At 59.9% G+C, this 57,399-nt stretch carries 54 protein-coding genes and 1 riboswitch (2 of these 55 only partly in view); of the genes, 27 read left to right on the top strand and 27 right to left on the bottom strand.

Annotation, left to right across the window (positions count from 1 at the left end):
- From tssK to tssA, 10 genes are all read right to left on the bottom strand, one after another.
- Window positions 1-944 carry the 5' portion of a type VI secretion system baseplate subunit TssK gene (tssK, locus tag GAO09_RS21395; protein WP_153357261.1) on the bottom strand. It extends 397 nt beyond the left edge of the window, so 944 of the gene's 1,341 nt are visible here — the first part of the coding sequence; its start codon is at window positions 942-944; its stop codon lies off the left edge, out of view.
- The gene (locus GAO09_RS21390) at window positions 934-2,151 is read right to left on the bottom strand and encodes an FHA domain-containing protein (RefSeq protein WP_153357259.1); all 1,218 of its coding nucleotides are present in this window, start codon (window positions 2,149-2,151) and stop codon (window positions 934-936) included. Before GAO09_RS21390 ends, tssK begins: the two co-directional genes overlap by 11 nt.
- Window positions 2,141-3,199 carry a type VI secretion system baseplate subunit TssG gene (gene tssG, locus GAO09_RS21385; protein WP_153357256.1) on the bottom strand — a complete coding sequence of 353 codons (1,059 nt, stop codon included), beginning with the start codon at window positions 3,197-3,199 and terminating at the stop codon, window positions 2,141-2,143. The genes GAO09_RS21390 and tssG overlap by 11 nt, the downstream gene beginning before the upstream one ends.
- A gap of 23 nt (window positions 3,200-3,222) precedes the next feature.
- The gene (gene tssF / locus GAO09_RS21380; RefSeq protein ID WP_153357255.1) at window positions 3,223-5,004 is read right to left on the bottom strand and encodes a type VI secretion system baseplate subunit TssF; all 1,782 of its coding nucleotides are present in this window, start codon (window positions 5,002-5,004) and stop codon (window positions 3,223-3,225) included.
- Window positions 4,997-5,506, bottom strand: a complete 510-nt coding sequence (gene tssE, locus GAO09_RS21375; RefSeq protein ID WP_153357252.1) for a type VI secretion system baseplate subunit TssE — start codon at window positions 5,504-5,506, stop codon at window positions 4,997-4,999. The genes tssF and tssE overlap by 8 nt, the downstream gene beginning before the upstream one ends.
- Complete coding sequence (locus tag GAO09_RS21370; protein ID WP_153357250.1) at window positions 5,499-6,326, bottom strand: type VI secretion system accessory protein TagJ; 828 nt, start codon at window positions 6,324-6,326, stop codon at window positions 5,499-5,501. Before GAO09_RS21370 ends, tssE begins: the two co-directional genes overlap by 8 nt.
- Complete coding sequence (gene tssC, locus GAO09_RS21365) at window positions 6,323-7,714, bottom strand: type VI secretion system contractile sheath large subunit (RefSeq protein ID WP_153357579.1); 1,392 nt, start codon at window positions 7,712-7,714, stop codon at window positions 6,323-6,325. Before tssC (GAO09_RS21365) ends, GAO09_RS21370 begins: the two co-directional genes overlap by 4 nt.
- A gap of 78 nt (window positions 7,715-7,792) precedes the next feature.
- Entirely contained in the window at window positions 7,793-9,274 is a 1,482-nt protein-coding gene (gene tssC / locus GAO09_RS21360; protein ID WP_153357247.1) for a type VI secretion system contractile sheath large subunit, read from the bottom strand.
- 128 nt (window positions 9,275-9,402) lie between these two features.
- The gene (tssB, locus tag GAO09_RS21355) at window positions 9,403-9,915 is read right to left on the bottom strand and encodes a type VI secretion system contractile sheath small subunit (protein ID WP_112727615.1); all 513 of its coding nucleotides are present in this window, start codon (window positions 9,913-9,915) and stop codon (window positions 9,403-9,405) included.
- Window positions 9,916-10,003: 88 nt separating this feature from the next.
- A complete protein-coding gene (gene tssA, locus GAO09_RS21350; protein ID WP_324184860.1) occupies window positions 10,004-11,074 on the bottom strand; it encodes a type VI secretion system protein TssA in 1,071 nt (356 codons plus the stop codon).
- 233 nt (window positions 11,075-11,307) lie between these two features.
- Here tssA and tssH point away from each other — a divergent pair, with 233 nt between their 5' ends.
- The 4 genes from tssH (at window position 11,308) to GAO09_RS21330 (ending at window position 16,161) form a co-directional block, all read left to right on the top strand.
- On the top strand, window positions 11,308-14,091 hold the full coding sequence (gene tssH, locus GAO09_RS21345; protein ID WP_153357241.1) for a type VI secretion system ATPase TssH: 2,784 nt from the start codon (window positions 11,308-11,310) through the stop codon (window positions 14,089-14,091).
- Window positions 14,092-14,130: 39 nt separating this feature from the next.
- On the top strand, window positions 14,131-14,607 hold the full coding sequence (locus GAO09_RS21340) for an Hcp family type VI secretion system effector (RefSeq protein WP_112727612.1): 477 nt from the start codon (window positions 14,131-14,133) through the stop codon (window positions 14,605-14,607).
- 88 nt (window positions 14,608-14,695) lie between these two features.
- Window positions 14,696-15,289, top strand: coding sequence for a hypothetical protein (locus GAO09_RS21335; RefSeq protein WP_153357226.1), 594 nt, complete (start codon window positions 14,696-14,698; stop codon window positions 15,287-15,289).
- A 215-nt stretch (window positions 15,290-15,504) separates the two neighbouring features.
- Window positions 15,505-16,161: a peroxiredoxin gene (locus tag GAO09_RS21330; protein WP_153357223.1), complete on the top strand. Its 657-nt coding sequence runs from the start codon at window positions 15,505-15,507 to the stop codon at window positions 16,159-16,161.
- A gap of 182 nt (window positions 16,162-16,343) precedes the next feature.
- On the opposite strand, the gene GAO09_RS21325 is transcribed toward GAO09_RS21330, so the two are convergent.
- The 12 genes from GAO09_RS21325 to GAO09_RS21270 all read right to left on the bottom strand — a co-directional run bounded on the left by GAO09_RS21325 (window position 16,344) and on the right by GAO09_RS21270 (window position 28,309).
- On the bottom strand, window positions 16,344-17,393 hold the full coding sequence (locus GAO09_RS21325) for a lipoate-protein ligase LplAB (RefSeq protein WP_153357219.1): 1,050 nt from the start codon (window positions 17,391-17,393) through the stop codon (window positions 16,344-16,346).
- Window positions 17,394-17,419: 26 nt separating this feature from the next.
- Entirely contained in the window at window positions 17,420-18,250 is an 831-nt protein-coding gene (locus GAO09_RS21320; RefSeq protein WP_153357216.1) for a MetQ/NlpA family ABC transporter substrate-binding protein, read from the bottom strand.
- 134 nt (window positions 18,251-18,384) lie between these two features.
- Window positions 18,385-19,293: an ABC transporter ATP-binding protein gene (locus GAO09_RS21315; protein ID WP_153357214.1), complete on the bottom strand. Its 909-nt coding sequence runs from the start codon at window positions 19,291-19,293 to the stop codon at window positions 18,385-18,387.
- Entirely contained in the window at window positions 19,290-20,093 is an 804-nt protein-coding gene (locus GAO09_RS21310) for an ABC transporter ATP-binding protein (RefSeq protein WP_324184859.1), read from the bottom strand. Before GAO09_RS21310 ends, GAO09_RS21315 begins: the two co-directional genes overlap by 4 nt.
- Window positions 20,090-20,968 carry an ABC transporter permease gene (locus GAO09_RS21305; RefSeq protein WP_153357210.1) on the bottom strand — a complete coding sequence of 293 codons (879 nt, stop codon included), beginning with the start codon at window positions 20,966-20,968 and terminating at the stop codon, window positions 20,090-20,092. Before GAO09_RS21305 ends, GAO09_RS21310 begins: the two co-directional genes overlap by 4 nt.
- Before the next feature lies 1 nt (window position 20,969).
- On the bottom strand, window positions 20,970-21,947 hold the full coding sequence (locus GAO09_RS21300; protein ID WP_153357207.1) for an ABC transporter permease: 978 nt from the start codon (window positions 21,945-21,947) through the stop codon (window positions 20,970-20,972).
- A 64-nt stretch (window positions 21,948-22,011) separates the two neighbouring features.
- Entirely contained in the window at window positions 22,012-23,658 is a 1,647-nt protein-coding gene (locus tag GAO09_RS21295) for an ABC transporter substrate-binding protein (RefSeq protein WP_153357204.1), read from the bottom strand.
- Between the two features lie 38 nt (window positions 23,659-23,696).
- A complete protein-coding gene (locus GAO09_RS21290) occupies window positions 23,697-24,719 on the bottom strand; it encodes a glycoside hydrolase family 3 N-terminal domain-containing protein (RefSeq protein ID WP_153357201.1) in 1,023 nt (340 codons plus the stop codon).
- Between the two features lie 15 nt (window positions 24,720-24,734).
- The gene (locus tag GAO09_RS21285; protein WP_153357198.1) at window positions 24,735-25,220 is read right to left on the bottom strand and encodes a GNAT family N-acetyltransferase; all 486 of its coding nucleotides are present in this window, start codon (window positions 25,218-25,220) and stop codon (window positions 24,735-24,737) included.
- A gap of 326 nt (window positions 25,221-25,546) precedes the next feature.
- Window positions 25,547-26,176 (bottom strand): 3,4-dihydroxy-2-butanone-4-phosphate synthase, encoded by a 630-nt coding sequence (gene ribB / locus GAO09_RS21280; protein WP_153357195.1) that lies wholly within the window; start codon window positions 26,174-26,176, stop codon window positions 25,547-25,549.
- A 124-nt stretch (window positions 26,177-26,300) separates the two neighbouring features.
- Window positions 26,301-26,446, bottom strand: a riboswitch (FMN riboswitch).
- A gap of 98 nt (window positions 26,447-26,544) precedes the next feature.
- Entirely contained in the window at window positions 26,545-27,327 is a 783-nt protein-coding gene (locus tag GAO09_RS21275; protein ID WP_153357192.1) for a glucose 1-dehydrogenase, read from the bottom strand.
- Window positions 27,328-27,352: 25 nt separating this feature from the next.
- Entirely contained in the window at window positions 27,353-28,309 is a 957-nt protein-coding gene (locus GAO09_RS21270; protein WP_153357189.1) for a sugar-binding transcriptional regulator, read from the bottom strand.
- Between the two features lie 347 nt (window positions 28,310-28,656).
- Between GAO09_RS21270 and GAO09_RS21265 the strand changes: the two genes are divergently transcribed.
- From GAO09_RS21265 to GAO09_RS21215, 11 genes are all read left to right on the top strand, one after another.
- Window positions 28,657-29,472, top strand: coding sequence for a transketolase (locus tag GAO09_RS21265; protein WP_274379776.1), 816 nt, complete (start codon window positions 28,657-28,659; stop codon window positions 29,470-29,472).
- Window positions 29,472-30,428 carry a transketolase family protein gene (locus tag GAO09_RS21260; RefSeq protein ID WP_153357183.1) on the top strand — a complete coding sequence of 319 codons (957 nt, stop codon included), beginning with the start codon at window positions 29,472-29,474 and terminating at the stop codon, window positions 30,426-30,428. Before GAO09_RS21265 ends, GAO09_RS21260 begins: the two co-directional genes overlap by 1 nt.
- Before the next feature lie 3 nt (window positions 30,429-30,431).
- A complete protein-coding gene (locus GAO09_RS21255; RefSeq protein ID WP_153357181.1) occupies window positions 30,432-31,949 on the top strand; it encodes an FGGY family carbohydrate kinase in 1,518 nt (505 codons plus the stop codon).
- Window positions 31,950-31,997: 48 nt separating this feature from the next.
- The gene (locus tag GAO09_RS21250; protein WP_153357178.1) at window positions 31,998-32,978 is read left to right on the top strand and encodes an ABC transporter permease; all 981 of its coding nucleotides are present in this window, start codon (window positions 31,998-32,000) and stop codon (window positions 32,976-32,978) included.
- A 94-nt stretch (window positions 32,979-33,072) separates the two neighbouring features.
- A complete protein-coding gene (locus GAO09_RS21245) occupies window positions 33,073-33,999 on the top strand; it encodes a substrate-binding domain-containing protein (protein WP_153357175.1) in 927 nt (308 codons plus the stop codon).
- Between the two features lie 62 nt (window positions 34,000-34,061).
- Complete coding sequence (locus tag GAO09_RS21240) at window positions 34,062-35,573, top strand: sugar ABC transporter ATP-binding protein (RefSeq protein WP_153357172.1); 1,512 nt, start codon at window positions 34,062-34,064, stop codon at window positions 35,571-35,573.
- Between the two features lie 24 nt (window positions 35,574-35,597).
- Window positions 35,598-36,359 (top strand): SDR family oxidoreductase, encoded by a 762-nt coding sequence (locus GAO09_RS21235; RefSeq protein ID WP_153357169.1) that lies wholly within the window; start codon window positions 35,598-35,600, stop codon window positions 36,357-36,359.
- Between the two features lie 5 nt (window positions 36,360-36,364).
- On the top strand, window positions 36,365-37,117 hold the full coding sequence (tpiA, locus tag GAO09_RS21230) for a triose-phosphate isomerase (protein ID WP_153357166.1): 753 nt from the start codon (window positions 36,365-36,367) through the stop codon (window positions 37,115-37,117).
- A gap of 435 nt (window positions 37,118-37,552) precedes the next feature.
- Window positions 37,553-38,560, top strand: coding sequence for a D-xylose ABC transporter substrate-binding protein (gene xylF, locus GAO09_RS21225; RefSeq protein WP_153357163.1), 1,008 nt, complete (start codon window positions 37,553-37,555; stop codon window positions 38,558-38,560).
- A 61-nt stretch (window positions 38,561-38,621) separates the two neighbouring features.
- Entirely contained in the window at window positions 38,622-40,157 is a 1,536-nt protein-coding gene (locus GAO09_RS21220) for a xylose ABC transporter ATP-binding protein (RefSeq protein WP_153357160.1), read from the top strand.
- A gap of 31 nt (window positions 40,158-40,188) precedes the next feature.
- Window positions 40,189-41,352 (top strand): sugar ABC transporter permease, encoded by a 1,164-nt coding sequence (locus GAO09_RS21215; RefSeq protein WP_153357157.1) that lies wholly within the window; start codon window positions 40,189-40,191, stop codon window positions 41,350-41,352.
- Between the two features lie 24 nt (window positions 41,353-41,376).
- Here the strand turns inward: GAO09_RS21215 and pcaQ are convergent, their stop codons facing one another.
- Window positions 41,377-42,303 (bottom strand): pca operon transcription factor PcaQ, encoded by a 927-nt coding sequence (pcaQ, locus tag GAO09_RS21210; RefSeq protein WP_153357154.1) that lies wholly within the window; start codon window positions 42,301-42,303, stop codon window positions 41,377-41,379.
- A 91-nt stretch (window positions 42,304-42,394) separates the two neighbouring features.
- Between pcaQ and pcaD the strand changes: the two genes are divergently transcribed.
- The 11 genes from pcaD (at window position 42,395) to GAO09_RS21155 (ending at window position 52,041) form a co-directional block, all read left to right on the top strand.
- The gene (pcaD, locus tag GAO09_RS21205; protein WP_153357152.1) at window positions 42,395-43,192 is read left to right on the top strand and encodes a 3-oxoadipate enol-lactonase; all 798 of its coding nucleotides are present in this window, start codon (window positions 42,395-42,397) and stop codon (window positions 43,190-43,192) included.
- Between the two features lie 3 nt (window positions 43,193-43,195).
- Entirely contained in the window at window positions 43,196-43,618 is a 423-nt protein-coding gene (gene pcaC / locus GAO09_RS21200) for a 4-carboxymuconolactone decarboxylase (protein WP_235938364.1), read from the top strand.
- Window positions 43,615-44,355: a protocatechuate 3,4-dioxygenase subunit beta gene (gene pcaH, locus GAO09_RS21195; protein WP_324184858.1), complete on the top strand. Its 741-nt coding sequence runs from the start codon at window positions 43,615-43,617 to the stop codon at window positions 44,353-44,355. Before pcaC ends, pcaH begins: the two co-directional genes overlap by 4 nt.
- A 1-nt stretch (window position 44,356) precedes the next feature.
- Window positions 44,357-44,974, top strand: a complete 618-nt coding sequence (pcaG, locus tag GAO09_RS21190) for a protocatechuate 3,4-dioxygenase subunit alpha (RefSeq protein WP_153357146.1) — start codon at window positions 44,357-44,359, stop codon at window positions 44,972-44,974.
- Between the two features lie 22 nt (window positions 44,975-44,996).
- Window positions 44,997-46,052, top strand: a complete 1,056-nt coding sequence (locus GAO09_RS21185; protein WP_153357143.1) for a 3-carboxy-cis,cis-muconate cycloisomerase — start codon at window positions 44,997-44,999, stop codon at window positions 46,050-46,052.
- Between the two features lie 144 nt (window positions 46,053-46,196).
- Window positions 46,197-47,369 carry an ABC transporter substrate-binding protein gene (locus GAO09_RS21180; protein WP_153357140.1) on the top strand — a complete coding sequence of 391 codons (1,173 nt, stop codon included), beginning with the start codon at window positions 46,197-46,199 and terminating at the stop codon, window positions 47,367-47,369.
- A 363-nt stretch (window positions 47,370-47,732) separates the two neighbouring features.
- Entirely contained in the window at window positions 47,733-48,596 is an 864-nt protein-coding gene (locus GAO09_RS21175) for a branched-chain amino acid ABC transporter permease (protein ID WP_153357137.1), read from the top strand.
- Complete coding sequence (locus tag GAO09_RS21170; protein ID WP_153357134.1) at window positions 48,596-49,588, top strand: branched-chain amino acid ABC transporter permease; 993 nt, start codon at window positions 48,596-48,598, stop codon at window positions 49,586-49,588. Before GAO09_RS21175 ends, GAO09_RS21170 begins: the two co-directional genes overlap by 1 nt.
- Window positions 49,585-50,346, top strand: coding sequence for an ABC transporter ATP-binding protein (locus tag GAO09_RS21165; protein ID WP_153357130.1), 762 nt, complete (start codon window positions 49,585-49,587; stop codon window positions 50,344-50,346). Before GAO09_RS21170 ends, GAO09_RS21165 begins: the two co-directional genes overlap by 4 nt.
- Window positions 50,327-51,043: an ABC transporter ATP-binding protein gene (locus GAO09_RS21160; protein WP_153357128.1), complete on the top strand. Its 717-nt coding sequence runs from the start codon at window positions 50,327-50,329 to the stop codon at window positions 51,041-51,043. Before GAO09_RS21165 ends, GAO09_RS21160 begins: the two co-directional genes overlap by 20 nt.
- Window positions 51,044-51,147: 104 nt before the next feature.
- A complete protein-coding gene (locus GAO09_RS21155) occupies window positions 51,148-52,041 on the top strand; it encodes a helix-turn-helix domain-containing protein (RefSeq protein WP_324184857.1) in 894 nt (297 codons plus the stop codon).
- Window positions 52,042-52,107: 66 nt separating this feature from the next.
- On the opposite strand, the gene GAO09_RS21150 is transcribed toward GAO09_RS21155, so the two are convergent.
- Window positions 52,108-54,210, bottom strand: a complete 2,103-nt coding sequence (locus tag GAO09_RS21150; protein WP_153357125.1) for a TonB-dependent siderophore receptor — start codon at window positions 54,208-54,210, stop codon at window positions 52,108-52,110.
- Between the two features lie 395 nt (window positions 54,211-54,605).
- On the opposite strand from GAO09_RS21150, the gene GAO09_RS21145 reads away from it, so the two are divergent.
- A complete protein-coding gene (locus GAO09_RS21145; RefSeq protein WP_153357122.1) occupies window positions 54,606-55,145 on the top strand; it encodes a DUF2478 domain-containing protein in 540 nt (179 codons plus the stop codon).
- Window positions 55,146-55,151: 6 nt separating this feature from the next.
- Here GAO09_RS21145 and GAO09_RS21140 read toward each other — a convergent pair whose 3' ends face one another.
- The 3 genes in view from GAO09_RS21140 to GAO09_RS21130 are tightly spaced (at most 9 nt apart) and all read right to left on the bottom strand, a layout consistent with a single transcriptional unit that may run on beyond the window.
- Complete coding sequence (locus GAO09_RS21140; protein WP_153357119.1) at window positions 55,152-55,751, bottom strand: histidine phosphatase family protein; 600 nt, start codon at window positions 55,749-55,751, stop codon at window positions 55,152-55,154.
- Window positions 55,748-56,788: an ABC transporter ATP-binding protein gene (locus GAO09_RS21135; RefSeq protein WP_324184856.1), complete on the bottom strand. Its 1,041-nt coding sequence runs from the start codon at window positions 56,786-56,788 to the stop codon at window positions 55,748-55,750. The genes GAO09_RS21140 and GAO09_RS21135 overlap by 4 nt, the downstream gene beginning before the upstream one ends.
- Before the next feature lie 9 nt (window positions 56,789-56,797).
- Window positions 56,798-57,399: the 3' portion of an ABC transporter permease gene (locus GAO09_RS21130; RefSeq protein WP_153357116.1), read on the bottom strand. Its footprint extends 1,126 nt past the window's final position; 602 of the gene's 1,728 nt are visible here — the last part of the coding sequence; the start codon falls outside the window, past its right edge; it ends in the stop codon at window positions 56,798-56,800.

The raw sequence follows: 57,399 nt of genomic DNA, 5'->3' as shown, positions 1-57,399 counted from the left end.
AGAACCGAGGAGAGCGAGGCGCGCAGGTCTTCATAGACCGCCGCAAAGGTCGCCTTCAGGTCGTCGTGGCGATAGGGCGGAAAATCGGTGGCCCGCTTGCGCTCGGTGGTGAAGGTCGCGAGTTCGCCGGCCAGCTGGATGCAGGTCTCGTAGAAATCGATCGGATGAATGCGCGTCGCGTTCGCCGAAATATGCTTCAGCATAGGGTCGGCGCGATTGAGGATCTGCAACAGAAAATAGTCGCCAACCTCGGCCGTACCACGAATAGTCGGGTCGCCGATACGCTCCGCAATCGCCTCGGCGCGGTGGCGCACGATACCGAGCAATTCGGTCATCAGCTCGGAGAGCCTTGGTTCCGCGGCGCAGTTGAGGCTTGGCGCGATAAAATCAGGGTCGAGAATGACGGCGCGGTCGGAGCGCACCTCGATGACGCGAGCCAGGCCGATCAGTTCGTAACCCGCAAGGTCGTCACCGGTCTTCAGGTAACGCAGGCTCAGCCGGCTCACATCGATCGGCGCCATGAAATCGGTTTCGACATTGGCGTCCGGCGCTTCGTAATTGGAAGCCGTCATGCGCACGCTGTTGAAACGTGCGCCACCATTCAGCGCCACATCCGGCTTGCCCGGCTGGCGGGCCGGGAGAGCCAGATAGATGATGGCGTTCTTGACGCTTTCATCGAGATCGACAGCCGGCGGCAGGTCGGTATCAAGCGGCGCTTCGAATGGCGTGCCGTCGGGCAGGATACCGCGCAGGTTGGCGAGCGCGAACTGGCCGATGGCCAGCGCGCTGCGATCGATGCCGATTTCGGCAACGCCCCACGGATAGGCGGAAAGGCCGCGCGTCGTCGTGCGCACCAGCCTTTCCGTCCAGCGGTCCGCCTGCTGGAAATGCTGGACACGAAGGAACATGCCTTCGCTCCAGGCGACCCGGTTCTCATTTCTCATCGTTGAGGTCTTCTCTCTCTGCTCTCGGCAGGCTGGCCATGCGGTTCCCGTGTTCCGTTCGCATCATGGCGTCGCGGAAAACGTCCTGAACCGACAGCGTCCTGCCGTCTTTTTCGAATTGATTTTTGTAGGCCTGCCAGTAGTCGCGGCCGCGCAGAAAGCCGAAGGACGTCATCGATCCTGCCGCATCGATGCGGGATTCGATGATGCGCGGCTCCATTTCCTGGGCGACGTGATGCACGAGATTTTCCAGCGCCGCCTGCAGCCTGGCCTGCCGGTTCGCGAGTTCCTCGATCCGGGTCGCCAGCGTGTCCGAGTTTCCGCTGTTGAAGAAATCCTGTTCGATTTCCGGCGCCGGAAGATCCAGACCGAACGCGGCAAAGCTTGCCTCGAGCGCATCTTCCACCCGTTGCAATAGCGGGTTGAGTTTAGCTTCAATATCGACATTCCGAGCCGGCGCAGCGGGTTGCGGCGGTGCCCTGACGGGTTCGATATCTGCCTGCGGTGCATTGTCGTTGACGGTCTGCAAAGCTTCGACCGGCCGAGCCTTGGCGACCGGAATGGTCACATGCGTTGCCGAATTGTGCTCAAGGTAATTGCCGTAGTCGGAGTGTTCCGACTTGTCTGCCTCGAGGTTCCAGTCGTCCGGCAGGAGATTGCCGGAGGAGCGGATTTCCGGCGGGCCGTTCCAGCCGATATCGACATTGCGCGAAGGCGAGGGGCCTTCCTTTTTGGCAATCGGCTCAAACCAATCCTCGGACATCTTGTTGCCGAGAACTCCGGTCGCCGTGCGGCCGCCCGGGGCGATATCGGCGAGGATTGCGGAAATCGTCAGATGCTCGTCGCTCATTGCGTAATTCGTATCCGGGTCCTCAACATCGCGGTGGACCTCACCGGTGATGACCACGGAAAAGGCTATGGGGCCGACTTCCAGTCGCGACTGGTCGGAAAGCCGCGCCGTCTCGCCCTCATGAACCACCACACCATCGACGCGCGAACCATTGGCGCTCTGGTCACGCAACACAAAACCGCGAGCATCGCGCTCGATCGTGCAATGCAGTTTCGAGATTGATCGCTGGTCCTCCGGCAATTGCCAGTCGCAATCCGGCGAACGGCCCAGCGTGCGCTTGCCCTGCTCAAAAAACCACTTTGTCCGGCTGGCGGGCAGGATGTTGGCACCTGCGATCGCTTTCAGTTCAAGCCGCATGTTCGCCTCCTAAAACCGACGCCGGTCGGGGTTCGACGATCACGGCATCGTCACTGTCCTTGGCGGCCGGTGCGACGCGAGCCCAGCTGTTCCAGCCCAGCCGCGGCTGATCGCCGGAGCCGGCAGCGTCACCTTGTCCAAGCTGACAGAACGGCACGTCTTCTTTCCTCAGGATGACCTGAATATCGAAATCGAGCGCCGAGCCGACATAAAGCCGTGTCAGCGCAAACAATTCGGTGATGTTGCGGCCGCCGGGTGTCAGCGACAGGTAGTCCCGATAGGCCAATGGTCCGACGATGACGCGAAAACCGCCGCTGAAATCGTGAATGGCATTGCCGGCGGATGCATTGACGCCAAGCTGGACGCCCTGCGGTGCGCCCATCTTGCTGCGCTCCTTCATCGGAATGGTCAGCCAGCGCGGACGGAACAGCTCGATTTCCACCGGCAGGCCGCTGAACTCGCCCAGCATGGCACGCAGGCTAGCGGGATTGCGGTTGCGCGATGCGAAAAAACCGGAAAAACGCAGCACGACATCCTCGTCGATGCCGCTGGTTTCCTTCAGCTTGCGGGTGCCGAAGCCGGTCAGCGCAAACAGCGTGGTGATAAAGCCGTTGTCCTCACGGCGCTGGCCCCAGCGCAGGCGTCGCGCGATGCGGTATTTTTCGGAAGCGTCGGCAAAAAGCTCTGCCATGCGTGCGCTGAACAAGTCGAAAAAGGCCGCCAGCCCCTTCGACTTGTTCCGCTCCTCGCGCATGATCAGTTCATTATAGTTGGCCGGCATCGAGCCGAGCGGCCCGGTTAGTCCTGCCAGCGCGCTGCGGATCGAGGCGCGCGCACCCTTCTGGCGAAAACCGCTGACAGCCAGCGGTGCCGGCGAAACACCCATGTGCGAGGCGATCTCCAGCTCTCCGCTCGCCTCACCCGTACCGGCAGCCGTCTGCGCGACGCGGAAAGCCGTCACCGGTTCGAAGCGGCCGGGGTCGCGTTCGAGCAGGTCGACAAGCGTGTCGCGTGGTGCATCGGGTTGACGAAGCGTCGAGAGATCCATGGGGTGAAACGCAATCCTTTCTTTCAGAGCAACGGGCGTTCGGCCGCGCGGGCCGGCCAGTGGGCAATCGGTTTAGACTGACCTTTCATGGAAATGGTCAGTCGTGTGAAACTGTTGACTGATGTGTAGAGGCTGAAGAACCGGTCGAGCACGGCACCGAACAGGTAGGCGGACGGACGGTCGATCGCGGCCGGATCGAATTCCAGCGCAATTTCAGTGCCCGGCACCATGCCGCCGCTTCCGAGACGCGCGGTAGAACTTTCGGCACGAATCTTGATCAGTGCATCGACCAGCTGTTTGGTTTCCGGGCTGTCGCGGAAGGCATAAAGCGAGAGCACATCCTTCAGCGCCGCACCTTCATTGTCGAACAGCGACAGGTGGTTGAGCAGAAGATGCGAGACGAGGCGCCAGTTGCGGCCGTCCTGATCGTTCATGCGTACCGATGGCGTCGGCGGCATCAGCGCTTCCACGCCCGACACCGCTTCATGGCCCGACGCCAGCTGCAGGAATGGATGGCCGCCGCCGAAGGGCAGCTGTTCCGGCAATTCGCGGTTGAGGCACAAGGTATCGACACCGGCAACCGCATCGATCGGCCCGGAGAAACGCCGGTCGCGATCGACAAAGGCAATGTCCATGTCGCTTGTGCCATCTTCCTCATCGAAGCGGCGATAGGCCTGCCAATAGGCCGTGCTGTTGCCGGCGCGCTGGCTGCGGCCGAAAAACGGCTGGCAATGCTCTTCCTGCCCGCGCGAGCCGGTCAGAAGAACCCGTTCGACCGAGTAGATTTCGCGGGTCTTCTGGCGCCGTGCGTCCGGCAGAAGCCGATATTCGGAACGAGTCCCATCGACCGTAATCGGCTCGCAGGTCTGCCGGAACAGGTTGACGACCGGGGTCGCATTCAAGACGAAATCGCGGGCTGAAACCGTGCGCTCCAGCTTGGCGTCGGTTTCCTTGAGATAGATGAAGATCTCCAGCGCCTGATCTTTCCACGCGCTCAGTCCCTCGATATCGAGGAAGAGATATTTCTGCGGCAGGGCAAAAAATTCGGTCAGCAGCCGGTAACCGATGAAGCTCGGCGCCGGGTAGGGAAGCATGGCTTCCTTCTCTTCGAACCCGACGGACTTCAGATTGCGCGCCGGCAGGAATACCGGGTTGCGATCGTCGCCATGACGGGCAAGCGCGATGCCGATCGTGTGGTTGGCCAGCAGTTCGTAGATTGCCACCGCCTGGCCCCAGGCGGACGGGATGTGCAGGCGCAGGCGATCAATGCCCAGTTCGCCGAACGGCTTTCTGGCATCGAGGGTGCGCAGTGACAACCGCAGGCAACCGGCAACACCGTTAAAGGGCGAAAGCGGCGCGTTGATCGGCTGGCCCTGAAGCGTTGCGCCGGTGATCTCTATCGGCGCCATTTCCACGTCCTGCGTGGTGCGAAAACGGCAGGATTCCCCGCCGATCGGCTCGGCCAGAATTTCCGTATGACGCGGTACGGTCTGCACAGAGGCCAGCGTGTCGCTCGGGTTGAAGCGCACGATGCTCATCGATGGCAGCGGTGCGAGATAATGCGGGTAAAGCGTTTCCAGCAGGCCGTCGGTCAGTTCCGGAAACTCGTCATCGAGTTTTTGACGCACGCGGGCGGCGGAGAAGGCAAAGCTCTGTATCAGTCGCTCGACATGCGGATCGTCGGCGACATCGCCGGTCATGCGCAGGCGCCCGGCGATCTTTGGAAAGGCATCGGCAAAACGGGCCGCACGTTTGCGCAGCGCACCGAGTTCCTCGTTGTAACGATGGAGAAAACCGTCAGCCATTCGCCGCCTCCACGAGGAAACGCTGCGTCGACGGATCGATGGTGGATTCAAAACTGATCGGCGGCATGCCTTCATGCAGACGGAAAGACGCCTGGATGCGCATGCGCAACGCCCGCTCGGTCATCGTCCGGCTTTTCAGGATGGTCACCCGCACGTCCGACAGCCGTGTTTCGAACATGGAAATGCGGCGCTCGATCATGCGGGCCAAAGACAGTTTTGCCTCGTCCGTCACCAGATTAGCCGACACCATGCCATCGACACCATAGCTCACCAGCGCATCCTTCAACTCGGAGAGTTCCGAAGGCGGCGCCGATGGACAACGGCGGGTATTGAGGAGCGATTCCAGATCGCGACGGATCGCCTCGCGCATTTCGCGGGTCTGGTCCGTCACGCTTTTTGGCGGATCGAAGTCGCGATCGGGCGCGTCGTCTATCAGCCGGTCCAGAATGGACCGGGACAGAACGCGGTCACGCGGCCGATAGCGCTCCAGCGGGTCAACCATGCGCAACCTCGCGGGCAGCATCAGCCGTCACCGTTTCCAGGCTTTCCGTATCATGGAAGGACGCAAGATCGTCACCGGCGAGGAACGAACGCTGGCCGCGGCCGGTGGTGATGCCGGTCGGCTCTTCCACCCATTCGGTTTCGCGACCAAGCCGCAGGCGGTCATCCGTACCCGTGCTGTGATAGATGGCCGGCAGCAGAACCGGGGCCACCGCGCCGTCGATCAACGACAGTTCGGCGCGGCGGAAGGCGAGATCGCGCGGCCGGGCGATCGGCTCGACGGTCAATTCCGCGATCTTGGCAAAATCGATCCACAGATAGGCGCCGCCAGTCATGATCACTTCCAGCGCATGCGGCGTGCGGTCGTCGAGATCGCGGAAATCGTCAATACGCTTGCCGTTCAGCAGAATGGCACGTTCGCCGCGCAGCTCTTCAAGGCGCTGCAGCTCTTCGACGGCTTCCGCGCCATTGCCTTCACGATGGGCGATGCCGACCTTGACGGCCAGCTTGTCGAGTTCGCTTGGGCCTTGCGGAAATTCTGGCACGGCGCCGTTTTCATACCATGCATTGCGGGCGGCCATACCGCGCAGTTCATTGCGCAGCAGCGCAAAGCCCATTGTCGCATCCGGCGCGAAGGTGACGGCCAGACCGCACTGGTTGTCGGCGCGCTCATAGTCGCCGGCCAGAACCAGCAGGTCGATATAGAGATTGCGGGCCTCCTGATCAGACGGTTTTGCTTTCAGGTGCGCCTTGGCTGCATCGAGTGCCTCATCAAGAGCGTTTTCGCTGAGCAGGCGGGCGATGCTTTCGGACAGCGTCATGCGGACATCCTTTTGGGTAGCGAACCTTCATTCGCGGAAGCGGTACGGCTGCCAGTCATCGTTTCGGCGATGAGGTGGAAGCTGGTGGAAACGTCGTCGAGCTGGAAATGCGGCTGCAGACGAACGGTACAGGAGAAGGTGCCGGGCTTGCCGGGGATCTCGGCAACGGTAATGCCAGCAGAACGCAGCGGAAAACGGGTGCGCAGCGCCAGATCGGCATCATCATTGCCGAGCGTATAGGCGGTCAGCCAGTCTTCCAGTTTGCGCTCGATCGAGCGGGCGTCGGACAGTTGGCCGATTTCGTCGCGCATGATCACCTTGAGATAATGCGAGAAACGCGAGGCGCAGAGCACATATTGCAGCATGGCGGCGATGCGCGCGTTCTGGCGGGCATTTTCGTTGGAATAATGCTGTGGCGCATGCATCGACTGGTTGGAATTGAAGATGGCCGAAGCCGAAAGATAGGTGGTGGCGACCGGCACGATGCCGAGATCGCAGAACTGCTGTTCCTGGCCGGTCGTCAGGCGAATTTCCACGGGTGCCTGAGCGGACAAGCCGTTGCTCTCGGTGCCGAAATCGTAGGGCGCCAGTTCCATCGTGCTCAGCATGCCGCCATCCACGGCATCCTGCGTGACGCCACGGATATCGGCAAACCAGCCTGAATCGATGAAATTGCGGATGACGACAGTCGCGAAGGCAAAGGCCGCATTGCCCCAGAGCAGCGAACTGCCATCCTCGGAGATTTCTTCGCGAAACGGAAAACGGTCATCCCGACGACGGGCAAAGGGTTCGAATGGTGCACGCATCAGGATACGCGGTGCGACGAGTCCGAGGAAACGCGAATCCTCGCGGGCGCGAAGACCGTTCCAGCGAATGCGGGCCGGATCACTTGCCAGCCATGAGAAGTCCTGAACGCGGCCCAGTTCCTGAAAATCCTCAAGCCCCAGCGCACCGGCCGAAGCGCCCGCCACGAACGGGCAGAATGCGGCAGCCGCGACCATGCCCACCTGCGTGAGTGTGCTGACGGCATCGCCGCCCTTCGGATCGTCGGGCGAGATGTGATAATCGCCGACCAGCAGGCCATAAGGCTCGCCGCCGGGCATGCCGAATTCGCGGCTGTAGATCAGTTCGAAAAGGTGGCTCTGGTCGAAATCCGAGGCGCGTTCCATGCTGCGCGCCAGTTCTTTCCAGCTCAGGCTCAGAACCTTGATTTTGACGTCGCCGCCACGTGTGGATTCACGCACGAGCATGGCAATGCCGCGCCATCTTGCTTCCATCGCCTGAAATTCAGGGTGGTGCAGGATAGCGTTGACCTGGCCGTTCAGCGCCTCGTCTATCAACGAGATCAACTGGTCCGCCCGGCGCCGCCATTCTGTGCTGGAACCCATGGTCATAATATTTGCCGAAATATCGAATGAAAAAAGGAAAGGGCGCGCGGCGAAATTCGCCGCGCGTGTGGCCGGGTATTAAGACTTGGAAGGAATGCGGGCGACCATGCGCAGCGAGGTCGTCAATTCTTCCATCTGCAGCCACGGACGCATCCAGGCAACGGCGTTATAGGAACCCGGCTTGCCCGGAATTTCCTGCACGGTCACCTTGGCATCGCGCAGCGGATATTTCGCACGCGACTCTTCGCCGGCATCGTCGTTTGCGTTGACGTAGTTGGAGATCCAGCGGTTCAGCCAGTTTTGGCAATCTTCCGCTTCCATGAAGGAGCCGATCTTGTCGCGACCCATGACCTTCAGGTAGTGGGCGAAACGCGAGGTGGCCATCATGTAGGGCAGACGTGCCGAAACGGCGGCGTTGGCCGTTGCTTCCGGACGGTCGTAAAGTTTTGGCTTGTGCGTGGTCTGCGCACCGAAGAACACGGCATAGTCGGTGTTCTTGTAGTGGCACAGCGGCAGGAAGCCGAGCTTGCCGAGTTCGGCATCGCGACGGTCGGTAATGCCGACTTCGGTCGGGCATTTCAGATCCAGATCGCCGTCATCGCTGGCGAAAACATGCATCGGCAGGTTTTCTACCTTGCCGCCATTCTCCGCGCCACGGATGGCCGTGCACCAGCCGCTCTTGGCAAAAGCGTCGGTCAGGCGCGTGCCCATCACATAGGCCGCGTTCATCCAGCAATAATTTTCGTGCGGCAGTTCGCCGGTCTTCGAGCCACCGGTTTCGTCATAGTTGAACTCGTCGACCGGGTTGGTCGTCGGGCCGTAAGGCATGCGCGACAGAACGCGCGGCATGGCAAGAGTGACAAAGCGGGAATCGTCGCTATCACGGAGGCCACGCCACTTGGCGTATTCGACGGTTTCAAAGATCTTTTCGAGATCGCGCGGCTTGGAAAGCTCGCGGTAATCGTCGAAGCCGAACATGCGCGGGCTGGCGGCCGAGATGAACGGCGCGAAGGCTGCCGCTGCAATCATCGAAACGCCCTGCAGCGTCTGCACGTCGTCGAACGAGTTGTCGAACTCGTAGTCACCAATGATGGCGCCCATCGGTTCGCCGCCTGGCGTGCCGAATTCATCTTCATAGATCGACTTGAACAGGCGCGACTGGTCGAATTCCACCGCCTTGGAAAGGTCACGGCTGATGTCACGCTTGGAAGCGTTCAGCACGCGGATCTTCAGGTTGACGCTGGTTTCGGAATTCTTGACCAGATAGTTCAGCCCGCGCCAGGTGCCCTCGAGCTTGACGAATTCCGGTGCCTGCATGATGGCTGCAAGCTGGGTGGAAATCGTCTTGTCGAGTTCGGCGATCGCGTTGTTGAGCGTGATCGTCAGGTTGCGGTCATAGGTGACCGTGCCCTTGAGGGCTTGGTCGGTCAGCGTGCGAAGCAGATCCTGCGCACGGTTCGGTTCGGTCTGGCGGGTCGCCGCGACGACCTGGGAAAGGAGGTTCTGTTCCTCGGAGAAACCGGCCTCTTCCTTCCTTTGCACTTGCGTGTCAGCGCTCATGTCTCAAATCCTTCTTTATGAGCAGCGCGTCGGAAAAACTGTTCCGGGGCAGGCGATACTCAAAACAAACAGACGGGGCATTCAGGATGCGCGACCGGCGTTCCGCCAGTTGCCGCGCACGCTGGCACTCAGTTGACGGCGTCCTTCTTGTCGCCGCCAAGCTGGGCAACGAGCTGGGATAGGTCAGCCTTGTTCTGCAGAATGTCTTCGAGCAGGCGTTCCAGTTCTTCCGAACGGTCGGCCTTGCTCATCAGGTCGCGTAATTCGTTGCGGGCATCGAGAAGCGCCTTCAGAGCCGGAACCTGATTGACCACCGAGCCCGGCTCGAAATCATCCATGCTTTCGAATTTCAGCGAAACCGGCAGCTGGGTGCCGTCGTTCTGCAGCGTATTATCGACCGAAATCGTCAGGCCCGGCGTCATGCGGCGCATCACGTCATCGAAATTGTCGCGGTCGATCTGCACGAACTTGCGTTCGCCGAACGGTTTCAGAGGCTGGGTCGGGTTGCCGGAAAAATCGCCGAGAACGCCAACGACGAAGGGAAGTTCCTTCACCACCATGGCGCCTTCTGTTTCCACTTCGTACTTGATGTGGACGCGGGGCTTGCGAACCCGTTCCAGCTTTTCATGTACACTTGCCATCAAGAGTCTCCTTCATGCCATCGGCAAATTACGAATTCAGATTGTTGCGGAAGCCAATCGGACAAGGCCCGATTGCAATTAAATCTTGTCAGCCCCCTCTGTTTTCGGTGGAGGGTTGAATGCCGGCGGCCGTCAGCACCGCGTGACGCGCGTGCTGTTCGGGCAAAAGCTCGGCAAGAAGTTCGGAAAAATCCATGCGGCCGCGCCGGACAAGCGTCTCGATCGACATGGAAATCGGAGAATGCGGCTCGGTGCGCCGGAAATAGCGCGACACAGCGATCAGAAGCTCGAAGGCTTCTTCGCGAGAGCGAATGCTGTCAGCGGTCACAGGGCGTGTACGGGCAGGTTCTTCCGCCGTCGCCACGGTGCCGGCATCCGACGATGCAGATTCGGGCGCGATTTCAGCAACTTGCACCGGCTCAGCATCACTTATTCCGGCCAGAACGCGGATGGCGGAGGCAGCTTCTTGCAACACATTGCGTGTATTGGAACTCGGTGGAGCCTGTCTGCCGCAGCGTTCGTCAAGTATTTCTACCATTCGGTCAAAAGCTGAAATGCACTCCATGAGAACGTGCAAATGCGCTGACATATTCGCGACACCGGCTTCCAACGCCGCCTGCTGCAGATCCTCGCGACGATCGTCTTCGCCCGGACGCTGGCCAAGCTGGAAATCCCACAGCGAAAACTGTGCGAATTTTCCCTCCGGTATCAATGAACTCAGGCGAATAGCCTGAATGATCGTGCCTTCCGAACCGACACCGTTCAGTCCTGCAAAAGGGCTGAACCGCTCTTCGAAATCCTCGTCGCCGATGGAATGCAGGTCGTCGAAATGGTTTTCCAAAAGCGACACGATGGACTGGTAGACATCGCGCAGGCCTTCGAAGCCGCGCAGTCGCACCTGGGCTTCTGCAACCCATGCTAATACTTCTACATCCTTACTCTCTGAAGTAAGAATCTGCAATCCAAGGTTGCTTACGTCTTGCCAGATAGGTGACAAGCCAATATTCTCACCCGGCGTTATTCCTCGCTCGGCAGCTCTCGCGGCATTGCGAGCATCTTTAATTCTATAGTATATTGGACGCGCAGAAGTACTTTCCCTGACGTTTTCTCCGCAGGGGCGCGTTTCATCAAGTGGATCTACGATCTGGCGCACATTCACGCGACGATTATCTCCGTTTATATAAGGTATTTCGTAACTAAGGTTATAATGTTGGGCGATATAACGTCTTGTCAACCTCATACAAGAGGTGTCAATTTTATGACGAAGACATGAGATACTTTTTCGAAAAATAGGGGATTTTTACGACTGGACAAGGTGGTTTGATCGCCCTAGTTGTCGCCGGACATCTCGAAAAGAGCACCGTACGGCCAACAGCAAACAGGACTTGCCTGATGTCGCATATCGATCTCAACCGTCTGATCAGAACGCTTGAGCCTAATTTGCGTGTCGGTCTTGAGACAGCGGCATCGCTTGCCGCGCGTCACCAGCATGCTGCCGTCGATATTGCCCATTGGTTGCGTGCGCTGCTCGACCAACCGGCGTTTTCCGCCGTGTTCGAAGAGCTTGACGTGGCATCCGAAGCTTTGCGCACGGAACTCGATGCATCCATCTCCGATATCAGGCGGGAAGACGGCGCTTCACTTGCGCTGTCCCAGAATTTGCTGTCGCTGGCGCGTGAAGCCTGGCTTTCTGCTTCGCTGCAGTCCGGCCGTTCCATCGTTATTCTTGCCGATCTTCTGTCCGCATTGAATGCCGATCAGTCGCTGCGCGTCGCCGCCCGCGGTATCGCGCCGTCGCTGCGTTCGCTGAACCGAGCGAAGCTCGACGGCCTCTTGGAAAAGGCACAGACGGAACCGGGCGGCCAGTCGGAGCCGGCGTTGAATGCGCCGGCTTCTGCGTCCCAGGGCAACGAATTCCTGCGTCTTTATACCCGCGACATGACCGAGGACGCCCGATCTGGCAAGATCGATCCGGTCATCGGCCGTGATGCCGAGTTGCGCCAGGTCGTCGATATCCTGATGCGTCGTCGTCAGAACAATCCGATCCTCGTTGGCGAAGCCGGCGTCGGCAAGACAGCCGTCGCCGAAGCCTTTGCGCTTGAAATCGTTGCCGGAAACGTGCCGGAGCGTCTGAAGGACGTCAAACTTTTGCTGCTCGATCTCAGCCTCTTGCAGGCGGGTGCGGGCGTAAAGGGTGAGTTTGAACGTCGTCTTCATGGTGTCGTTGATGCCGTCAAGGCGTCCGACAAGCCGATCATCCTTTTCATCGACGAGGCGCATGGCCTGATCGGAGCCGGCGGGCAGGCGGGCAATGGTGATGCCGCCAATATTTTGAAGCCGGCGCTGGCGCGTGGCGAGTTGCGCACGATCGCAGCCACCACCTGGAGCGAATACAAGCGTTATATCGAAAAGGACGCGGCGCTCACCCGTCGTTTCCAGACGGTTCTCGTCAACGAGCCGGATGAAAAGACCGCCGTGCGGATGCTGCGTGGCGTGGCCGGAAACCTGAAGCTTCACCACAAGGTCCGCATTCGCGATGAAGCGATCGTCGCCGCAGTGCAGCTTTCGGCCCGCTATCTGCCGGCACGCCAGCTGCCGGACAAGGCGATCAGCATTCTCGATACGGCCGCGGCCGCTGTCGCATTGGCACGCCAGACCGTGCCGGAAGCGCTGAAAAACCTGAAAAGCGAAAGCGAAATGCTGGAGGCGGAAGCCACCTGGCTGGAAGCCGAGCCACAGACGGATGAGACCGCCGCGCGCCTTGTCGAGATCAAGGCCGAGCGCGAGGATATCGCCCGCGAAATCGAGGCGTTGACCGGAAAATACGACAAGGAAATGCAGCTGGCCCGCGAGGCGGACCGCCTGGAAGAAGCGTTTTCCGAAGACAATGCCGTGGCTCCGCTGTTGGCAGATGAGGCTGCGACAGACGGCGCCGCCAATGTCGCGCCGTTCCCGTCGCAGGCGATGACGCCGGAAAGTGCGCGTGCAGCGCTGGTATCTGCCGAGCGCAGCCTTGCTGCCGCTGCCGGCGAAGCGCCGCTCATTCCGCGCGTGGTCGATCGCGATGTGGTCGCCACCATCATTGCCCGCTGGACCGGCATTCCTGTCGGCAAGCTGCTGACCGACCAGGTCGAAACGGTGAAGACACTGGATGCGCGCCTGAAAGAGCGTGTGCTCGGTCAGGACGCCGCAATCGATCGTATCGCCGCCGCCATGCGCGCCGCGCGTGCTGGCTTGAACGATCCGCGTCGCCCACCGGCGGTTTTCCTGCTGGTCGGCATGTCCGGCACCGGCAAGACCGAGACCGCGCTGACGCTGGCCGACATGTTCTATGGCGGCAGCCAGCATCTCACCACGATCAACATGTCGGAGTTCAAGGAGGAGCATAAGATTTCCATGCTTCTCGGTTCACCGGCCGGTTACGTCGGTTATGGCGAAGGCGGGGTGCTGACAGAAGCTGTTCGCCGCCGGCCTTATGGCGTGCTGCTGCTCGACGAGATCGACAAGGCGCATCCGGGCGTTCAGGAAATTTTCTATCAGGTGTTCGACAAGGGAACGCTGCGCGACGGCGAAGGCCGCGACATCGATTTCAAGAACACCACGATTTTCATGACGGCCAATACCGGCTCGGAACTTTTGACATCGCTGGCGGCAGATCCGGACACGATGCCGGAAGGCGAGGCGCTGGAGCAATTGCTGCTGCCGGAATTGCAGAAACATTTCAAACCGGCATTCGTTGGCCGCACCACGGTTCTGCCCTTCATGCCGCTCACCGCGGAAACGCTGTCGGGCATTATCGATATCCAGATCGATCGCATCCGCCAGCGTGTGGCAAGCACTTACGGTTCTGCCGTGACGCTGTCGCCGGAAGCGCGGGACGCATTGGTCTCGCGTGCGAAAAGCAGCGAGATGGGTGCGCGTGCCATCGAGGTAATGATCGCTCGCGATCTTCTGCCGGTGCTGTCGACCTTCTTCCTCGATGTCATCACCGAGGGACGCAAGATCAAGCATATTACAATCAATTTTGACGGCCTGCACTTTGGCATCAATGCCGAAGACGCAAAGCCGCAACAGGAATTCGCTGCGCCGGACGGGGGTCGGGGTCGGCAGGCGGATGAAGAAGCCGGGGGACGCAAGCGCGCCCCAGGACGATCGCGAAAGGCAACGACGCCTTAGACGCAACTAGGCCTTAGACCTTTAAACAGGAGTGATAGCATGCCGATTTATCTCCAGATCGACGGTATCCAGGGTGACGCAACGCACGAGCAGCACCGCAAGTGGATGGACATCGAAGCCATTCACTGGAACGTGTCGCGTAACCTGAACACCGCTGCCGGTTCGGCAGCAAACCGCGAAGCTTCCGAGCCGACCATTTCGGAAGTCATCCTCACCAAGGTCAGCGATTCCTCGTCGACCAAGCTGTTCCAGGAAGCGTGCTCGGGCCGTAACGGCAAGCGCGCCACCATCCACCTGGTCACGACCGGCAACCCGGGCGAAACCTACATCGAATACCTGCTGACCAACACTCTGATCGCCAGCTATTCGATCGACTCGAACGGTGACCGTCCGGTCGAAACCATCAAGCTGAACTTCACCAAGCTTGAAGTGAAGTACACGCCGTTCGACGAACAGCAGAACCCGCAGTCGCCGATGATCGCTTCTTACGATCTCGCGACCACCAAGGCTGCTTAAGCCTTTTCGATACGGCTGGCGTCGGCGGTTTTCCGCCGACGCCTTCCATTTCCCCGATCCGGTCTTCACGCTTTGAAGGAAACTTCCCATGAGCACTTCGGATATCGATAAGGTAGCATTGACGGACTACAATCTGATCATCGAGGAAGTCTCCGACGAGAGCGTTTTCGGGATGATCTCTCCGACCCAGAAGATCAAAGGCATCAAGGTGGTAACTACCAGCCATCTTCAAGTCGTTCGCCGCGTCTATACGCTGACGATCGGCGAAGATGTTTATTTCAAGGGTCAGAAAATTCAGGGCATGCCCGGCGCACGGGAATTGCTTTCGGAATTTCTGGAGCCCGGCAAGCAGATTACAACTCGGCCAAATGGCAAGGTTGGCATTCTCAATCGTTATGTCGGCAAGAAGAATATCTTCAGCGGCAGCGTGGTGCAGAAATATAGCGGATCGGTGACCATACCTTTCCTGCGCCAATATGGCGAAGACCCTGCGCCGACACGTCTGCTGCATGGCAATCCGGCGGTGACCTTCCTGCAGAAGGGTGAGGAAAACCCGATGGCGGCCGCCTATTACAATACGCGCACGCACAAACTCGAGCTGCTGCATTATTTCGAGCGCCACAAGCTGCTCGACAATTTCAAGGCGCATTTCGCCGACGCGACGCTCGCAGCGACAGGCTGATCGCAGTCAGGTTCGGTCTCAGCGATGATAAGAGCGCATTTCAGTTTTGAGATGCGCTTTCGTCGTTTGAAGCATTTGCGGATGATGAGAAATATCTCGCGATTTCAGGGCGGTTGGCGCGCGTTTATTTTCCACCGATCGCGCAATTGAGAACGCCCGAACTCCTTTCCGAACCGGTTTTGCGATCTATTTGTCTGCAAAACAGGAGAGCCGAGATGAGCCTACGTATCAACGATATCGCACCGGATTTTCAGGCCGACACCAGCCAGGGGCCGATCTCTTTTCATGAATGGATCGGCGACAACTGGGCGGTGCTGTTTTCGCACCCGAAAAATTTCACGCCGGTCTGCACGACCGAACTCGGCACGATGGCGGGCCTTGAAGGCGAATTCCAGAAACGCGGCGTCAAGATCATCGGCATTTCCGTTGATCCGGTCGAAAGCCATGCCAAGTGGAAGGGCGATATCCGCACCGCCACCGGTTATGATGTCGAATATCCGCTGATCGGCGACAAGGATCTCAAGGTCGCCAAGCTCTATGACATGCTGCCGGCCAGCGTCGGCGAAAGCTCGGAAGGTCGCACACCGGCGGACAATGCCACGGTGCGTTCGGTCTTCGTCATCGGCCCCGACAAGAAGATCAAGCTGGTCCTCACCTACCCGATGACGACGGGCCGCAATTTCGATGAAATCCTGCGCGCCATCGACAGCATCCAGCTGACCGCAAAACATCAGGTGGCGACGCCCGCCAACTGGAAACAGGGCGATGACGTCATCATCACCGCCGCGGTTTCCAACGAAGACGCTATCCAGCGTTTCGGTTCGTTCGATACGGTTCTGCCGTATCTGCGCAAGACTAAACAGCCGGTTTGATTAGGAACCTTCCATCATACGTTTTCGTCATCCTCGGGCTTGTCCCGAGGATCTAATCACGTCGATGATCAGCCGACAGCAGATCCTCGGCTCAAGGCCGAGGATGACGGAGGAGAGGTTTGCGGCCTTTGTCATCTGTCGGCCTCAGTAGCGTGGAGAGAACTTTTTCTCTTGTTTTACCCTCACGGAACGTGCCGCAGCCATTCCTCGGTCGAAAACTTTTCCGCCGCCAGCTTTTCCGCCGCCGCATATTCTTCCGGCGAGATGCTACCGGCCGTGCCGCCGTTGAGTGACGCGAACGTTTCCTTCATGCGCCGAATGATCTCTTCCCGCGGCAGACCCGTCTGGCTGCGCAGCGGGTCGACGCGCTTGACGGCGCTTGTGGTGCCCTTGTCGGACAGCTTTTCGCGGCCGATGCGCAGCACCTGCACCATCTTCTGGGCATCCATGTCGTAGGACATGGTGACATGATGCAGCACCGCGCCGGACGAGAATCGCTTCTGCGCCGCGCCGCCAATCTTGCCCTTGGAACTCGAAATGTCATTGAGCGGCTTGTAAAAGGCGTCGATGCCGAGTTCGTTCAGCGCCTTCAAAACCCAGTCGTCAAGAAAGGCGTAGGAGTCCGCAAAACTCATGTCGCGCACAAGTTCGGCCGGAGCATAGAGTGAATAGGTGACGGCGCTGCCCGGTTCGACGAACATCGCCCCACCTCCGGTGACGCGCCGCACGGTCTCGACGCCGAACCGGTTTGCCGCTTCCAGATCCACCTCGTTACGCAGCGATTGAAAGCCGCCGATGATGATGGCCGGGCGTTCCCATTCCCAGAAACGCAGGCAGGGGCCGCGCCGGCCGGCCGCCACTTCGCGGGCCAACACTTCGTCCAGTGCCAGATGCATGGCCGGGCGCTGCGGCGGCGCCTCGATGATCTGCCATTCATAATCTCGCCATGTGCCGGTGACGCCCAGCGCACGGCGCACTGCAATCGCCACCGCCTCCGGGCTGAACCCGATCATTTCGGCACCGGGGCGAAGCTTTGAACGGATCGCCAGCGTGATGTCTTCCACCTTGACGGTGATGGGCAGGCCTTCCAGCGCGCCGGAAATATCGGCCAGCGCTTCGGCGGGCTCCAGAAAGAAATCGCCTGAAACCTGCACGTTGGAAAGGCGTTCGTCGCGTGTATCGAAATCGACGACAACGAGCTTGCCGCCCTGGACCTTGTATTCACCATGCATGGCGTTTTTCCTGTTCAAATATCTTCTTACGGGAATGAAACCATCGACCCGTAGAGCGACCGCAGCTTGTCCTTAACCGCCGGCGAGTTGCGATAAATCTCCACAAAACGTCGCAGCCTTTTGTCCTCACGCATATCGGGCCGCGTCACGAACTGGAAGGCGTAGATCGGGTCATTTTCGAAAATCAGCCCGGAAGAGGCATCGAGACCGGCGAGCTTGGCAAAGGTCGGATAGGTCGCTGCCGCATCCACGTCATCCAGCGCACGGGCAATCTGCGGGCCATCGAGCAGCGTGATTTTTAGCGGCTTGATCCATTTCACCACGTCTTCCAGCGTCGCATTGGTGCCGACGCCGGGTTTCAGCTCGATCAGCTTGGCCTGCTGCAGAAGAAGCAGCGAACGGGCCGTGTTTACGGCATCGCCGGAGAAAACGATCTCGGCATTGTCCGGCAGTTCGGGGAGCGTCTTCACCTTCTTGGAATAGAGGCCGAAAGGCGTACTGAAGGCTGGCGCGATGGCAACAAGATCATTGCCGGTATTGGCATTGGTGAATTGCAGATAGGGCACGTGCTGAAACAAGTTGGCATCGACCTCGCGGTCCGCCACGGCGCGGTTCGGCGTGTTCCAGTCGTTGAACTCGATCAGCTCGACCTTCAGCCCCTCGGCCTCTGCCTCCTCGGCCGCGATTTCTGCCGCCTGATTGGAAATGCTGGTGGCAAGCGCGATGCGCAGCGGTTTTGTCTCCTGCGCGGTGACTGCGGGGGCAGTGACGGCTATAGTGAGCGTCGTCAGCAGGCCCGCGAAAAATGCACTGAAACGGCCAGCTTTTGCTGAGTGAAAAGAGATTTTTGATGCCATTGCCATTCTCGCTCCCGTAAAGGCGGGAAACGGGTTTGCCAAGGCCCGTCTCACATTCGCGAGTGGCTTTCTACGAGATAGAACAAAAGTCAACCTGATTTATCAAGTTTGGCTTTTGTCATGTTGGGGTGTGTTCAGGCCTTTGCCGTCAATCTGGCGAAATGTCGGGGCGAGACCTCGATCAGGTCGCCATCCGTTCTGGCTGAAAGGTTGCGCACCGCATCCACATGGTCCGGCTGCATGTCACTGCCACCATCTTCGAAACGCAGGTCCGGGTTCGGCACGGCGGATAGCAACAGCCGCGTATAAGGATGCTGCGGATTATCGATCACCTCCGCCGTCGCGCCCCATTCGACGATCTGCCCGCCATACATGACCGCAATATCCTCGGCCACGAAACGCGCCGTTGCGATATCGTGAGTGATATACAGCATCGCAAGGTTCATCTCGCGCTTCATGTCGTTCAACAGGTTCAGCACACCGAGCCGCACCGAAACGTCGAGCATCGAGGTCGGCTCGTCGGCAACGATCACTTCAGGTTTGACTGCCAGAGCCCGCGCAATATTGACGCGCTGGCGTTGACCACCGGAAAGCTCGTGCGGATATTTTGGAGCCACGAGATCCGGGTCGAGTTTTACCCGTTGCAGCAGTTCGCGAATGGTCGCGTCGATCTCGGCCTTGCCGATTTCGGGCCGGTGCAGCTGCAGCGGCCGTTTCAGGTGATAGGCAATCGTCTGGGCCGGATTTAGCGAGGCGAACGGATCCTGAAAGATCATCTGCACCGAGCGCCGATAGGCGGCAATCTCCTTTGCCGCCGCATCCTGCATCGGCTGGCCCCTGAACAGAACCCTGCCGGCATTGGGCAGATATTCCAGCATCGCCAGGCGCGCGCATGTAGTCTTGCCGCTGCCGGATTCGCCCACCAGAGCCAGCGCCCGGCCGGTTCTCAGTGCGATCGAGATGTTGCGTGCGGCGTAAACGGTGGCTGCACCGTGGCCAAAGGTCTTGGTGGCATCGTCCAGCGCCAGAATGGTCTCGCTCATGCCAAAACACCTCCATGCAGCGACGGGAAGGATGCCCAGAGTTTTTTGGTATAGTCGTGCTGTGGCGTCCGGTAGATCGCCTGCGCCGTGTTCTGTTCGACAAGCTTGCCGCCCAGCATGATGCCGATGCGGTCGCAGAACTGCACCATCAGGCCGAGATCGTGGGTGATGAACAGCACGGAAAAGCCGAGTTTTCGGCGTAGTTCGTTGATGCGCTGCAGGATTTCCCGCTGCACCACGACATCGAGTGCCGTCGTCGGCTCGTCCATCACGACCAGCTTTGGTCCGAGCGCCAAACAGATGGCGATGACGATGCGCTGGCGCATGCCGCCGGAAAACTGGTGCGGATAATCGCGCATGCGGTCGGGATTGATATCGACCAGTCGCAGCATTTCCGCTGTGCGCTCACGGGCCTGAACCTTCGTCATTCCGAGATGGGTTTTCAGCACATCGTAAAACTGTGCTTCGACACGCAGCACCGGATTGAGCGAGTTCATGGCGCTCTGAAACACCATCGCGACCTCGCGCCAGCGAAACGCGGCCAGCTCCTTCTGGTCGAGATCCAGAACATCGCGACCATCGAGCAGTATTTCGCTACCCGTGCGGATCAGCGCCGGTGGGCGATGCAGACGGCTGATGGCAAAGGCGATCGTGCTCTTGCCACAGCCGGATTCACCTGCGAGGCCAAAAACTTCGCCGGGTGCGACATCAAAACTGACATTGTCGACGGCGCGGAAATCGGTTTCGTCGCCGATATAGTCGATCGTCAGGTTTTTCACGGACAGCAATGGCTCACTCACAGTCGGCCCTCCCCATTGCGCACGAGCAGTGACCAGCGGCCGAGCCGGTTGCCGGTGCGCAGGCGCGGATTGGCGATTTCGTCGACGGCAAAATTCAGCAATGACATGCCGATGCCGAGAAAGGCGAGGGCAAAACACGGCGTGAGAATTTCCCACCATGCACCGACCGAAAGCGCCGACGCTTTCTGCGCGGCAAACAGCATATTGCCCCACGAGATCGCGCGCGGATCGCCAAGGCCGAGAAACTCCAGCGTCGCCTGCGTGATGATCGCAAAAATCACGCTGCCGATAAAATTGATGCCGACGATGGAGATGACGTTCGGAAAGATCTCGAAGGCCATGATGCGCCATTGCCGTTCGCCCATCATCTCGGCGGATTTGACAAAATCCTTCTGCTTGACCGACAGCGTTTCCGCCCGCGTCACCCGCGCGCCCCATGCCCATGAAGTGGCGCCAAGGATAAGTGCGATGACGACTGGGCTTGCCTGACCGATAAAAGCGGCCAACACCAGCAGCAGCGGCAGGTTCGGCACGACGAGCACCATGTTGGTGAAAAAGCTGATCACCTCGTCGGTCTTGCCGCCGCGATAACCGGCGACGATGCCGAGCACGGTGCCAACCAGCGTGATCAGCAGGCCTGCGCCAAACCCCACCATCAACGAGGTGCGCGCGCCATAAAGCACACGCGCAAACACATCCTGCCCGATGCGCGTCGTGCCAAGAATATGATCCATGGACGGCGCCTGATGCGGGCGGCCGGTGCGGGCGGCGGGATTGTATTCGGTCAAAAGCGGCGCGGCGATCGCCAGAATGGCAATGGTGGCGATGATCGCCAGGCCCACAAGCGCCTTGCGGTTTCGAAGCAAAGTCTTCATTTCACGCCGCCTTCAGTCGCGGGTCGAGCAGGACATAACTGACATCGACGATAAAATTGGCGACCAGCATGGTAGCGGTCATGATCAGCAACTGCCCCTGAATGACGGGGTAGTCGCGCGCCAGAATGGCCTGATACAGCACATTGCCGAGGCCGGGATAATTGAACACCACCTCGGTCACCAGCGAGCCACCGAGAATGGTGCCGATGGCAATCGCTAGGCTCGAAACAGTCGGCAGCAGCGCGTTGCGGGCGGCATACCAGAGCATGACGCGGCGGTCGGAAAGACCTTTCGCACGCGCCATGACGATATAATCCTCGCCCAGCAGGTTGATCATGTTGTTGCGCATGGTGACGGTAAAGCCGCCGATCAGCACGGTACACAGCGTCACCATCGGCAGCACGCCGTGATAGGCGACGCTTGCAATATATTGCAGCGTGAAGGCCGGATCGAGCGAGGGGTCGGCGGCGTATCCGTTGGGGAACCAGTCGAGCGTGAAACCGAACACGAAGAGCACGATCAGCGACGTGACAACGGCCGGCACCGAGGTCGCGAAAATCGATGTCACCGACACGATCACATCGAACCGGCTTCCACGTTTCCACGCCGCCATTACACCCAGCCATGTGCCGAGGATAAAACTGATGACCGTCGCCGTGCCCATCAGCACTAGCGTCCAGATCAGCGCGTGGCCGAGAACCGAGGTGACGGGCAGCGGGAAATATTTGATCGAGCGGCCAAGGTCGCCGGTAAAGATACTGCCGAGATAGGTCAGATACTGCTTCCACAGCGGCCCATCGACAAACCCAAACGTGAGTTTCAGCGCTTCCAGACTTTCCGGCGGCAGTTCTGCGCCAGCGCTGGAAAACATCAGCTGGATCGGGTCACCCGGCATCAGCCGTGGCAGAAAAAAATTGATGGTCGCCGCCGCCAGAAAGGCTGCGAGATAAAACGCCAGGCGGCGAAACAGAAAGGCCATGACCGGCTCCCTCAGGCCGGCAGCAGCATTTTTTCGCAATGCGGCTGCCGTCGGATTGATGACCTCAGCCGGCTGGCTTGAGCGCCAGAAGATGCAGGATGCGGGCCGGGTTGGTGCGCGAGATCGACGGGTTCACGAACGGGTTCTCCTCCGTCGACCAGCCGGTGAAGCGCTTGGTATTGTACTGGTACCAGTTCGGATTGTTGAAGACCGGGATCATCGGCATGTTTTCAGCCACGATCCGCTGCGCCTTCGCCATCGCGTCCTTCTGTTTTGCCGGGTCGGCGGTGTGAGTGAATTCCACCACCAGCGCTTCCAGTTCCGGGTTGAACCAGCGCTGTGCGGTAAAGCGGGTCTTGCCCTTGTCGGCGACGCTGAAGGCGCGCTTGTAGGGGTAATAAGGTGAGGCCGATGCCGGCAGGCTGTTGATCGCCGCGTCGAATTTGCCGGAGATCAGGCTGGAGGTCCACACCGCCTCTTCCGGCGTCTCGATCTTGGCATCGACGCCCGCCGCCTGCATGCCTTCGATGGCGATGTTGACGGTATCGACCCAATCGGTCCACGAGCTTGGCACAACGATTGAGAAGGACAGCTTTGTGCCATCCGGGTTTTCGCGAAAACCGTCGCCATCCTTGTCGGCGTAGCCTGCCTCGTCTAGTAGCGCCTTGGCGGCTTCGGCATCGTATTTGCCGAATTTGCCGAGATCGGCCGCGACCTTTTCATCCGCCCAGCTCTTGTAAAGCTCGCCCATCAGGCCGGGGTCTTCGTTGAGCGTCGGATAACCGTAACCGGCAATGTCAATCATGGCAGCGCGGTCGAGCGCCATGCTCATCGCTTGGCGGAATTTCAGGTCGTTGAAGGCCTTTTTGTTGTTCTCGCTGGCGGTTTCCAGATTGAACAGGAAGGCCACCATGCTGCTCGGCGAATACCAGAAATGATAATGTTCCGGGTCCTTGGCGACATAGACGTTTTCGATGTCGGGAATGAAGGACACGCCCCAGTCGAGTGTGCCGTCAGCGGTGGCGGTCAGGATCTGGTTGTTGTCGGCCAGCTGCGGAAAGCGCAGGCAATCGACCTTCAGGCTGGCGGCATCCCAGTAATTCGGGTTGCGGCACTGGTCATAGGTCTGGCCGGTAAAACGCGGGATTTCGGTCAGCGCACCGCTCGCCACCGGGTTTTCATTGGCAAAGGTCACCGGATCGGCGATGTCCTTCCAGATATGCTCGGGCACGATAGGCAGCTGCGACAGCTGTTCGGCGGCAATCGAGCTCGGTTCCTTCAGGGTGAAACGAACCGTCTGGCCATCAACGGCTTCGACGCCGGTGATGAAGGTCCAGATACTGACGAAATCGAGTGCCGGGAATTTCTTGATATGGTCATAGGTGAATTTCACGTCGGCGGCCGTGAGTGGCTTGCCGTCCGACCACTTGAGACCTGCCCGCAGCTTGAAATCGATGCTCTTCAGGTCGTCCGCGAGTTTGTAGCTTTCGGCCAGACGGTAGACCGGCTTGTTGCTGTCAAACCGGTTGAAGATGATCAGCGGCTCATACATGAAGTCGAGCGTCGATTGACGCGCCGATGTCTGGTTGAACGGGTTGAAGTTGCGCACCCATGTGGTGGCCGGCTCGATATTGGCGGTCAGAACGGTCTGGGCGGAGGCCGTGCCGGCGAGAAGCGCCAGCGCGGTCGCAATGAAAACGGTATTCCTCATGTCGGTTCCCCTTGTTTTTATCGTGGGTATGCGTCGTGTCAGGCGGCGAGTTTTTCCGCAAAGATGGCTTCGATTTCCTCTTGCGCGCGGCGGTAATCGATCTTGAGATTGCCGAGACGGGCATTGCCGGCGGCGATGCGATCAAGCGTTGCCTGCGTCACCGGACGTGCGGCTTTGGCTGCCGCTTCGCTTTCGGCAAGGGTGCCATGGCTGTGCAGGGCGATATCGGAACCGGCATCGAGCACCTGTTTGACGCGCTCGGGCAGGGTACCTTGCAGGGATTCCATAAAAATGCAGTCGGAAATCAGCACGCCCTCATAGCCCAGATCCTTGCGGATCACCTCATGCATGGTCGGCGATATAGAGGCCGGCAGTTCGGGGTCGTAAGCGGAATAAACCACATGCGCCACCATCGCCCAGGGCGTATCCTTCAAGGCAACGAAGGGTGCAAAATCGGTCATCGTCAGGATCTCCTTCGATGCATCGACGACCGGGCGCTCCTTGTGGGAATCCAGCGTTGCGCGGCCATGGCCGGGAATGTGCTTCATCACTGGCATGTTGCCGGTTTCAAGCAAGCCATCGACCACTTCGCGGCCGAGCGCTGCAATAAATTCCGGGTCTGGACCGAAGGAACGGGCGCCGATGACGTCGCTTGTCGTCTCAAACACCAGATCGAGAACCGGCGAACAGCCGCTCGACAGGCCGAGTTCCGCCATCATCGAGCCCATCGCCTGCGACGACAGTCGCAGCGCCTTGCGGCCTGCCTCGAAATCCTTGCGAGCCAGTTTTGCGAACTCGCCAAAACTGCGAAACAGCGGCCATGGCCCGCCATCGAGATGCTGCACGCGGCCGCCTTCCTGATCGGTGAAAACAGGCGCATCGTCGCGACCGACAGCCTCACGAAAACGTTCGATCAGGATTTTTGCTTGTTCGGGATTGCGCAGGTTGCGGCGTCCGACAAACAGGCCAAGCGGGTTGGTGTCGCGAAACAGCTTGAATTCGTCATCCGAAAGGGTCGGGTTGGGCAGGCCGACGAACAGTGCCGATGGTGTCGAGGACATAGATTTCTCCCGTATTCATGATTGTTTTTTCGGGCGCCGCAGCATGCCCTCGTAAAGACCCTTGTCGCGGGCCGGAATTTCGATCGCGTCGACAGCGCTTTTATAAAAATCGACAGGCCCGGCATCGCCGATGAACGCATAAGCATGGCCGATCGTCTTCATCGTCTGCAGGCAATCGGAAAACAGGGCGAGACCGATGCCGCGACCGCGCGCCTCTTCCGCCACACCGGTCGGGCCGAAAAAGCCGCGTGCCGTCGTGTCATAGCAGGCAAAACCGAGCAATTGGCCATTATCGACTGCGATCAGGCAAGCAATCGGCTGACGGGAAAAGGCGACGGAGACCTCGCTTGCCCAGTTGTCGCTGAAATGCTTTCGCACCCACTCGACGACCACATGCATTTCCGGGGCAAGCGCCGTGCGAATGATCGCAGAACCGCCATTGGCCTTCTCCGCCAACGCGCTACATTCGGACGCATACAGGTTTACCAGCATATCCGGCATCGCACCTCCTGCTTCCATAAAAATGGAATAGACGCCATTATTTTGATCTAGGTTTGATCATGGAGGATGTGTTGTCAAGTGGACAGGTTGTCGTGTTCGCGAGGCGGCACGTTCAGCCGCTTATGACGAAAGGGACGTCAGGATCCTGCGATACCTGTCGATCGGTGGCTGAAGATAGGAATATCGATGGAGCGACGGTTCTGCGGGTTTAACCGTGCGCGATGTTCAGTGGCCACCGGATGCACAGAAACCGTTTTGCGCAAAAAAATATCCCGGCGGGTTTTTCACTCCACCGGGATAGCGTCACGTGATTGGAGGCTTGCCGATCAGGCGGCAACATCGACCTTTGCAGTCGTGCTGAGATAGGCGATTAGATCTTCGATGGTCACGACCAGAAGACCGTGCTTTTCTGCAAACACTTCGAGTTGCGGCAGGCGCGACATGGTGCCGTCGTCATTGGCGACTTCGCAGATCACGCCTGATGGAGCGCGGCCGGCAAGGCGTGCCAGTTCGACGGCGGCTTCGGTGTGGCCCGGACGGCCACGAACGCCTTCGGGATGCGCGCGTAGCGGAAAGATATGGCCGGGACGGGCAAAATCGTCTGGCTTGGCATCGCCAGTTGCCAGCGCGCGCACGGTTGCCGCGCGGTCTCCAGCAGAAATGCCGGTGGTGGTGCCGGGAATGTAATCCACCGAAACCGTGAAGGCGGTCTTCAGCGATTCCGTGTTGCGCGCCACCATCAGCGGAATGTCGAGTGCGTCGAGACGCTCGCCTTCCATGGCGATGCAGATCAGGCCACGGGCATGGTTCATCATGAAGGCGATGTCTTTCGGGTCAGCCGCATCGGCAGCGATGACCAGATCGCCTTCGTTTTCACGATCTTCGTTATCAACGACAACCACGATCTCGCCACGGCGAATGGCTTCGATCGCATCTTCAATTTTTGAAATAGTCATTTTCAAGCCTTTCAAGGGTTATGCCGGCGAACCGACATCCAACTCGCGACCGTTTCCAAGTGAAACGGGCACAAACATCCCTTGGGCGAACAAGCGTCGCACACCCGGTCAAGGGTGGTCTTCGCGTTGTCCTCTTCCATCCGGACTATACCGTCGGCTCCGGCATCTCACCGGATCTGCTGACCCTTCAGTTTCCTGAAGGCGCTCGCGGGCTCCGGAATTTCTTCCGATACCGCCGGTGGGGAATTGCACCCCGCCCTGAGAACAGTTTCAACATAAGTTTCTAACCTAGCAAATTGCAAGGGGCAGTTTGCCGATTTTGCGTATTCGAACGGTCCGTTGCGGTGAACGGACCGTTCGAAATCGTATCAGGACATGATCAGTCCGCCATCGACATTGATGGTTTGGCCGGTGATGTAGGCGGCATCGTCGCTGGCAAGGAAGGTAACGAGACCGGCGACGTCCTCGCCAGAACCGGCCCGCTTCATCGGGATTCCTTCCACCCATTCCTTCATCAGTTCGCCGGGAGCATACGTGCCGAGCAGCTTGCCCCAGACTTCATCATTGTAGGCCCACATGTCGGTTTCGATGATGCCGGGGCAAAAGGCGTTGACGGTGATGTTGTCGACCGCAACTTCCTTGGCAAGGCTCTGGGTAATGCCGACAACGCCCATCTTGGACGCGGCATAATGCGGCGTGTAGATGAAGCCGTCACGGGCCTGGCCGGAGGCGGTGTTGATGATGCGGCCGCTCTTGCCGTGCTTGCGGATGCGGGCAATGGCTTCCTGGGCGCACAGGAACACGCCCTTGGTGTTGACGGCCATGACCTTGTCCCATTCGTTTTCGGTCATGTCCTCGATCTTGGCGATGGTGATGACGCCGGCATTCTGGATCGATACGTCGATCGAGCCGAATTCCTTTTCGGCTGCGTCATAGAGAGCAACGACGCTTGCCTTGTCCGTCACGTCGCCGACGAAGGAGAACGCCTTGCCGCCATCGGCGCGGATCTGCTCGGCCACGGCATGCACCGATTCCTCGTTCGCAGAGACGACGAGATTGGCGCCTTCGCGGGCAAAACGCTTGGCGATGGCTGCGCCGATACCGCGGCTTGCGCCGGTGATGACGACGGTCTTGTTGGTGAAGCGAGACATGGGACCTCCCTGATATGGTTTGCTTCTAGGTTAATTCGCTCAGCCGTTCCGCCGTGAAGCGGTCGGTGATGAGGACGTCGATCAGCTTGCCGCGCAGCGCGCCGGCGATGGACGCCGTCTTGCGCTTGCCTCCGGCAGTGCCGATCACACGGGGTACGGCCTGCAGCTCTTCCAGCGTCATGCCGACCACGCGTTCATAGATTTCGCCGGCCAGCGGCTCGCCATCGGCGGTGTAGAACCGCAGACAGATGTCGCCGACAGCACCTCGGCGGGCCAGTTCCTCCAGCTCAGCCTGGGTAAAGGTGTTGCCGGAGTAGATGAGGTTCTGGGACGGTGCCATGGCGCCGATGCCGACAAAGGCGGTGGTCACGCGCTTGAACTGGTCCACCGTCGCCTTCACGTGTGGATCGGACACGAGAATGCGCTTGGATTCCGGTGAGCCGGTCACGCAAGGGGCCGGCAGAAGCTGCGGTTCGCCGTTGATCAGATGGGCCAGACGCGTCGTCAGCTGCGTGGCATGGATCTGCGCGCTCGGCACGCCGATGCCGCCGAGCAGCTGAATGACACGTTCTGCGCGCACCCGTTTGATCGGGTGAATGTTGTCCAGCATCTGCTGCAGCGTCGCGCTCCAGCTGGACACACCGATGACATCGCCATCCTCCAGCGTCTGCTCGAGAAGGTGGGCGGCCGCGACGCCGATCGCGGAAAACACCGCGTCGTCATTGTCTTCGCGGCAATCGGCGACGATGACTTCGCTGATGCCGAATTTTTCGCGGATGGCGGATTCGAGATCGGGATAGGTGCCGCTGGGGGCAACGATCGATACGCGCACGATGCCTTCCGCCTCAGCACGCTTCAGAAGCCGCGAAACGGATGCCTGCGAAATCCGCAGCACTTCGGATATGTCGCTCTGCTTCAACCCTTCCAGATGATACATCTGGGCGACACGCGTGATCATGCGCAATTCGTTGGTGCGGCTCATGGCTGGCTGGCTCCTGTCTCGAATGCGTGAGACTCAACCTCTGCGGGCCGCCCGACGCATGTCCGAGGCATAGAAAATAAACGCCGCCATTGGAATGCGCGGCGCGCGATTGCCGGCTGCAACTGCAGATTTTCATCCATGCGCGGCGGCATCGCGAAGCACCTGCTTCCCGAACCCTGGCGTTTCCAGATTTTCAAAACCGCGCTTGACATGGTTCGATCCTGCCGTATCATGAATATTAAATCAAGCGTGAATAAATATTCATGCGGAGGAAAACAGGAGGAGACGCCGTGACCATCTCAGTCTGGCCAGACAACAAGCCGCTCGACGTCGCGGCGATCCGCGACCTGCCGGAAGGCGAGCGTGCCGAACAGCTCAAGCTCGTTGCCAAACAGGTTCGCCGCCTTATCGTCCAGATGATCGACACTGCCCGCGCCGGCCATATCGGCGGCGACCTGTCGGTGACCGACGCGCTGGTGACGGCTGCTTTCGGCGTCCTCAACATCTCGCCGGAAACGGCTGACGATCCGGGCCGCGACCGCCTCATTCTTTCCAAGGGCCACTGTGCTGCGGCCCTGTATTCGGTTCTGGCACTGCGCGGCTTTTTCCCGGTCGACGATCTCGAAACCTTCATGAAGCCGCTCTCGAAGCTCAACGGTCACCCGAACCGTCTCAAGGTCAAGGGTGTCGAAGCCAATACCGGTCCGCTCGGCCACGGCCTGCCGATCGGCGTCGGCTCTGCCGTCGCGTCAAAACTGTCGGGCAAGAACTGGCAGACTTTTGTTTTCACCGGTGACGGCGAATTGCAGGAAGGCTCCAACTGGGAAGCGGCGATGACTGCAGCCCATCGCAAGCTCGACAATCTGGTCGTCATCGTCGACCGTAACCGCCTGCAGCAGGGCGCGCGCACGGAAGACACCGCCTCGCTTGACCCGCTTCCCGAAAAATGGGCGTCATTCGGTTGGGAAGTCGCCGAAATCGACGGCAATGATACCGCAGCACTGCTCAAGGCCTTTACCCAGAATCGCAACGGCAAGCCGCTCGCCGTGATCGCCAACACGCTCAAGGGCAAGGGTGTCTCGTTCATCGAGGACCGTGTCGAATGGCATCACAAGGTTCCGTCCAAGGAGCAGGTCGAACTCGCATTGAAGGAACTTGCCTGATGAACGCCCATAGCAGTGTTTCCAACGAAACCTTCGATTGCCGCGTCGCTTTTTCCGAAAAGCTGATCGCCCTTGCCGAAGCCGATCCCCGCATCGTTGCCGTCTGCAACGACTCGGTCGGCTCCAGCAACCTCAATGCCTTCCGCGACCGTTTTCCGGATCGCCTGATCAATGTCGGCATTGCCGAACAGAACATGGTCGGTGTTGCCGCCGGTCTCGCCAATGCCGGTTTCATTCCTTTCGTCTGCGCCGCAGGTCCGTTCCTGTCCGGTCGCGCCACCGAACAGGTCAAGGCCGACGTTGCCTATTCCAACTACGGCATCGTGCTCTGCGCCATGAGCCCGGGCATGGCTTACGGCGAACTTGGCCCGACCCACCACTCGATCGAGGATCTGAGCTGGATGCGGGCGATCGACAATCTCGACGTTCTCGTTCCGGCCGACCCGGAGCAGACCAAGGCCGCCATGGACTGGGCCGTCGCCTCCGGCCGTCCGATCTATATGCGCGTCGGTCGCCACAAGGTTCCGTCGGTGACCCCGGCTGATCGCGAAACCGCCTTCACCTTCGGCAAGATCGACGTGACCGGTGATGGCAACGATGTCGCCCTCGTTGCGACCGGCACGCTGGTATCCCGCGCCATCGAAGCGCAGGCCATTCTCGCCGCCGAAGGCATTTTGGCCCGCGTTCTCAACGTTTCCACCATCAAGCCGCTTGATGCCGAGACGATCATCAAGGCAGCGAAGGAAACCAAGGGTCTGGTCGTTGCGGAAGAAGGCGTTCTGGAAGGTGGCCTCGGCGCTGCGGTCTCGATGACGCTGTCCGAAAACCATCCTGCAAAGGCAAAATTCCTCGGCGTCACCAGCTTTGCGCCGACCGGCTCCAACGATTTTCTGCTCGAGCATTTTGGCCTGACGGCCAAGGGCATTGCAGATGCAGCCCGCAAGCTGGTGGGCTGAGCCATGAGTGGCCCCTTCGTCCTCGCAATCGATCAGGGTACGGGCTCCACAAAAGCCCTGCTCGTCGACCGCGACAGCAAGGTCGTTGCCCGCGGCCAGCATCCGCTCGGCCTGTCGACGCCCCAGCCGGGCTGGGTCGAGCAGGATGCCGAAGAGATCTGGCAGAGCGTGCTGGCCGCCATCCGCGAAGCCGTGTCGCCCGAGACTGCTGGCGATATCATCGCCATCGGTTTTTCGACGCAGCGCGAAAGCTGCCTGTTGTGGGATCGTAGCTCCGGCAAACCGCTGTCGCCGCTTCTCTCCTGGCAGGACCAGCGCACGCTGAGCCTTTGCGAAGCCGTGCCTGAAGCAACGCAAGCGATGATCCGGGCCAAAACCGGCCTGCCGCTCGATCCGATGTTTTCCGCCGTCAAGGCACAGTGGCTGCTGGATCGTGTCGATCCAGACCGGTCGCGCTCGAAAGCCGGAGAGATTTGCGTTGGCACGATCGACAGCTACCTGATTTTCCGCCTTGGCGGCGAACATGTGGTGGAGATCGGCAATTCGTCGCGCATGCAGCTCGTCGATCTGGAGAAGGGCGATTACGACGCCGATCTCCTCGCGCTTTTCAATATTCCGCGGGCTTCCCTTCCGCGCATCGTGCCGTCGCGTTACGACTTCGCCAAGGTCAGCGGCATCGCTCCGCTCGTCGACGGCACGCCAGTTACTGCGGTTCTCGCCGACAGCCATGCCGCCCTGTTTGCCCACGGCGCTTTCCAGCCGGGCAAGGTGAAAGCCACGCAGGGCACAGGCTCATCGGTCATGGGGCTTTACGATAGCGCCATTCCGGCCGACCAGATCGATCTCGGCGTCTGCCGCACGATCGCCTGGCAGGTGGATGACATCGCTTATGCTTTCGAGGGCAATATCCGCTCGGTCGGCTCGACCCTCGTCTGGCTGGCAGAATTCCTCGGCATCAGCACGGCTGAACTCGCAACGCTTGCTGCAAGCGTGTCGGACAGCAACGGCGTCACCATCGTGCCGGCCTTCGGCGGCCTCGGCGCTCCCTATTGGGATGCCAATGCGGTGGGCATCATCGGCGGCGTCGCACTTGGCACCTCGCGGGCACAAGTGGCGCGGGCGGCGGTGGGTTCCATCGCCCACCAGATCGTCGATGTGCTCGACCGCGTGCTGCTCTCCGGCCTCAGGGTCGATCAGCTGTATGTCGATGGTGGGCCGACGAAGAACGAACTGCTGATGCAGCTGGAAACGGACCTGGCTGGTGTGCCGGTCGTGCGTCCGCAGACGGCGGAGCTGTCGGCCATGGGCGCTGCCCATCTGGCGGGCCTCGGTGCCGGAATCTGGACACTGGACGATCTCGCGGCTCTGCCGCGTGAAGGAAACGTCTTCGAGCCCCGGATGGACGATCTCGCCCGTCAGCGGCAGCGACAGGAATGGAGACGGATGGTGGCGCGCTCTCGCGGCCTGTCCGTTCACGAGCGCCCGGAAAACCGCAAGGCGGAGCGTTCGGGTACCTACTGATAATTTAATGATCGCACGCAGGAGAAGGTGTGCGGCAGGGAGGCTTTTATGAGTGAGATCACGGAACAGGTGGCGCCGAAGACGGGCTTCATCAGCATGTCCTTCGTGAAGAAGATGTCGGGACCGCTGGTCGGCCTCATCCTGTTATGCGTCTTCTTCTCGGTGACGTCGGAATTTTTCCTGTCGGCGAGAAACGGCCTCAACATTCTTGATCAGGTCACCGTGCTCGGCATTCTCGCCATTGGCATGACACTGGTCATTGTCATCGGTGGCATCGATCTTTCGGTCGGCTCCGTGCTTGCCTTCTCGATGATGATGATGGGCGTGATGCAGCGGCAGCTTGGCCTGCCGCTGGAGCTTGCGATCGTCGTCGGCATCGCGACCGGTGCGATCTGCGGCCTCGTTTCCGGCCTGCTGATCACGATTGCCAAACTGCCGCCGTTCATCGCCACGCTGGCTGTCATGTCGGTGACCAGAGGCCTTGCCAACATTCTTACCGAAGGTAAGCAGATCGTTGGTTATCCCGACTGGTTCACCTCGCTTGCCACGGTTCGCCAGTTCGGCTTCCTGTCGATGACGGTTGCCACCTTCATCGTGCTCGCCATCATTGCCGCGATCATCCTCAAGTATCGCCCGGCCGGCCGTAACCTGTTTGCCATCGGTGGCAATCCGGAAGTGGCGCGCCTTGCCGGCATCAACGTCAATCTCAATACCTGCATTGTCTATGCGCTCAGCGGCGCGCTGGCAGGCCTTGCCGCCGTCGCCTTTGCCGCCCGCCTCGATAGCTCCCAGCCCAGTGCAGGTCTTGGCTACGAACTCGACACCATCGCAGCTGTCGTGATCGGTGGCGCATCGCTCTCGGGCGGCGTCGGCTCGATCTTCGGCACTGTGGTCGGCGTCTTCATCATCGGTGTCCTGCGTAACGGTCTCAACCTTCTCGGTGTCTCGCCCTTCATTCAGCAGGTGCTGATCGGCGTCGTGATCGCTGCCGCCGTTACCTTCGACACGCTCGGAAGAAAGAGGAGATAACCGGCACCGGGGGAGGGTGCTCTCCAGTTCTCGCATACCCAGCATACCTTAGAAGCAGACCATAGAAATTGTCGTCAATTCAGTGGAGGAACACATGACGAAGACTTTCCGTATGCTCGCAGCCACCGTCGCCTTCTCGGCCATGGCTTTCGCGGCACAAGCCCAGGAAAAGGTAACGATCGGCCTCGCCGTCGCCAACCTGCAGGCCGACTTCTTCAACCAGATCAAGGAATCGGTTGAAAAGGCTGCCAAGGAACAGGGCATTGAAGTCGTCACCGTCGACGCCAAGGGCGATAGCGCCACGCAGGTCAGCCAGATCCAGGATCTGATCACCCGCCAGGTCAAGGCGCTGATCTACATCCCGGCCGGCGCGACCGCCGCAACCGTTCCGGTCAAGGCCGCCAAGGAAGCCAAGATCCCGGTTGTGACAGTCGACCGTAACCCGGAAGGCGCACCCGGCGACACGTTCATCGCCACCGACAGCGTTGCCGCTGCCAAGGAACTCGGCGATTACGTCTGCAAGGTTTCCGGTGGCAAGGGCACGCTCGCCGTCATCCAGGGCCAGCTCGGCACCACGCCGGAGCAGGATCGCGACAAGGGTTTTGCCGAAGCCATGAAGGCATGCCCCGGCATCAAGGAAGCCGGCCGTCAGGCATCGAACGCCTGGATGCAGGACGAAGGTTTTGCCATCGCTCAGGACATGCTGCAGCGTAACCCGACGATCAACATCTTCTTCGGCCGCGCAGATGCGCTCGCACTCGGTGCCGCACAGGCTGCCAAGGTCGGTGGCATTTCCGATGCCATCATCGTCGGTTTCGACGGTGACCGCGCCGGGCTCGAAGCCGTCAAGGCCGGTACGCTGAAGGCCACCATGACCCAGCAGACGCAAGGCATGGGCCGTCTTGCTCTGAAGTCAGCGCTTGAGCTGATCAAGGGCGAGAAGCCGCCGGCAGAACAGCTGCAGCCGGCAACCCTGACCACGGCAGACAATGCCGAAGCCTTCATCAAGGAACATCCCTGATCGAAACACTGCGCCCCGGTTTTCTCCGGGGCGCAGGTCCCATGCTCGGAAAGGAGGCCGACATGCCTACTGAAAACCACAGCGCCGAAAACACGGACCAAACCATTCTGTCGGTTCGCAACCTGTCGAAAACCTACGGCAAGATCACCGTTCTCAAGAATGTCAGCTTTGACATCAAGCGCGGTGAAGTCGTGGCGCTTCTGGGTGAGAACGGTGCCGGCAAGTCGACGCTCTCCTCCATCATCGCAGGTCTGGTCACCCCGACCGACGGCAGCATGAAATGGCAGGGCGCAGCGTATTCCCCGGCGACGCCATCCGATGCGCTGAATGCCGGTCTTGGCTTGATCCATCAGGAAATGCGGCTTCTTCCCGAGCTTTCCATTGCGGAAAACATCTTTGTCGGTCGCCTGCCGACCCGTTCCGGCCGCATCGACAATTTCGAAATGTACCGTCGCGCCGACGAGCAGCTGAAGCGCCTCGGCCTCAATGTTTCCCCGGCCACCAAGGTCAAATATCTGCGCGTCGCCGCCCAGCAGCAGGTGGAAATCGCCAAGGCGCTGACGCTCAACGCCCGTTTCCTCATTCTCGACGAGCCGACTGCGGCCCTCGGCGGTGAAGAGACCGACAAGCTGTTCGAGCAGATCGAGCGGCTGAGACAAGAAGGCGTGTCCTTCATCTATATCTCGCACCGTCTCGAAGAGATCGCCCGTATCGCCGACCGCGTCATCGTCATGCGTGATGGTGAACTGGTGGCCAATTTCGATAGCGCCAAGGTGCCGGTTTCCAATCTGGTCGAGGCCATGGTCGGCCGCCAGCTGGACCGTATCTTTCCGCATCTGCCGGCCCCGACCCACAAGCCGTTGATCGAGGTGAAAAACCTCTCGTCGGCCGAAGGCGATTTCCATGATGTCAGCTTCACGGTGTCTGCCGGTGAGGTGATGGGCATTGCCGGCATTGTCGGCGCGGGCCGCACCGAACTGGTGCGCGCCATTGCCGGTGCCGATCCGGTCAAAACCGGTTCCGTCACTGTTGATGGAAAGGTTCTGACCCTCAAAAGCCCGGGGGATGCCATGGCGGCCGGCATCGCACTGGTGCCGGAGGATCGCAAGCTGCAGGGCCTCGTGCTCGATCACACGATCGGCAACAATATCGCGCTCGGCAATTATCCGCGCATCACACCGCGCAGTTGGGTCACGCCGACCGAGATCCGCAACTTTGCCACCACCGCCATCAAGCGTTTCGGCATCAAGGGCAGCGCCGACCAGCGCGCCAATGAATTGTCCGGCGGCAACCAGCAGAAGATCGTCATCGCTCGCGCCATTTCGTCGGGACCCAAGATCGTCATTCTCGATGAACCGACGCGCGGCATCGATGTGGGAGCCCGTTCGGCCATTTACGACGTAATTGCCGAACTCGCCAAACAGGGCATGGCCGTCATCGTCGTCAGCTCCGACCTCGATGAGGTTCTGGGGCTCTCCCACAAGGTTCTGGTCATGGCCCGTGGCCGTAACCAAGGCATTCTTTCCGGCGCCGAAGCGACGCGCCACGCCGTCATGGAACGGGCAACCGCCTAACATTCTGAATTTCAGGAGACTGTCATGAAACTCTTCTCTCTCGCCGGCGATGTTGCCTTTGTCACCGGTGCCGGCAGCGGCATCGGTCAGGCGATTGCCATCGGTCTGGCGGAAGCCGGCGCAGACGTGGCGCTGTTCGATCTTTCGGCAAAGGGTCTCGGCGAGACGCTGGATGCGGTTAAGGCACATGGCCGCAAGGGCTTTGTGTTTGAAGGCAGCGTGTCGGACGAAACACATTTGGCTGCAGCCGTTGAAGGCGCCGAAAAGGAGCTAGGTGCTCTCACGGTTGCGGTCAACTCGGCCGGCATCGCCAACGCCATGCCGGCCGAGGAAATGCCGCGCGAACGCTGGCAGCAGATGATGGACGTCAACCTCACCGGCGTCTTCCTCTCCTGCCAGGCGCAGGCACGGGTGATGCTGCCGCGCGGCAAGGGATCAATTGTCAACATTGCGTCCATGTCCGGCTCGATCGTCAATCGCGGCCTGTCGCAGGCGCATTACAACACGTCGAAGGCTGGTGTGATCCACCTGTCGAAGAGCCTTGCTATGGAGTGGGTGGAAAAGGGTTTGCGCGTCAACGCCATCAGCCCCGGCTACACGCTGTCGCCGATGAACAAGCGCCCTGAAGTCGCTGATCAGCTGAAGATCTTCGCCAATGAGACGCCGATGGCGCGCATTGCCACGGTTGACGAAATGGTCGGTCCGGCGGTGTTCCTGTCCAGCGCTGCGGCTTCCTTCATCACTGGCCACGACCTTCTGGTCGATGGCGGTTTCTCGGCCTGGTAAATGCCATGAGTGAAAAAATTCGTCCGCTTATCGCGGGAAACTGGAAGATGAACGGGCTTGTCCATTCGCTGTCCGAAATCGCGCTCATCGCCGAGGGCGTCGAGGGACACAGCCAACGCCTCGACACGCTCATCTGCCCGCCGGCAACGCTGCTAATGTCTGCCGGCGCCAAAACGGCAGGCACGACGCTTGCCATCGGCGCACAGGATTGCAGCAGCGAAACGCACGGTGCCTATACCGGTGACGTGTCGGCTGCCATGGTGGCCGATAGCGGTGGCCGCGCCGTCATCGTCGGTCATTCCGAGCGCCGTCAGGGCCGTGGTGAAACCAGCGCGGATGTGAAGCGCAAGGCGGAGCGCGCCGTCGAAGCCGGTCTGCAGGCAATCATCTGCATCGGCGAGACCGAAGAGGAAATGTTGAAGGGCGCCACGCAGGATGTTCTGCTGCGGCAATTGCAGGAATCCGTTCCTGCTGCCGCGAAATCTGGCGCCGTTGTCATCGCCTATGAACCCGTCTGGGCCATTGGTACCGGACGCACGCCGAGCATCGACAATATTGCCGGCCTGCACGCCTTCATCCGCACGTCCCTGATCGATCTGCTCGGGGAAGAGGGCAGGGGCATGCGCATCCTTTATGGCGGTTCGGTGAAGCCCGATAACGCCGCCGAGATTGCCTTTATCGATAATGTCAACGGCGCGCTTATCGGTGGCGCCAGCCTCAAGGCCAACGATTTTCTGGCCATCGTCAAAGCATTCTGACGATTTTACGGGTGCTGCGCGATGGTTGCGGCACCCGCTTTTCCGCATGTGATCCGATTTTTTGCCGGGGCCAGTGCGCTGCCGGCGATTGACACGCGCCATCGGCCAAATACCTGCCGGCGCTTGCGAATTCCCATCTTATTTTTCAGAAGCCTCCCGCCGGATTTGTAGATTTTCGATCCACTCCGCATGCGGCATTCGCTCGCACGTGAGGTACGTAAGTCAAAAACTCTTTGCAACCATCGAGAGTCGTCGTATCAATCTCACAAGAGGACGGTGACCAGTCACATTTTTGGCTGGTTACGTGAGGTGGCGTCAGCCGCTTTTGGGAGACAGCGAGTGCTGCTGGCACCGTGCGATGTATCACGCACAGGGTCATCGGCATGAACGTTGGGAGCGCGCCAATCACGGCGGGCGATTAGAGGAGGGTAGGATATGAAGAAGTTTCTGTTCACGTGCGCGGCAATCAGCCTTGCCGTCGGTGCTTTCGCCGGCACCGCAACCGCATCGCCGGACAAGCCGGTCATCGGTTTCTCCATCGACGATCTGCGCGTAGAGCGCTGGGTCCGCGACCGCGACTATTTTATCGCAGCGGCCGAACAGCTGGGCGCAAAGGTCAGCGTGCAGTCGGCTGATGGCAATGAGGAAAAGCAGGTCAAGCAGGTCGAGAACCTGATCGCGCAGGGCGTCGATGCCATCGTCATCGTGCCGATGAACTCGAAAGTGTTCGATGCGGTTGTGGCCGATGCCAAGGCATCCGGCATCAAGGTCCTGTCATATGACCGCCTGATCCTCAATGCCGATGTCGACGCCTATATCTCGTTCGACAACGAGCGCGTTGGCTTCATGCAGGCGGAAAACGTGCTGAAGGCGAAGCCGGAAGGCAATTATTATCTGCTCGGCGGCTCCCCGACCGACAATAACGCAAAATATCTGCGTGCCGGTCAGGAGAAGGCACTCAAAGCTGCGGTTGACGCCGGCAAGGTAAAAATCGTCGGCTCGCAATGGGTCAAGGAATGGAGCCCGACCGAAGCGCTCTCCATCATGGAAAACGCCCTGACGGCGGCCGACAACAAGATCGACGCTGTCGTCGCCTCCAATGACGGCACCGCCGGTGGCGCCATCCAGGCACTCGCGGCACAGGGTCTTGCCGGCAAGACTGCGGTTTCCGGTCAGGATTCCGATCTTGCCGCCGTCAAGCGCCTGGTCGATGGCACACAGACCGTTACCGTCTACAAGCCGCTGAAGCTGATCGCCTCGGAAGCCGCCAAGCTGACGGTGCAGCTGGTGAAGGGCGAAAAGCCTGCCTTTACCTCCAAGATCAACAACGGCACCAAGGATGTCGATACGGTTCTGCTGACGCCGACGGCCGTCACCAAGGAAAACATCGATATCTACGTGAAAGACGGCTTCTACACCAAGGAACAGATTGGCCTGAAGTAACCCGGCCGGTTGGCCCCGGAGCCTGAACGGTTCCGGGGCTTGTTTTCATGTGCGAGGTGTCATGAGCGAATCTTTTCTTCTCGAGATGAAAAACATCTCCAAGAGCTTTTCCGGCGTAAAAGCTCTGGATGGCATTCATCTGCAGGTCCGTCCCGGCGAATGTGTTGGCCTTTGCGGCGAAAACGGTGCGGGCAAATCCACCCTGATGAAGGTCCTATCCGCCGTTTACCCCTACGGCACTTGGGAAGGTGAAATTTTCTGGGAAGGTCGCGAGCTGAAGGCAACGTCCATTCGCGAAACCGAAAAGGCCGGCATTGCCATCATTCATCAGGAACTGATGATGGTGCCGCATCTGTCGGTGGCGGAAAACATCTTTCTCGGCAACGAGATCAGCAGCCATGGTTTTCTCGATTACGACGCGATGAATGCGCGGGCTCAGGAACTGCTGGCCAAGCTGAATGTCCATGACATCAATCCGGCGCTGCCTGTCCTGAACTATTCCGGCGGCAAACAGCAGCTCATCGAAATCGCCAAGGCGCTCAACAAGAACGCCAAGCTGCTGATCCTCGATGAACCGACCTCGGCGCTGACCTCGTCGGAAATCCGCACGCTTCTTGATCTCATCAAGCAGTTCAAGGCGGAGGGCATGGCCTGCGTCTATATTTCCCACAAGCTGGAGGAAGTGGCGGAGATTGCCGATACGGTTACCGTGATCCGCGACGGTGCCCATATCGGCACGAAACCGATGGCGGAACTCAACACGGCCAGCATCGTGACGATGATGGTCGGGCGCGAGATGAAAAACCTCTATCCGAAGGAAGACCACGCGATCGGCGAGGTCATTCTCGAGGCGCGCAACATCACCTGCTGGGATGTCACCAATCCCAACCGCAAGGTGGTCGACAATGTTTCGCTCAAAATCCGCAAGGGTGAGATTCTTGGTATCGCCGGCCTTGTCGGCGCGGGCCGTACCGAGCTGGTCTCCACCCTCTTTGGCGCCTATCCAACCGCGCATCAGGGCACAATCCATCTCGATGGTCGTGAAGTGTCGATCAGGACACCACGCGATGCCGTCAGGGCCGGCATCTGCATGGTGCCGGAGGATCGCAAGAAGAGCGGTATTCTTCCCATCATCGGTGTCGGCCACAACATGACGGTGTCGGTGCTCAGCCGTTTCGCGCGTTTCGGCCTGATCGACGAACATCAGGAACTGGCGCAGATCCAGGCGGAGATTTTGCGGCTGAAAATCAAGACCGCCGATCCGATGCTGCCGATTGCCTCGCTTTCGGGTGGCAATCAGCAAAAGGCGGTATTGTCAAAGATGATGCTGCCGGAGCCGCGCGTGCTGATCCTCGACGAACCGACGCGCGGCGTCGATGTCGGGGCCAAATACGAGATCTACAAGCTGATCTTCGCGCTCGCCAAGACCGGCGTTGCGGTGCTGATGGTCTCCTCCGAACTGCCGGAGGTTCTGGGCATTTCCGATCGTGTCCTCGTGATCGGCGAGGGGCAGCTGCGCGGCGATTTCGTCAACGACAATCTCACCCAGGAACAGGTGCTGGCGGCCGCGATCGGCCATGCCGCACAGGTCGCCTGATCCTTATGGCATGGCTGGTGAAGGTTTTGATATGACTGGCATAGTTTTGAGAAAATTCCTGTCCGAAAACAAGATCGTCGCGCTGCTGATCGTGGTGGCGCTGATCTGGGCGCTGTTCGGATATCTCACCTACAATACCGATACCGGCGTCTCAGGCTTCCTGACGGCCCGCAATTTTTCTAACCTCCTGCGCCAGATGGCGATTACCGGCATGCTGGCTGCAGCCATGGTGTTTGTCATCGTGGCCGGTGAAATCGATCTCTCGGTCGGTTCGCTGCTGGGGCTGCTGGGCGGAATCGCGGCCATTCTCGATGCTGTTTATGGCTGGCCGCTGGCGGGCACGATCGCCTTCGTGCTGCTTGCCGGTGCCGCTCTCGGCCTGATGAACGGCTGGTTGACCTCCTATCTCGGCATTCCTTCCTTCATCGTCACGCTTGGCGGGCAGCTCGCCTTTCGCGGTGCTGTCCTGGGCTTGACTGGCGGCATCACCATTGCGCCGGTTTCTCCGGGCCTGAAATATCTGGGGCAGGGGTATCTGCCCGGCTGGCTCGGCAATGGTTGCGCGATCCTGCTGTTTGCCGTTTTGCTGTTCATGGCCATCAGAACCCGGCGCAAACGGCTTCAGCACAATCTGAAAGTGCCGACACCCGTTGCGGAAGCGGCAAAACTGTTCGGCACCGGGCTGCTTATCCTCGGTTTCGTGCTGGTGCTGAATTCCTATCAGGGCATTCCAGTGCCGGTTCTGCTGCTGCTCTTCGTGCTGGCCGTCTTCACGGTCATCGCCAAGGGCACGGTGTTCGGCCGTTATATCTATGCCGCCGGCTCCAATTCCGAGGCTACGCGCCTCTCCGGCGTCAACGTCAATCTGGTGAAAATGTCGGTGTTCGGCCTGATGGGGCTGATGGCGGCGCTTGCCGGCCTCACCACTACGGCACGCCTTGCCGCCGGCACGCCTTCGGCCGGTTTCGGTGGTGAACTCGATGCCATCGCCTCCTGCTTTATCGGCGGCACGTCCATGCGCGGCGGTGTCGGCTCGGTTATCGGTGCGCTGGTTGGGGCGCTGATCATGGCAAGTCTGGATAACGGCATGTCGATGATGGGCGTCGACACTTTTTGGCAGCAGATCATCAAGGGCATCATCCTCGTCATCGCCGTTTATCTCGACATCATCTCGTCGGGTGTGAAACGGCTCTGATCGTTTCCGGTTGCCGGCGAAAAATTACGCGCCGGCAACCAGTTCCTCCGCCGCCTGCCGGATCGTCTGCATCAGGATCGTCAGCGGCAGGGATGGTGTCGCATCGGCGCGGATGGTCAGGCCCACCGGCCCGCGCGTCTCCGATGTATCGATCGGCAGAGCCGCCAGAAACCCGTCGGCCAGATCGGTGGCGATCACGCCCTTCGAAATGATCCAGATCGCATCGCTCTGGCGCACGAAGGCGCGGCCAAAGGCGTCGGAAACCGTTTCCACCTGTGTCGGCAGGTTGGCGACACCGTTGGCGATCAGAAACTGTTCCACATAAGGCCGGATGATCGAGCCGCGCGTCGGCATCAGGACGGGATAATCGGCAAAACCCTCGAATATGGATGTGCCGGCCGCGAGCAGGGGATGGCTGGCGCGCACCGCGAACACCACTTGTTCGGAATAGAGGTGTTCGAAGGAGAAGCCGGCCATCTTTTCCGGCGCGGCCAGCCGTCCGACCACGAGATCGAGATCGCCGACCCGCAACTGTTCCAGGAGAACGGCATTGTCGCCGGTGACGATCTTGATGCGGCTGCCGGTCTTTTCCTTCAGAAACATCGACATGGCGCGCGGCATGATACGCGTCGAAACGGTCGGCAGCGCACCGACCCGCACCGGCGGAGCTGCATCGAACAGTTCCTGCGAAACACTGTCGACGCCCTGCCGCAACGCCGTCAGCGCCGCACCGGCATGGCGCAGAAAAACGTCGCCATAGCGCGTCAGGCGAATGCCGCGGCCGTCGCGTTCGACAACGGCGACGCCGAGTGCTTCCTCCAGTTCGCGGATGGTTTTGGTCACGGCCGGCTGGCTGACGCTGAGAATATCGGCCGCTTTCGCCACGCTTTTCTGGCGCGCAACCTCCACAAAAGTCTGCAAATGACGGAATTTGACGCGATTGGCTTTCAATTCATAATCCCCCGGTTAATGAAATGCGCCCAAAAATCATTTTACCTAACCATTTGATCGCTGCAATCTCCTTCGTGGAGGAGAATTTCGCATGCAGTTCGTTTCGATCAACGACGTGGTCATCCGCTATGACGTGGCGGGCGCGGGAGACCGCAAGCCGGTCATCGTGTTCATCAACTCTCTGGGCACCGATGCACGCATCTGGGATCTCGTCCTGCCGAAATTGTCCGAGGATTTTACACTCGTCAGCTATGACAAGCGCGGCCATGGCCTCTCCGATCTCGGCAAGCCGCCTTACAGGATCGAAGACCACGCCGCCGATCTCGCCGGCGTCATCGACCATCTGGGTTATGCGAACGTCATCATCTGCGGCCTGTCGGTCGGCGGTCTGATCGCGCAGTCGCTCTATGCGACGCGGCCGGATCTGGTGCGCGCGCTGATCCTCTCCAACACCGCCCACAAAATCGGCACCGCCGACATGTGGAATGAGCGTATCGCCAAGGTGGAGGCGGAAGGTCTCGGCCCCATGGTCGATGGCATCATGGGGCGCTGGTTCACCGCCGCCCATCGTGTGCCGGAAAACGCCGCTTATCGCGGGTATTGCAACATGCTGCTGCGCCAGCCAGTTGCCGGTTACAGTGGCACCTGCGCCGCCATTCGGGATGCGGATTTCACCGAAGTCGCAAAGAACATTGCTGTTCCGACGCTCTGCATCGCCGGCGCCGAGGATGGCTCGACCCCGCCTGAACTGGTGCGCTCGCTGGCCGATCTCGTGCCCGGCAGCCGCTACCACGTCATCGAAAACGCCGCGCATATTCCGTGTGTCGAGGCACCCGCAGCTTATGCCGCCGTCATCCGCGAGTTTCTCGCCCAATTGCCCGGAGAGTGAACCATGGCCAACACCCCGCAAACCTCCGAGCGTTATAGCAAAGGCCTCGCGACACGACGCGCCGTTCTGGGTGATGCCCATGTCGACCGGGCGCTGGCCAACGAAACCCCGTTCGACCAGCCGTTTCAGGAGTTGATCACCGAAACCGCCTGGGGCAATGTCTGGTCGAGGGAGACCTGGTCGAAACGCGAACGCTCGATCGTCACGATCGCGCTGCTTGCGGCACTCGGCCAGCATGAGGAAGTGGCGATGCATGTGCGCGCCACCAAGAATACCGGCGCGAGCCGGGAGGATCTCTGCGAGGCGCTGTTGCATGTGGCGATCTATGCCGGCGTGCCGGCCGCCAATCATGCATTCAAGATCGTCAAGGCAGCTTATGCCGAAATGGATGCCGCCGGCAAAGTCGCCGGGGAGGAGGCGGAGTGAAGAACGAGAGACCTGAAACCGGCGCGTTTTTCGCACGCGACCGCTCCATCCATCCGCCGGCCTATACGCCGGGTTACAAGACCTCCGTGCTGCGCTCGCCGCAAAAGGCGCTGATCTCGCTGGATGGTACGAAAAGCGAAATCACCGGCCCGGTCTTCGGCCACAACATTCTCGGCGAGTTCGATAACGACCTGATCGTCAATTACGCACGCCCCGGTGAAATGGCGATCGGCCAGCGCATTCTCGTGCATGGCCGCGTGCTGGATGAACGCGGGCGCGGCGTCGATGGCGCGCTGGTGGAATTCTGGCAGGCCAATGCCGGCGGGCGGTATCGCCACAAGAAGGAGACCTATCTCGCCGCCATCGATCCGAATTTCGGCGGTTTCGGCCGCACGATCACCGATGAAAACGGGTATTACTGGTTCAAGACGATCAAGCCCGGTGCCTATCCCTGGCCGAACGGCGTCAACGACTGGCGCCCGGCGCATATCCATTTTTCCGTGTTCGGGCATGGTTTTTCGCAGCGCCTGATCACCCAGATGTATTTTGAGGGCGATCCGATGATCTGGCTGTGTCCGATCGTAAAAACCATTCCGGACGAGCAGGCGATCCACCAGCTGATCGCGCCTTTGGACATGAACGCGACCATCCCTATGGATATGCGCGCCTACAAGTTCGACATCATCTTGCGTGGCCGCCGCTCGACCTTTTTCGAGAACCGCAAGGAGGGTAACTGATATGCCTCAGCCTCTCGGTTACCTGAAGGAGTCAGCCTCGCAGACTGCCGGTCCTTACGTGCATATCGGCTGCACACCGAATTTTACCGGCATTGAAGGTGTTTATGAAACCGATCTCGGTTCCGGCCCGCTCGCCAATGACAAGACCCGTGGCGAACGCATCACCATTCGCGGCCGTGTTCTCGATGGCATCGGCACGCCGCTCAAGGATGCGATGATCGAGATCTGGCAGGCCGATAGCGACGGTTTTTACAACAGCCCGTCCGAAACGCGTGGCAAGGCCGACCCGAACTTTTTGGGCTGGGGGCGTTGTCCGGCCGACATGACAACCGGCGAGTTCGTGTTTGAAACGATCAAGCCCGGCCGCGTGCCCTTCAACGACGGCCGCATGATGGCGCCGCATGTGACGTTGTGGATTGTCGCGCGCGGCATCAATATCGGCCTGCATACCCGCATGTATTTTTCCGATGAGGAAGAGGCCAATGCGCAAGACCCGATCCTGATGCGCCTGGAACACCGCAGCCGGGTGAAAACCTTGATCGGCAGCCGCGAAGGTGACACGGTGTCTTTCGACATCCATCTTCAGGGCGAAGACGAGACCGTGTTCTTCGATATCTGAGAAGCGTAAGGCATCGGTTTTCATGAGCGTATCCGCCTTCGATCATCCTTTCCTGTCCGGCCTCGTCGGCGACACGGAAACGGCTGCATTTTTTACCGCCAATGCCGATATCAAGGCCATGCTGGATTTCGAGATGGCGCTCGCCTCCAGCGAGGCGGCGGAAGGCTCTATCCCTGTTTTGGCGGCAGAGCGTATCGCCGAAGTCTGCGCGCATTTCGCCCCGGATATGGAAAAGCTGCGGATCGCCACTGCGCGTGATGGCGTTGTGGTGCCGGAATTGATACGCCAGTTGCGAGAAGCCTGCGGGCCGGAAGTCGGCCGGCATGTTCATAAAGGTGCCACCAGCCAGGACGTGGTCGATACCAGCCTGATGTTGCGGCTGCGCGGGGTTGCAGCGCTTCTCGAAGATCGTATGGAAAAGCTTGATTCCGCTTTTGCCGATCTCGACAAGAGTTTTGGCCATCACGTGATGATGGGCCATACCCGCATGCAGGCGGCGATCGAGATAAAAGTGTCCGATCGCATCCGTGCATGGTGCGAACCGCTCGCCCGTCACCGTGCAAGACTGGAAGCTTTTGCCGAAAGCGCTTTGGTCCTGCAGTTCGGCGGCGCCGCCGGTACGCTGGATGCGCTGGGTGAGGAAGGCGTGGTCGTGCGTGAAGCACTCGCGGAGGACCTTGGGCTTGGCAACCATGCGCAATGGCAGAGCCAGCGTGACCGTCTTGGCGAGCTTGCCGGGCTTCTGTCTTTGATAACCGGAAGCCTCGGAAAATTCGGGCAGGACATTGCGCTTCTGGCCGAAGCCGGATCCGAGATCGTGCTGGCCGGCGGTGGTGCTTCGTCGGCGATGGCGCACAAGCAGAACCCGGTGGCGGCGGAAGTTCTTGTATCTCTCGCCCGCTTTAACGCAGCCCAGCTTTCCGGCATGCATCAGGCACTTGTGCATGAACAGGAACGTTCGGGGGCCGCCTGGACGCTGGAATGGCTGACCTTGCCGCAGATGGCGGTTTCGACCGGCGCCTCCTTGCGCTTGGCGCTGGAACTGGCCGGTAATATCCGTTCAATCGGCCGGGATTAGTCCCGTCCGACATTGCCTTGAATCATAACCTTTTGCATATGGGTCATCTCGGCCAATTCATTTTACTTGGCCACACCTTATGACAAACTGCAATTTGAATGCGGAACGGGAGGCCCGAAGGGCTTTCGCATCAGGGAGGGTAACATGAAGAGATTTTTGGGCGCCGCCATCGCGGCTCTTGCAATGAGTGTCAGCGCTGAAGCGGCCACCATCAAGGTTGGCGTCGTCGGACCGTTTTCCGGTCCGTTCGCGCTGCAGGGCAAAAACTTCAAGGCCGGTATCGATGCCTATATGGCGGTCAACGGTGCCAAGGTCGGCGATAACGATGTCGAGATCATCTATCGCGACGTGCCGCAGGCCGATCCGGCACAATCCAAGGCGCTGGCGCAGGAACTGATCGTCAAGGAAGGCGTGCAATATCTCGCCGGCTTCTATTTCACCCCGGATGCGATGGCGGCAACGCCGATCCTTCAGCAGGGCAATGTGCCGATGGTGGTGATGAATGCCGCCACCTCGGCCATCGTCACCAAGAGCCCGTATGTGGTGCGCACGTCCTTCACCACATGGCAGACGTCCACGCCGATCGCGCAGGTCGCCAAGGATGCCGGCGTCGACAAGGTGATCACCGTGGTCAGCGATTACGGTCCGGGCGTCGATGCTGAAAACGCCTTCAAGGCCGGTTTTGAAAAGGCCGGCGGCAAGGTTGTCGAGGCCATCCGCATGCCGCTGTCGACCAATGATTTTTCGCCGATCATGCAGCGCATCAAGGATTCCGGCGCAGGTGCGGTTTTCGCCTTCCTGCCGTCGGGCCCGACCACGCTTGGTTTCGTGAAAGCCTATAACCAGAATGGCCTGAAAACCGCCGGCATCAAGATTTTTTCGCCGGGCGACCTGACGCAGGAATCCGACCTTCCGGCATTGGGCGAAGCGGCTGCGGGCGTGCAGACCACGTTCCATTATGCTGTCAGCCACGATTCACCGGAAAACAAGGCGTTTGTCGAAGCCGCATCCAAGGCGATCGGCAATCCGGCGGAACTGTCCTTCCCGGCCGTCGGCGCTTATGACGGCATGCATGTCATCTACAAGATGATCGAGGCGACCGGTGGTAAGCAGGATGCCAAAAAGGCTGTCGATGCGGTCAAGGGTCTGTCATGGACCAGCCCGCGCGGCCCGGTTTCGATCGACGCCGAAAGCCGCCACATCACCCAGAACATTTATCTGCGTGAAGTGACCAAGGGGCCGGATGGCGCTTATATCAACAAGGAAATCAAGACGTTTGAACGTCAGGGCGATCCGGGTCTGGCGGCGGCGAAGTAAGGTTTGAGGATGTCTTTCCCGGCAGGTTGGACCCAAATTTAAGGGGCCAGCCAGCCGATCTGCTTCTTGAGGGCAGGCTGCTGCGTGTTGAATGCATGGTGTGCCGTTCTGCCGATCTCCTCCCTTGAGGGGGAGATGCCCGGCAGGGCAGAGGGGCTGGCGCCAATGCCGACTGGGATCCATCTGCCGCACCGTTACCCCTTCTGTCACCTATCGGTGGCGTCTCGCCCTCACGGTGGAGATCAGAGGAAGCAGGCCACGCCGTTCTCATTCATCTGCAATCGGTCTTCCTGCAACAAAATGGCAGGTCGGCTGAAATATACACCGCCGCAAACACGTTGATTTTAGGACCCATAATCACGCATGCAGACTGTTTTGAGCATAGCCATCGACGCCCTTGCCTATGGCATGGTGCTGTTCGTGATCTCGATCGGGCTGTCGGTGACGATGGGCCTGATGCGGGTCGTCAATCTTGCCCATGGCGCTTTTGCCATGATCGGCGGTTATCTCGCCTCCTATGCCACGCGTGACCTTGGCTTCGGTTATGCCCCGGCCATCCTGATCGCCGTCATCGCCACCGCCATCATCGCCGTGCCGATCGAACGGCTGCTTTACCGTCGCATCTATGGCGCGCCGGAACTGACACAGGTGCTGATGACCATCGGCATCACCTTCTGTGTCATCGGTCTCGCCAACTATGCCTTTGGCCCGACACTGAAAACCATCCCGCTGCCGGAAACGCTCTCCGGTTCGATCGATCTCGGTTTCCGCGCCATTGCCACGCATCGTATCTTCGCCATCGTCTGCGGCCTCGTTGTCGCCGGTGGCCTGTGGTTCCTGATCGAGCGCACCGCCTTTGGCATCCGCCTGCGCGCCGCCGTCGATAATGCGCCGATGGCCGCAGCGTTGGGGGTGCGCACGCAGCTGGTGTATGCGGTCAGCTTTGCCGTCGCCGTGGGACTTGCCGCTTTCGGGGGTGTCGTTGGTGCCGAACTGCTGCCGGTCGAACCCTATTACGCGCTGCGCTACATGGTGACCTTCCTCGTCGCCGTCTCGATCGGCGGCGCCGGTTCCATTCCCGGCGCGCTTATCGCCTGTCTTCTGCTCGGCGCGATCGATACTACTGGGCGCTATCTTGCGCCGGAATATGGTGAGTTCTTTTTCTATCTCGCGGTGATCGTCATCGTCACCTTGTTCCCGCGCGGTCTTGCGGGGCGGTTCAAATAATGGCGGCTCTGATGGATAGCACTCTTCCCACACGCCGCCGGCCACTCGGAACGCTGATCGGCATCGCCGTCATCGTTGCGGCGAGCGTCATCGGTTATTTTCTGTTCCCCAACAATCTGGCGCTGCTCACCCGCATCATTGCCACCATGCTTTTGGTGCTGTCGATCGATCTCGTCACCGGTTATTGCGGTGTCGCCACGCTCGGCCATGCGGCCTTGTTCGGGGCAGGGGCCTATGGCGCCGGCATCGTGTCCGCCCATTTCGGCATTACCGAACCGCTGACCATGACGCTGATCGGCGCTGCCGCCGGGGCGTTGGCGGGCCTCGTTTCCGGCCTCGTGATTTTGCGCGCGCATGGACTGCCGCAACTGGTGCTGTCGATCGCCGTCGTTCACCTCTTTCACGAAGTCGCCAACAAGGCGTCGGGCTGGACCGGCGGCAGCGACGGTCTCTCCGGCATCACCACGGATGCGCTGCTCGGCCTGTTCGAATTCGATCTCTGGGGCCGCACGGCCTATGTCTACGGCATCATCCTGCTGCTGATCGTCTTCGTGCTCCTCCGCGTACTCGTGCAGTCGCCCTTCGGTATGCTGGCGCGCGGCGTGCGGGAAGATCCGGTGCGTGTTGCCGCAATGGGTGCATCCGTGCATTCGGTCATGCTGCGCATGTATGTGATATCGGGTGCAGTCGCCGGTATCGGTGGCGCGCTCAACGCCATCTCCACGCAAGTGGTCGGCCTCGACAGCCTGTCGTTTACGATGTCGGCGGAAGCGTTGGTCATGCTGGTGCTGGGTGGTACTGGTTCGCTTTATGGCGCCATGGTCGGCACGGTCAGTTTCATGTGGTTCGAGGATGTCGTCTCCGCCGCCAACCCGTTCCATTGGCTGACTATTGTCGGCGCGCTTCTGATCGTGGTCGTGCTGTTTGCGCCAAAGGGTCTCTATGGCGCCGCCGCCGCCTTCCTTTCGCGCCGTCGCGGAGGTGGCAAATGAGCTTGTTCGAGGTCAAAAATCTGCGCAAGAATTTTGGCGGCCTCGCGGTCACCGATAACGTGTCACTGTCGCTTGCGCCGGGTGATCGCCTTGCCCTGATCGGCCCGAACGGCGCGGGAAAAACCACGTTCGTCAATCTCGTCACCGGCCATATCAAGCCGGATGGCGGGTCGATTGCGCTGGCGGGAGAAGATGTCACCGGCCTCAAGGCACGCCAGCGTGTGAGCCGCGGCCTCGTCCGTTCGTTTCAGGTCACGCGGCTTTTTGCCGACATGACACCGCAGGAACATGTCGCACTCGCCATCCTGCAGCGTGATGGCAAATCCACCCGCATGTTCGGCCGTCATGATGCCATGCGTCCTGTCGTGGAAGAGGTCGGCGAAATCCTCAACCTTCTTGGGCTGAACGAACTCGCTCATCTAAAAGTGCGCGAGATTGCCTATGGCCAGCAGCGTCTTCTGGAAATCGCGCTCGCCATGGCGCTGCGGCCAAAGGTTCTGCTGCTGGATGAACCGGCCGCCGGGGTGCCGCAGGCCGAAACCGCCCGCATCGAACGCGCGCTCGACATGTTGCCGCCGGATCTCGCGGTGCTGATGATCGAACACGACATGGATCTGGTTTTCCGTTTCGCCAAACGGGTCATGGTGCTGGCCGCCGGTACAGTCATCTTCGATGGTTCGCCGCAGGATGTGAAGCAGGATGTGGCTGTGCGCGAAGCTTATCTGGGGAGTTACGCCAATGCCGGCAGCGTCGCTTGAGGTGATCAACCTGTCGGCCGGTTACGGCCCGACGCGGGTGATCGAGGATGTCTCATTTTCGGTGCCGGCCGGCGAACGCCTCGCCGTGCTCGGCCGCAACGGCATGGGCAAGACCAGCCTGTTCGCCACCATCGCCGGCCAGACGCGGCGTTACGCCGGCGAAATCCGTCTTGGTGGTCAAGATATTGCCTCTCAGCCCAGTGCTGCCCGTGCGCTGTCGGGGCTTGGTTATGTGCCGCAGACGCGCGATGTTTTTCCCAGCCTGACGGTTGAGGAAAACCTGTTTGTCGGCCTGAAGGCGCGTCCAAAATCGGCAGTCGAGGAAGCCTACACAATGTTTCCGCGGTTGAAGGAGAGGCGCACCAATCTCGGCAGCCAGCTATCGGGCGGCGAACAGCAGATGTTGTCGACCGCCCGCACCATTCTCGGCCAGCCGAGCGTGCTCTTGCTGGATGAGCCGCTGGAAGGCCTTGCTCCGGTCATCTGCGAAGAACTGATGGCGGCTTTTTCATTGCTGGCACAGTCGGGCGAAACCACCATCCTGCTTGTCGAGCAGCGTATTCAGAGTGCACTGGAATTCGCCGATCGGGTGATGATCATGGAGCGCGGCCGTATTGCCTGGACCGGCACACCACAGGCGCTGTCCGGGGATCACGACGTGATAGACCGCCTGCTGGGTGTTGGTGGATTGCATTGATCGGGGTTCACCGCACCGATCGGCGGTTGATTGCCCCCCTTGCCGAGAGATGATAACGCTGATCAACTTTTGAGGCTTTTGCCCCGCCATATACGGGTTCCTAGGTGTCCTACATCCCATCCATGACTGCCTATACGCAAGGCATCACGCCGACGGCGCCGGTCAAATGGCGTTGCCTCGACGGGGCGGTCGGCGTCTTTTGGGAGGCAAGCTGCAAGGTCGGCGCCAAGGGATATTACGTTTCGACCGATCCTCGTGTGATGATCTTCTTCAACGACATCTCTGCCCAGTTCAACATGTCGAACCAAAGTGAAGGCCCGGGCCTGGATCTCCGCGCCATGTGCCGCGCCATCTATGTGCCGGCTGGAGTTCCCATGTGGACTTCTGCCTGTGCAGACCACCGCTTTTCGCATCTCGATGTGCATATTCATCGTGACCGCCTCTTGAAGTTTTTAACGCCGTCGCTCGGCACGTCGGCGGCGAGAGCGGCACTGGTGCGGCCTGTGGAAATGCATGATATCGGTTCCATCGAACCCCTTGCGAACCTGCTGGTCCATGAGGTGGATAAGCCGAGCCGGCACCTGGTCTATGCCGAAAGTCTGGTCGGTAGCCTCGTCACCGGGCTCCTCGATATTCCGATCGATGATGACGAAGGGTGGAAATACAAGCTTTCGCAGGCACAGCTGAACAAGCTTGTTTCTCGCGCGGCAATGGATGGCGGCCTTCGGCTGACTGTTGCGGAAATGGCCGCCACTGTCGGATTGTCGGAAAGCTGGTTCAACAAGGTTTTCAAGAACACGACCGGCCAGACACCGCTGCAGTGGCAACTGGGCCGTCGGGTTGAACTCGCCCAGCAGATCATGCTCGAAAGCGACATGACGGTGACGGATGTGGCCGCGAAACTCGGCTTTACCGATCAGGCGCATCTGACCAAGACATTCAAGCAGGTGGTCGGAGATACCCCGGCCTCTTGGCGACGCATGCATAAGGCGCGCTAAAGGCGACCTCGATCCGATCTGAACGAAAAACCCCGCCCGGAAATATCGGGGCGGGGTTTTGTTATTTTACCAGCTCTGGCGCAGTGTCGCCATGATGGTACGGCCCGCGTTGTAGAACTTGACGCCAGCAGCATCGTCGCGCTGGGCAATGTGCTTTTCGTCAAACAGGTTGCTGACATTCAGCTGGAATGTCGTGTTCTCGCGCACCTTGTAGGTAAAGGCGGCATCGAACAGGATCGATTCCTCGCCGTAAGTGGTGTTCTCGATATTGGTGAAATATTCGCCCATGTATCGTGCGCCGAGACCGAATGTCATGTCGCCACGCGCGCCATCGCCCTGCAGCGTATAGGTGCCCCAGACGGATGCCACATGCTCCGGCACGCGCATGAGGCGGTTGCCATCATTGTCGCCACCGGGTTCATCGATCTTGGAGTCGATGTAGCTGTAGGCGGCGATCAGGTTGATATTGTCCGTGACTTCAGCCTTGGCCTCAAGCTCGATACCGCGATTGCGGACCTTCGCGACCGTGGTCGGCAGATAGGTGACGTAATCGTAGGTTGTGATGTTTTCCTTCGTCAGATCATAAAATGATGCCGTGAACAGCGCCGGAAACGCGTCCGGCTTGTATTTCAAGCCGACTTCATACTGTTTTCCGGTTGTTGGTTCGGCTCCTGTCGTTGGCGGTGCCACCGATTCACCGTAGCTGGCAAAGGCTGCCAGTTCTGGGGTGATCTTGTAGCTTGCGCCGATACGCTTGGTGAATTCGCTGTGGTCGTCGGAGGTCGTGCCGCTCGTCAGATCAAGCCAATCGTTGCGGAGGCCAAGGCTCACTGTCAGCCTATCGGCAAACGTCAACTCTTCTTGCAGATAAAGCGCCTTTGTCGTCTGCTCGTCGGTTTCCAACGACAGTGCTGTGCCGGCCGCCGGGCCACCGGAATAGATCGGGTTCAGCCAGTTGATCGGGGCCGCGTCCGTGTAGAGCGTATAGTTGTCCGATTGGTAGTCGTTGTATTCGACACCAACAAGCGTGCGGCTGTCCACGCTGTCGAAATTCGCCTCATAGGTCAGGTTCGCGTCGACGATGAACTGATCATAGGATTTATTGCTGCCGTAGAAATAGCGTGTGGCCGTGTTCGTGGCATTGTCGGTCGCCAAGAGATAGGCGCTGGCAGCATTCACCTGCGAACTGCTGTAGCGCGCCTTGGAGCCGAAGGTCAGACCATTGCCGAAGTCATGGTCGAACATCAGGCTGTAGCTGTTGCGGTTCACGTTGTTGAAGTAATAGTCCGGCTCGCCGAAAAATGCGGATCGGTCAAAATCGCCTTCCAGCGGATAGCCGCCGCTGCCCGGAACGCCCTTCTTGTCCAGATGGTCGTAGACGAAGGTCAGGCTGGTTGCGTCAGTCGGGCGCCAGGTCAGGCCACCCATGAAGAAGTTTTCGTCGTCACGCGAAAAATCGTATTCCGCATCGGCGCGCTGCAGCTTGCCGGTCAGACGGTAGGAAAGCGTGTCGTCCTGCGTGATGTTGTCGCCGAAATCGAAGCCGACTTCCTTGTGCGCATAAGAGCCGCCGGTCGTATAGACCTCGCCGAAACGCTCGCTCTTGGGCGTCTTGCTGACGTAGTTCACGGAGCCACCCGGTTCGGCTACGCCAAAGCCCGCCGAGCTGACGCCCTTTAGGACTTCGAGACGCTCGTAGGCATAGGGCTCTTCCTTGACGCCGCCAAACGTTCTGCCGATCGCCAGACCGTCGCGGTAGGTGTAAGGCGTGAAGCCGCGAATGTCGAAATAATCGAAGCGGTCATCGGCACCGTAGAAATCGGTGACTACGCCGGCCGTATATTGAACGACCTGTTCGACGCTGGTTGCGCCGCGTTCCTGGATTTCCTTGGCGGTGACGACGGACACAGAAGCAGGCGTGGTCAGCACTTCGCCTGGCAGCTTGCCCGCACCGGTCGTGCGATTGGCAACGATCGTCTTCGAATCGTCATCGCCGCCATTGCCCTGAACGGTAATGGTCTGGAGAACAGTTGTGGAGCCTGAATCCGCCTCCTGTGCAACCACCAGTCCGGGCGTCAGTGCGATGATCGCTGTGCAACTCAGAAGAACCGTGTTGACTCGGCGTGTGAGGATACGTCGCTTGGTTCGGCCGGTTCTTTTGCTGTTCATGTTTCACGTTCCAAAGATTAATTAGACACTGAAGGACCTTGGCCCGGAAGCGCCGCTTTCCTTTTACGGGAGATGTCGCATGAAACGAGGACTGCCATGTTCCGGAGAGGAACTGACAGGTAACGCCGATGTGATGTCCCGGAAATTTACTAACCTGAGTTAGCTTCTCAGGTATTGTAGCTTCCAGACAATTTGTAAAAAACCGTGGAATTTTGCAGCCAGTTTTTCCGCAAGCGTCCATATTCGCTCATGGTGTGGCCGCATTGCACAAAACCGGCCCGACGGATGGGACACGCAGCAGGTTAAAAACTGCCGCCCATAAGCTGTCATTCGAAGGTGCAAGGCTCGCCGCAATCAGTTATGTCGGCTGAGATAGGATTGAACCGGGAAGCCCCATGCCGAACATGCGCTCTGCTCCGCTGGCCGCCATCGTGCTGCCAAAGGGCACCTCCGCCGAACCGCTGTTCGATTCGCTCATCAAAACGCTGATGGCGGATGGGGTGCGTGTCGCCGGTCACGTGCAGCGGGAATATCCCGTGCCGGCCGGCCATGATGCCGAGGTTGTCGCGAAGGATATCGAGACTGGTGAAACCTTTACCATCATGCAGCCACGGGGTGGTCCCGGTTCTGGCTGTCGTCTGGACACAGGTGTTCTTGCCGATCTGGCAGGCAGAACGCTTGCTCGGATGAATAAGCAGATGGAAGTTCTCGTTCTTAATCGTTTCGGTCGCACGGAAACCGAGGGTAACGGTCTGCGTGCGGTCTACGAAAAGGCCCTTGAACTGGACGTGCCAGTGTTGACCTCCGTCAAGCCGGAGCATGTCGAAGGCTGGAATGCCTATACGGGCGATATGTCGGTGCTGCTGCCTTTTGATGAAGAGGCCGTTCTCACCTGGTGCCGCTCTGTCCTTGGGCGTGGTGGTACCGGAATGTAACCGGCCTCAGTCCGGCGCGTCGATGATCGGCGCGAATGTCGTGGCATTGAACACTTCCAGCCGCGGTTCGCCTCTCGGAAAGGCAAGAATTGTCAGGCTGGCCGGTCCGACCGGGATGATGCGCGCCGGAGACAGGCCGAGTGCACCATCGAGGGCGGCGCGGATGACGCCACCATGGCAGACCATCAGAACCGTCTCGGCTTCGGCAGTGATTGCCCGGTCCAGTGCCTGACGGATACGGGCGCGAAAATCGGCCCAGATCTCACCGTTCTCCGGGGCAAACGTGCCGGCCCGCCAGCCGGCATAGGCGCTCGGCGCGTCCGCTACCAGCTGGGCGATTTCCATGCCCGTCCATGCGCCGACATTCTGTTCGCGAAGAAGAGGTTCGCGCACCGCATCCGCATGGCCGAGAAGAGCCGCCGTATCGGCCGCACGCTTGAGATCGGAGGTCAGCACAAGGCCGGGATTGAAGCTCGCCACCATCGGTGCCAAGGCGCTGGCCTGCTGTTTGCCGCGTGTCGAAAGTTCGATATCGGCCTGTCCCTGCAGGCGGCGGATGGCGTTCCATTCGCTTTCGCCGTGGCGAACCAGAAGGATGCGTTTCATGAAATGCGTGTTCCCTGTTTATCAAAAATTGCCGCTGGCGCGGATGGAAGGCGGAAGCGCAGTTTCCCCGACGGGCGTGCCACCTGATCGGAGACAGCGGTGATGCGAATGCCGTGGGCGATGCCGGTCACCAGAAAACGGCCGGCCATTGGCACGACTTCGGCCAGAACCGCCTCGAATGTGCGTGGGCCGTCCTCGTCGGCCACCGTGATCTGTTCGGCGCGCACCATGGCGTGGCCGGATTGATCGCGCAGCAGTGGATCGGGCATGGTGCCGAACCATTTTCCGTTTTCGATCGGGATGAGGTTTGCCGCCGGCGTGCCGACGAATCCGGCGACGAAGGCCGAGGCCGGTTCGGCCAGCAGCCTGTCCGGCGCGTCGAACTGTTCGATACGGCCATTATTCATCACCGCGACATGCGTCGCCATGGTCATGGCCTCCACCTGATCGTGGGTGACGTAGACGGCGGTGGCACCTGTCGCCGCGTGAACCTTCAGCAGTTCGAACCGCATTTCCACGCGCAAGGTGGCGTCCAGATTGGAAAGCGGCTCATCGAACAACATCACTTTTGGCCGCGGTGCGATCATGCGGGCCAGCGCCACGCGCTGCTGCTGGCCGCCGGAAATTTCACCGGGATAACGGTTGGCGAGTTTTTCGATGCCGAGCATTTCCATGACTTCCAACACGCGTGCGCGCCGTTCTTCTGTCGGCAGCTTTGCCACCTTCAGCGGCCATTCGATATTGCCGGCCACCGTCATATGCGGCCATAGCGCATAGGACTGGAACACCAGGCCGGCATTGCGATCGGCGGGCGGCAGCGAATGGCCAGTGTTGCCATCGGCCACCAAAGTATCGCCGAACTGCATTTTGCCGGATGTCGGCTGGTCAAGTCCCGCCAGCATGCGTAGCATGGTGCTCTTGCCGCAGCCGGAGGGGCCAAGCAGGACCAGAAACGAACCTTCCGGCACGGAAAAGCTCACATTTGAAACGGCATTGGAGTTGCCAAAGGATTTTGTGATGTTTTCGAGGGAAATCACGGCGTGACCTCAAGTGAAGGACTGGCGACGGCGGCCGCGCAGAAGCGTGGCGGCGCCGGTGGCCAGCATGGAAATGATCAGGATGACCAGCGTCACCGCATTGGCGAACTGGTGGAACCCGTCGGATGCATAGGAATAGGACAGCACGGCCAGAAGCGGTGAGGTCGGCGTGTAGAGAAGAATGGTGATTGCCAGATCGCCGATGACGTTGACGAAGGTGATCAGCAGGCCTGCCGCCAGACCACGCGCGGCAAGCGGCAGCGTGATGGCGCCTAACCTGCGGAAGAAACCGGCTCCGGTCATGCGCGCCGCCTCGTCGATATCGCCCGAAATCTGCGAGACTGTGGCGCGGCCCGTCTGCACCGCGAAGGGCAACATGGCGGCGGTGAGTGCCAGCGCCAGCAGCAGCTTGGTACCGTAAAGCGCCGGTAACGGGCCAATCGGCGCGCCGTAAAGCGCGATATAGGCGGCGGCAAAGGCGATGCCGGGCAACAGCATGGGCAGAAAGCTGAGCTGCGAAACGAGGTTGCTCAGCACCGGCACTTTTTGCCGCGTGAGGGCCACGGCGATCAGGATGCCGATGATGTTTGCGGCCAATGCAACCGAGGCGC

Source organism: Endobacterium cereale (genome assembly GCF_009617585.1).
GTDB classification, from domain to species: Bacteria; Pseudomonadota; Alphaproteobacteria; order Rhizobiales; family Rhizobiaceae; genus Neorhizobium; species Neorhizobium cereale.
The sequence above is the reverse complement of the archived record's forward strand: the minus strand, read 5'-3'. Positions and strand labels throughout refer to the sequence as shown.

Excerpts from the sequence above, each read along its gene's own strand:
- GAO09_RS21185 (WP_153357143.1), top strand. The coding sequence starts at position 44,997 with ATGAGCGTATCCGCCTTCGATCATCCTTTCCTGTCCGGCCTCGTCGGC.
- GAO09_RS21315 (WP_153357214.1), bottom strand. The coding sequence starts at position 19,293 with ATGAGCGAGACCATTCTGGCGCTGGACGATGCCACCAAGACCTTTGGC.
- GAO09_RS21285 (WP_153357198.1), bottom strand. The coding sequence starts at position 25,220 with ATGCCGGATATGCTGGTAAACCTGTATGCGTCCGAATGTAGCGCGTTG.
- tssH (WP_153357241.1), top strand. The coding sequence starts at position 11,308 with ATGTCGCATATCGATCTCAACCGTCTGATCAGAACGCTTGAGCCTAAT.
- tssC (WP_153357247.1), bottom strand. The coding sequence starts at position 9,274 with ATGAGCGCTGACACGCAAGTGCAAAGGAAGGAAGAGGCCGGTTTCTCC.
- pcaG (WP_153357146.1), top strand. The coding sequence starts at position 44,357 with ATGCCTCAGCCTCTCGGTTACCTGAAGGAGTCAGCCTCGCAGACTGCC.
- GAO09_RS21260 (WP_153357183.1), top strand. The coding sequence starts at position 29,472 with ATGAACGCCCATAGCAGTGTTTCCAACGAAACCTTCGATTGCCGCGTC.
- GAO09_RS21275 (WP_153357192.1), bottom strand. The coding sequence starts at position 27,327 with ATGTCTCGCTTCACCAACAAGACCGTCGTCATCACCGGCGCAAGCCGC.
- GAO09_RS21250 (WP_153357178.1), top strand. The coding sequence starts at position 31,998 with ATGAGTGAGATCACGGAACAGGTGGCGCCGAAGACGGGCTTCATCAGC.
- tssE (WP_153357252.1), bottom strand. The coding sequence starts at position 5,506 with ATGGTTGACCCGCTGGAGCGCTATCGGCCGCGTGACCGCGTTCTGTCC.
- GAO09_RS21340 (WP_112727612.1), top strand. The coding sequence starts at position 14,131 with ATGCCGATTTATCTCCAGATCGACGGTATCCAGGGTGACGCAACGCAC.
- GAO09_RS21295 (WP_153357204.1), bottom strand. The coding sequence starts at position 23,658 with ATGAGGAATACCGTTTTCATTGCGACCGCGCTGGCGCTTCTCGCCGGC.
- GAO09_RS21330 (WP_153357223.1), top strand. The coding sequence starts at position 15,505 with ATGAGCCTACGTATCAACGATATCGCACCGGATTTTCAGGCCGACACC.
- GAO09_RS21290 (WP_153357201.1), bottom strand. The coding sequence starts at position 24,719 with ATGTCCTCGACACCATCGGCACTGTTCGTCGGCCTGCCCAACCCGACC.
- GAO09_RS21165 (WP_153357130.1), top strand. The coding sequence starts at position 49,585 with ATGAGCTTGTTCGAGGTCAAAAATCTGCGCAAGAATTTTGGCGGCCTC.
- GAO09_RS21320 (WP_153357216.1), bottom strand. The coding sequence starts at position 18,250 with ATGGCATCAAAAATCTCTTTTCACTCAGCAAAAGCTGGCCGTTTCAGT.
- pcaC (WP_235938364.1), top strand. The coding sequence starts at position 43,196 with ATGGCCAACACCCCGCAAACCTCCGAGCGTTATAGCAAAGGCCTCGCG.
- GAO09_RS21215 (WP_153357157.1), top strand. The coding sequence starts at position 40,189 with ATGACTGGCATAGTTTTGAGAAAATTCCTGTCCGAAAACAAGATCGTC.
- GAO09_RS21255 (WP_153357181.1), top strand. The coding sequence starts at position 30,432 with ATGAGTGGCCCCTTCGTCCTCGCAATCGATCAGGGTACGGGCTCCACA.
- GAO09_RS21325 (WP_153357219.1), bottom strand. The coding sequence starts at position 17,393 with ATGCATGGTGAATACAAGGTCCAGGGCGGCAAGCTCGTTGTCGTCGAT.
- GAO09_RS21305 (WP_153357210.1), bottom strand. The coding sequence starts at position 20,968 with ATGAAGACTTTGCTTCGAAACCGCAAGGCGCTTGTGGGCCTGGCGATC.
- tssB (WP_112727615.1), bottom strand. The coding sequence starts at position 9,915 with ATGGCAAGTGTACATGAAAAGCTGGAACGGGTTCGCAAGCCCCGCGTC.
- GAO09_RS21170 (WP_153357134.1), top strand. The coding sequence starts at position 48,596 with ATGGCGGCTCTGATGGATAGCACTCTTCCCACACGCCGCCGGCCACTC.
- GAO09_RS21300 (WP_153357207.1), bottom strand. The coding sequence starts at position 21,947 with ATGGCCTTTCTGTTTCGCCGCCTGGCGTTTTATCTCGCAGCCTTTCTG.
- xylF (WP_153357163.1), top strand. The coding sequence starts at position 37,553 with ATGAAGAAGTTTCTGTTCACGTGCGCGGCAATCAGCCTTGCCGTCGGT.
- tssG (WP_153357256.1), bottom strand. The coding sequence starts at position 3,199 with ATGGATCTCTCGACGCTTCGTCAACCCGATGCACCACGCGACACGCTT.
- tpiA (WP_153357166.1), top strand. The coding sequence starts at position 36,365 with ATGAGTGAAAAAATTCGTCCGCTTATCGCGGGAAACTGGAAGATGAAC.
- GAO09_RS21370 (WP_153357250.1), bottom strand. The coding sequence starts at position 6,326 with ATGACGCTGTCCGAAAGCATCGCCCGCCTGCTCAGCGAAAACGCTCTT.
- GAO09_RS21240 (WP_153357172.1), top strand. The coding sequence starts at position 34,062 with ATGCCTACTGAAAACCACAGCGCCGAAAACACGGACCAAACCATTCTG.
- GAO09_RS21150 (WP_153357125.1), bottom strand. The coding sequence starts at position 54,210 with ATGAACAGCAAAAGAACCGGCCGAACCAAGCGACGTATCCTCACACGC.
- GAO09_RS21175 (WP_153357137.1), top strand. The coding sequence starts at position 47,733 with ATGCAGACTGTTTTGAGCATAGCCATCGACGCCCTTGCCTATGGCATG.
- GAO09_RS21270 (WP_153357189.1), bottom strand. The coding sequence starts at position 28,309 with ATGAGCCGCACCAACGAATTGCGCATGATCACGCGTGTCGCCCAGATG.
- tssF (WP_153357255.1), bottom strand. The coding sequence starts at position 5,004 with ATGGCTGACGGTTTTCTCCATCGTTACAACGAGGAACTCGGTGCGCTG.
- tssC (WP_153357579.1), bottom strand. The coding sequence starts at position 7,714 with ATGGGTTCCAGCACAGAATGGCGGCGCCGGGCGGACCAGTTGATCTCG.
- GAO09_RS21390 (WP_153357259.1), bottom strand. The coding sequence starts at position 2,151 with ATGCGGCTTGAACTGAAAGCGATCGCAGGTGCCAACATCCTGCCCGCC.
- GAO09_RS21180 (WP_153357140.1), top strand. The coding sequence starts at position 46,197 with ATGAAGAGATTTTTGGGCGCCGCCATCGCGGCTCTTGCAATGAGTGTC.
- GAO09_RS21140 (WP_153357119.1), bottom strand. The coding sequence starts at position 55,751 with ATGAAACGCATCCTTCTGGTTCGCCACGGCGAAAGCGAATGGAACGCC.
- GAO09_RS21245 (WP_153357175.1), top strand. The coding sequence starts at position 33,073 with ATGACGAAGACTTTCCGTATGCTCGCAGCCACCGTCGCCTTCTCGGCC.
- GAO09_RS21235 (WP_153357169.1), top strand. The coding sequence starts at position 35,598 with ATGAAACTCTTCTCTCTCGCCGGCGATGTTGCCTTTGTCACCGGTGCC.
- GAO09_RS21145 (WP_153357122.1), top strand. The coding sequence starts at position 54,606 with ATGCCGAACATGCGCTCTGCTCCGCTGGCCGCCATCGTGCTGCCAAAG.
- ribB (WP_153357195.1), bottom strand. The coding sequence starts at position 26,176 with ATGACTATTTCAAAAATTGAAGATGCGATCGAAGCCATTCGCCGTGGC.
- GAO09_RS21335 (WP_153357226.1), top strand. The coding sequence starts at position 14,696 with ATGAGCACTTCGGATATCGATAAGGTAGCATTGACGGACTACAATCTG.
- GAO09_RS21220 (WP_153357160.1), top strand. The coding sequence starts at position 38,622 with ATGAGCGAATCTTTTCTTCTCGAGATGAAAAACATCTCCAAGAGCTTT.
- GAO09_RS21160 (WP_153357128.1), top strand. The coding sequence starts at position 50,327 with ATGCCGGCAGCGTCGCTTGAGGTGATCAACCTGTCGGCCGGTTACGGC.
- pcaD (WP_153357152.1), top strand. The coding sequence starts at position 42,395 with ATGCAGTTCGTTTCGATCAACGACGTGGTCATCCGCTATGACGTGGCG.